Source organism: Nitratireductor sp. GCM10026969 (genome assembly GCF_042660605.1).
Classification (GTDB): domain Bacteria; phylum Pseudomonadota; class Alphaproteobacteria; order Rhizobiales; family Rhizobiaceae; genus Chelativorans.
On sequence record NZ_JBHSUM010000026.1, the window covers coordinates 1 to 41,637 of the forward strand.

Here is a 41,637-nt window from a genome sequence, read left to right on the forward strand (position 1 = left end):
GTGGTCGCGGGGCTGGACGAGAACGGGATCGGATGGGTTCTGCACGACGGAACCATGCGCGCCGCCAGGCCGGAAGCGTGGGCGGCCCGGGCGGTGGCGCTCTTCCACCGCTTTGAGGCCGATGCGCTCATCGCAGAGGTGAACCAGGGTGGCGACATGGTGGGCAGCGTGATCGCGACGGTGAATCCCGGCGTGCCGGTGAAGCCGGTCCGGGCAAGCCGCGGCAAGTGGCTGCGCGCCGAGCCGGTGGCGGCGCTCTACGCACAGGGGCGTGTACGCCACGCGCAACGCTTTCCCGCGCTGGAGGACGAGATGTGCGATTTCGGCACCGACGGGCTGTCCGGCGGGCGCTCACCCGACCGGGTGAACGCGCTGGTCTGGGCAGTGACGGAACTGATGCTTGGACGCGCGGGCGAGCCGCGTGTCCGCGATCTCCTTTAACCGACAGGAACGGCATATGGCTTTGAGATGGCCCTGGGCACAGCGCCCGGGAGGGAGAACCGCGTCCCATGAGAAGCATGAGAAGAAGGAGGCCGGCGGTTACGGCTTCGTGGCAATGCATCTGCAGGGCGAGGCTGCATGGTCGCGGCGCGACTACGGCGCGCTGGCGCGTGAGGGTTTCATTCGCAATCCGGTGGCCCATCGTGCGCTGCGCATGATCGTCGAAGCCGCGGCCGCCGTCCCGTGGCTCGCCTATGAGGGCGAGGCGGAGCTGGACGCGCACCCGCTTCTCGACCTGCTGGCGCGGCCCAACACACGGCAGGCGGGGCCGAGCTTCATGGAGGCGCTTTACGGGCATCTGCTTCTTTCCGGCAACGCCTATGTGGAACTGGTGGAAGCCGGGACGGGCGCGCGCGAGATGCACCTGTTGCGGCCCGACAGGGTGACAGTGATCGCCGACGGTACCGGTTGGCCGGTGGCGCTCGAGCACCGCGCCGGCAGCGCTAAGCGGCGGGTCTCGCTGGAAGAGGACGGGGCGGGGCTGCATCTGACGCTGTTTCACCCGCTCGACGATCATTACGGCTTCGCACCGCTCTCGGCCGCGCTCACGGCGCTCGACGTCCACAACGCTGCGGCGCGCTGGAACAAGGCGCTGCTCGATAATTCCGCCCGACCCTCGGGCGCCCTGGTCTATGCGCCCAAGGAGGGCGGCAACCTGACGGACGAACAGTTCGACCGGCTGAAGGCCGAGCTTGAACAGGGCTATGCCGGTACGGCGCGGGCAGGACGGCCGCTGCTGTTGGAGGGCGGGCTCGACTGGAAGGCGATGAGCCTCTCGCCCCGGGACATGGATTTCATGGAGGCCAGGAACGGCGCGGCGCGCGATATCGCACTGGCGCTCGGCGTGCCGCCCATGCTGCTCGGCATTCCGGGCGACAACACCTATGCGAATTACCAGGAGGCGAACCGCGCCTTCTACCGCCTCACCATCCTGCCGCTGGTCGGGCGGGTCGCCAAAGAGCTGGGCGCCTTTCTCGGCTCGCGTTTCGGCGGCGCGGTGCGGCTGTGGGTCGACCTCGATCAGGTGGAAGGGCTCTCGGTGGAGCGCGAGGCGTTCTGGCGGCGCGTAAACGACGCCACCTTTCTCAGTGATGACGAGAAGCGCGAAGCCGTGGGTTACGGACCTGCGAAGCAAAGGTGAGACTCTCGCGGTCATGAACGCGGGGCGACCACGCCGTGAATTCGGGGCAGCCAGGATGGCGGCTGCAAAGCTCACCGGGACGAGGATCACCCAACATGAACGGATTTTCCGAGGCGGCCGGGCTTTGGGCCGCCAAGACCTTCGGCGCGGTTGCCGGGTCGGCGATTTCGCTCGCCTATCTGCTGCCGTCGGGGCGCAGGGAGGCGGCTTTGCGCTTTGCGGTGGGCGTTGTCTGCGGCGTCGTCTTCGGCAGCGCGGCGGGACTGAAGATCGCCACCGAGCTCGATATCGCCGAGCGTCTGGCACCGGGGGAGCTTGTGCTGATGGGATCGGCAGCGGCGAGCCTGTGCGCCTGGAGCGCGATCGGTTTCGTCATGCGGCTGCTGTCCGGTGCCGGGCGCGCCCACGATGATCAAGCAAGGGAAGACAGCGAATGAGGATGAAGATCGCCGCCGGGCCGACGGAGCGCAAATTTGCCGGGCTCGAGGTGGAGGCCGTGGAAAGCGACGGGACGTTTTCCGGCTATGCGAGCCTGTTCGGCCGGGTGGACCTGGGACGCGACATGGTGGAGCGGGGTGCCTTTGCCGACTCTCTTGCAAAGCGCGGGGCGGGTGGCATCCGCATGCTTTTCCAACATGATCCAAACCAGCCGATCGGCGCCTGGCAAGAGATCCGCGAGGATGCGCGTGGCCTGTTCGTACGGGGCAAGCTGGCGACCGGGGTCGCCAGAGCGCGCGAGGTGCTGGAGCTGATGCGCGACGGAGCGCTGGACGGACTTTCCATCGGCTTTCGGACCGTGCGGGCGGTGAACGAGCCGCGCACGGGTGTGCGCCGCATCAAGGCGGCTGATCTGTGGGAGATATCCGTCGTGACGTTTCCCATGCTGCCGGAGGCGCGGGTGGACAGGGTCAAGGGGCTGCCGAGCCCGCGGGAATTCGAGCGTTGGCTGACGCGGGATGCGGGGCTGACGCGAGGCGAGGCCAAGACGGTGATTGCGCGCGGCTTCGCTCATCTCGTGCGCGAGCGGGACGCCGCGCCGGGAACGCCGGAACGCCTGGCGGCGACCATCCGCCGGGCGGCCAGACTTTTCCAATGAGGATGACACGATGACGAAAACGACAAACAAGAGCGCCCTGGAAGTCAAATCTGCCGGAGGTGCCGATGTGACCGGCGCCTTCGAGGATTTCATGACCTCTTTCGAGGCCTTCAAGCAGGCCAATGACGAGCGGTTGAACGAGGTCGAGCGGCGCTCGGCGAGCGATCCGGTGACGGCGGAGAAGGTCGAGCGCATTTCCGCGGCCATCGACGAGCAAAAGCGCATGCTCGACCGGCTGGTGCTGAAGAAGGCCCGGCCGGCACTCGGCGGGCGCGAGGGCGGTTTAGGCGCCTTGGAGAGCCTCGAGCACAAGGAGGCGTTCGAGAGCTACATCCGTACCGGCGACGAGCGGCATCTTCGCGGGCTCGAGGAGAAGGCCATGTCCTACGGCTCCGGCCAGGACGGCGGCTATCTCGTGCCGGAAGAGACGGAAGCCGCAATCGGCAAACGGCTTGCCGCCCTTTCGCCCATCCGCTCGATCGCCTCGGTGCGCCAGGTTTCCACGGCCGTTCTGAAGAAGCCGTTCGCTATCACCGGGCCGGCGACCGGCTGGGTGGGCGAGACGGCGGCACGGCCGGAAACGGCAAGCAGCACCCTTGACGAGCTTTCCTTTCCGACGGCTGAACTTTACGCGATGCCGGCGGCTACGGCGGCGCTGCTCGAGGACAGCGTGGTCGACCTCGACAGCTGGATCGCCGGAGAGATCGAGACGGCCTTCGCCGAGCAGGAAGGAGCCGCCTTCGTCAATGGCGACGGTGCCAACAAGCCGCGCGGCTTCCTCGATTACCCGCAGGTGGCGGACGGTTCGTGGAACTGGGGCAATGTCGGCTATGTGGCGACGGGCGCTGCCGACGACCTGCCGGCGACGGCGCCGTCGGATCTTCTGATCGATCTGGTCTACGCGCTCAAGGCCGGCTACCGGCAGAACGCAAGCTGGCTGATGAACCGCAAGACCCAGGCCTCCTTGCGCAAGCTGAAGGACGCGGACGGCAACTATCTCTGGCAGCCGCCGGCAACACCCGGCAGCCGCGCCATGCTGGCCGGGTTCCCCGTCGTCGAAGCCGAAGACATGCCGGATATCACAGCCGATGCCACGCCGATCGCCTTCGGCGATTTCGGACGCGGCTATCTGGTGGTCGACCGCACCGGCGTGCGGGTGCTGCGCGATCCCTATTCCGCCAAGCCTTACGTTCTCTTCTACACCACCAAGCGCGTCGGCGGCGGCATCCAGAACTTCGAGGCGATCAAGCTTCTGAAGGTCGCCGCGTAACGCGGCGCTGCCGATCCGACCGCAGATCGGCGACAAGCATACCTCGTCGTCGCTGGCCGGTCGGGCCGCGACGGCCCCGGTTCCTCCCGCCGGGGCCGTCCTTGTCGGATTTTTCCCAAAGAGAGATATTCATGACGCTGTTTCGAACGGTCGAACCCGCCGTCGAGCCAATCTCGCCGGCGGAGGCCAAGGCGCATCTGCGCATTGACCATGACAGCGAGGACACCTTGCTCTCCGGCCTGATACGGGCCGCGCGCGAAGAGGTGGAGCGCTCGATCGGGCTGGCGCTGATCGAACAGTCCTGGCGGCTGGCACTCGACCGCTGGCCCCGGGACGGACGTGTTCTCCTCCGGCGCACCCCGCTGCGCGAGGTTCTGTCCGTCACAATCTTCGATGGTGACGGCGGGGCGTCCGTCCTTTCGCCGGCGCATTACGAATTCGATCCCCTGTCGTCGCCCGCGCGGCTTTTCCTTGCCAATCCTTCCGAGCCGGGCGCGACGCTGAACGGGATCGAGATCGACTTCACGGCCGGTTTCGGAGAATCCGGGACGGATGTGCCGGATCTGCTGAAACGTGCGCTCCTGATCCTGGTCGCGCATTGGTACGAGTTCCGGGGCGCTTTCGGTGCCGACGCGCAGCCCGTTTCCATTCCCGACTCCTATCGGCGGCTGATCGCCGCCTATCGCGCGCCGAGGCTGTGATGCGGAGGCTGTTTATCGATCCGGGGCAACTGCGCAGCGAGCTCGTGCTGCAGGAGGCAGTGACGAACGAGGATGGGGCCGGCGGCCACACCGAGACCTGGGAAGAGGTGGCGACGGTCTTCGCGCAGGTTGAACCCGTCTCGGCACAGAGCGCCTTCGGCGCCGGCCAGGCGCATGAGAGGGTTACCCATCGCGTCATCCTGCGTTTTCGCGGCGACGTCCGAAGTGGCATGCGCTTCCTGAAGAAAGGGCGCGCGCTGCGGATCATCAATGTGCACGACGCGGACGAGACCGGGCGCTACCTGATCTGCCGCGTGCGGGAGGAAGGGCGATGAAAGTCACCATGCGGTTGACGCTCGACGGGCTGGTGCGCGCCATGCGTATGAAGGTGCATCAGGTCGCAGACGCCGTTGAGGGCGGGGCAGCGGATAGGAACGTGAACGCGATGGACCCAAGCCGGGAAGATGCAGCGCGCAAGGGAGGAGGCCGGCATGACAGCCGCCACGCTTGACCTGCAGGAGGCCGTGTTCGCCGCGCTGAAGCAGGAGCCGGCTCTGGTCGCGGCACTCGGCGGCCCCCGGTTCCACGACGTCACGCCGGCCGGGCTCGGCTTTCCGTACGTCACCTTCGGACGCGCCAGCGCCTACGACTGGAGTACCGGGACGGAGAGCGGCAGCGAGCATTTCTTTTCGCTGCACGTCTGGTCGAAACACAAGGGGCGCCGGGAGGCGCTGGAGTTGATGGAACTGGTGCGGACCGTCCTGCATGGCCGTGATCTGGCCCTTTCGGGGCACCATCTCGTCAATCTACGGCTCGATTCCGCACAAGCACGCTATGACGAGGACCTCAGCGCCTATCAGGGGACGCTGCACTTTCGGGCAGTGGTCGAAGCACCTTAGCAGGCTACCTCGGCATCGGACGATTTCATTCTTCAACATGGCATGGAGACCGTGAATGGTCGCGCAGAAGGGTAAGGACCTGCTCCTCAAGCTGGACGCGGGCGGGCAGGGAAGTTTCGTCACCGTGGCCGGGCTGCGGACGAAGCGGCTGGCATTCAACAGCGAGACGGTGGACATCACCGATGCGGAATCGGTGGGACGTTGGCGCGAGCTGCTGGCCGGCAGCGGGGTTCAGCGGGCATCGATCAGCGGATCCGGGATTTTCAAGGATGCGCAGTCGGACGCGGCGATCCGCGCCCGGTTCTTCGCCGGAGAGATCGCCCAGTGGCAACTCGCCATACCAGACTTCGGCAGGGTCTCCGGCAGCTTCCAGATCACGGCACTCGAATATTCTGGCAGCCATGATGGCGAGGTGACCTTCGAGCTTGCCCTGGAATCGGCCGGGCCGATCGGCTTCGAGGAGGTGTGATGGGCGTGAACAGGCGACGCGGCGAGGTCGCGGCACGACTCGACGGGCAGGATTATCGGATGTGCCTGACGTTGGGTGCTCTGGCGGAACTGGAGGCGGCCTTTGCGGCCGAGGATCTCAACAGCCTCGCGCAGCGCTTTTCCAGTGGCCGGCTATCGGCCCGCGACATGACCGCGATCATCGCCGCGGGGTTGCGCGGCGGAGGGCATGAGATCAGCGATGATGCGGTTCGCGCCATGCGGTGCGAGGGCGGCGCGGCCGGTTTTGCCCGGCTGGTGGGTGAACTGCTGTCGGTCACATTCGGGGCGCAGGAAAAAGCAGGGGGAGACGGGCAGGAAAACCCTTGAATGCCGCAGCGGGCGCGCGGGCACCCTTTCCCTGGAACGAGGTGATGGGGGCTGCCTTTGGTCTGCTGCGGCTGAGCCCCGCATCCTTCTGGACAATGACGCCGCTGGAATTTTCGGCGGCACTCAACGCGCTCGGCCTGGCGGGCGGCCATGCGCCGGGACGGAACGAGCTGGCCCGGCTCATGCGGCTGTTCCCCGATTCCAACAATCCGGAGAAATCGAATGACGGATGAAGTGCGCGTGCCGATCGTCGCCGATACGGCACCGTTCGAGACAGCCCTTGAGAACCTGGGGGAACTGTCCTCGAGCTTCGGCACGCAACTGACGGGGGCGCTCAAGAGTGCCGTCGTCAGCGGCAAGTCGCTGGAGGATATCCTGCGCCGGATCGGGCTCAATCTGGCCGGGATGGCCCTGAACCAGGGATTGGCGCCGCTGCAGAGCCTCGGCAACAGCCTCATCAGCGGAATCCTCGGCGGGATGTCCAGCATCGTCCCATTCGCCAAGGGGGGTATCGTTCCCTTCGCGAGCGGCGGTGTGGTCTCCGCGCCGACCTATTTTCCCGCCGGGCGCAATATCGGCTTGATGGGGGAGGCGGGGGCGGAGGCAATCCTGCCCCTGCAGCGCTCGCCCGACGGACGTCTCGGCGTGGCCGCGAGTGGCGGAGGCGGCGGCGGCACGCAGGTCGTTTTCAATGTCACGACGCCCGATGCGGCATCGTTCCGCAAGTCGGAGGCGCAGATCACCGGAATGCTGGCGCGTGCTGTCTCGCGCGGCGCGCGAACGCTTTGACGGCGGGATTGGATCGCAATGGAGAGTTTTCATGACGTTCGCTTTCCGCTGGGGATCTCCTTCGGGGCCACCGGCGGACCGGAGCGGCGCAACGAGATCGTGCAACTGACTTCGGGACAGGAAAAGCGCAACGCCCGCATGCGCCGATCGCGGCGCTACTACGACGCAGGCACGGGCGTGCGCTCCCTCGAAGACCTCTATGCGGTGATGGCCTTCTTCGAGGCGCGCCGCGGGTCGCTGCATGCGTTCCGGTTTCGCGATCCCTTCGACATGAAATCCTGCCCGCCGCATATGGAGCCGACGCCCTTCGATCAGCCGATCGGCACGGGCGACGGGCAGGAGAAGCGTTTCGCGCTGGCGAAGACCTACGGCGAAGGGGCGGATGGTTACCAGCGGCGCATCACGCGGCCGGTTGCCGACAGCATGCTTGTGGCAGTGGCCGGCGTGCCAAGGGTGATTTCGCAGGATTACTGGATCGATGCCGGAACGGGTGAACTGGTGTTCTACGACACCGCGGTCCCGCCGGACGGTGCGGCGGTGACGGCAGGCTTCGTGTTCGATGTGCCGGTGCGCTTCGATGCCGAGCGGATCTCGGCGAGCGTGACGGCTTTCCAGGCGGGGCAGATCCCGTCCATCCCACTGGTGGAGGTCCTGTAATGGTGACGTTGAACGGGCCGTTGGCCACGCACCTCGAGAACGAGGTGACGACCCTTTGCCACTGTTGGCGGCTGAGGCGCTCCGACGGCACGGTGATGGGCTTTACCGATCATGATCGCAAACTCACCTGCGACGGGACCGTCTTCGCGCCTGAGACGGGGCTTTCGACCACCGAGGCGCGGCGCTCGTTGGGCATGGCGGCCGACAGCGTCGATGTCGAAGGGGCGCTGTCGGCGATCGATATCGAAGAAGCCGATATCATGGCGGGTGTCTATGACGGCGCGACGGTGGAGACACTGTTGGTCAACTGGCAGGATCCGCAGCAATTCGCCCGTCTGAGGCGCGCCGTCATCGGACAAATCGCCAGGCGCGACGGCCGCTTTGTCGCCGAACTGGAGAGCCCCGAGCGTGCACTGGATCAGACGAACGGGCGCACCGTCCGGCGGACCTGCGATGCGGAACTGGGCGACGGGCGCTGCCGGGTCGATCTCGAGGCCGGCGGGTTCAAAGGCGAGGGCGTCCTGGAAGCAATTGCCGGCAACAGCATCACGGTCAACGGATTGGCCTCCTTCGAAAACGGGTGGTTCGGCAACGGCATCGTGACCTGGACATCCGGTGCCGGGATCGGCCGGCGGGAGCGGGTCTCGGCGCATCGCAAGGGAGCCGACGGCGTAGTGCTCGACCTATGGCGGGACATCGCGGCTCCCGTTGCACCCGGGGACACGTTCACCGTGGTCGCCGGTTGCGACAAGCGCTTTTCGACCTGTCGTGACAAGTTTGCCAACAGCGCGAACTTTCGCGGTTTCCCGCACCTGCCGGGTGACGACGCGGCCTATGGCTACGTAATGGAGGGGCAGCGTTTCGACGGCGGGCCACTGGTCGAATGACACCGGACGGCGAGGAAACCATGTCCGCAGAGCGTGTTGTCGCCGAGGCGCTGTCGTGGGTGGGGACCCCCTACCGGCACCAGGCGAGCCGCAAGGGCGTAGGGTGCGACTGCCTGGGGCTTGCCCGCGGTGTATGGCGCGCGCTTTACGCCGCCGAGCCGGAAGCACCCGGTCCTTACAGCATGGACTGGGCGGAAACAGGTGGCGGGGATCGGCTTCTTGTGGCCGCGCGCCGGCATTTCGTTGCCTGTCCCGATCGTGTCTTCGCACCGGGACGGCTGATCCTGTTTCGCTGGCGCCCACATCTGCCGGCAAAACACGTCGCCATCCTGGTGAGCCGGGAGGCCTTCGTGCACGCCTATGAAGGGCGGGCGGTGCTCGTCTCGCAACTCGTTCCGCAATGGCGCCGGCGCGTTGCCGGCGTCTTTGCCTTTCCCGCTGCATCGGAAGGATAGACTGAATGGCGACAATCGTTCTGCAGGCGGCCGGCGCCTTTCTGGGCGGCGCGCTGGGAGCGGTCGGCTCGGCGATCGGCTCGGCCGCCGGTGCGGTCGCGGGCTACATGATCGACCGCGCCTTGATCAGCAGCACGCAGAGCTACGAGGGTCCGAGGCTGAGCGCGGCGAGGCCTTTCACCGGCGAGGATGGCGCCCCTTTGCCGCGGGTGTACGGCACCATGCGCGTCGGCGGGATCCTGATCTGGGCCACGCGCTTCGAGGAGCGCAGCACCTCCAGTCGGCAGGGCGGCAAGGGCGGTCCGAAGGTGACAGAGTATTCCTATTACGCCAATGTTGCCTTCGCGCTTTGCAAAGGCGAGATCGCGGGAGTGCGGCGCATCTGGGCCGATGGTGAGGAAGTCGACCGCGACCGGGTGGAGATACGCGTCCATACGGGTTCGGAAAGCCAGCCGGTGGATCCGCTGATCGAGGCCAAGCAGGGCAGTGGCAACGCACCCGCCTATCGCGGCACGGCCTATGTGGTGATCGAGCGCTTGCCGATCGACCAGTATGGTCGGCGCATACCGCAGTTCCAGTTCGAGGTGATGCGTCCCGGCGGGGCACTCAACCACCGGATCCGATCCGTCGCGCTGATACCCGGATCGACCGAGCACGGCCTTTCGTCGACGGTGGTGAAGGAGACGATCACCCCCGGCGAGACCCGGACACTGAACCGGCACACCCGCCTTGCGGCGACGGATCTCGAGGCTTCGCTGGACGAGTTGCAGATGGTGTGCCCGAACCTGCGGACCGTTTCTCTGGTGGTCACCTGGTTCGGCACCGACCTGCGCGCCGGCCATTGCCGTATAAAGCCGACGGTGGCCCGGGAGGCCGCACCGCGCCCCCCGTTCCTGCCGACGTTGCCGTGGGTCGAGTGGGGCACCACGCAGGAGTGGCGCGTTTCCGGCATCGAGAAATCCGAGGCAGATCTCGTGTCGCGGATCGAGGGAGAGGCCGCCTATGGCGGGACGCCGAGCGACCGGTCGGTGACGGAGGCGATCCAGGCGATCCGCCGGCGTGGATGGAAGGTGGCTCTCTACCCATTCATCATGATGGACGTGCCGCCGGAAAGTGGTCTGCCGGACCCCTATGGCGCTTCAGAACAGCCGGCTTATCCCTGGCGGGGGCGTATCACCTGTCATCCGGCGCCCGGCCGGCCGGGCACGCCGGACAAGACGAGCGGCGCGCGCGCGCAGATCGCGGTAGTGGCGGGAACCGCAAGCTCCGCACAATTCGCGCCCGGCGAAGACACGATCGTGTTTCAGGGCGATATGGAGGAGTGGAGCTACCGGCGCTTTCTCTTGCACTACGCGCATCTGGCGGCGGCGGCGGGCGGCGTGGACGCCTTCCTGCTCGGCTCCGAGCTGCGCGGGCTGACGACGGTGCGCGACGAGGAGAACCGTTTCCCCTTCGTCGAACTCCTGGAGGATCTCGCCGGCGAGGTGCGCTCGATCCTCGGAAGCACGGTGACCATCACCTACGGCGCCGACTGGAGCGAGTATTTCGGCCACCAGCCTGCGGACGGCTCGGGCGACATCTTCTTCCATCTCGACAGCCTGTGGTCGCATGCGGCTGTCGATGCGGTCGGCATCGACAATTACATGCCGCTCTCCGACTGGCGCGACCACGATGTGGACGGCGGCAACCCCGACGGTTTCACCTCCGCATACGATCCGGACGGGCTTAAAGGCGCGATTGCATCCGGGGAGGGCTTCGACTGGTACTATGCAAGCGAGGCGGACCGGGCTGCACGTGCACGCTCTCCCATCAGCGACGGTGCCTATGGGAAGCACTGGGTCTTCCGTTACAAGGACCTGGCTGGATGGTGGTCGAACCCGCACTACAACCGGATTGCCGGTGTGGAAGAGGCGACACCAACCGCGTGGATCCCGCAATCGAAGCCCATTCACTTCACCGAACTAGGCTGTGCGGCGGTGGACAAGGGACCGAACCAACCGAACGTTTTTCCCGATCCGAAATCGTCCGAGAACGCCGTTCCTTATTTCTCCAATGGCGGACGGTCTGACCTGGCGCAATACCGGCTGTTGCTTGCGCATTATCGGCATTGGGAAGACGGCGGGCCGGCGGCGAATCCGATTTCGCCGATCTATGACGGCCCGATGGTCGACGTGGCACAGATCAGCATCTGGGCCTGGGACGCGCGGCCGTTTCCCGCCTTTCCCATCGAAGACGAGGTGTGGGCCGACGGTGCGAACTGGGCGCGCGGGCACTGGTTGAACGGCCGCCTGAGCGGCATCACGGTCGGCGCGCTGATCGATACCGTCCTGCAAGATCACGGCCTGGGGTCGGCTGACACGGCGAGAGCGGACGGGACGCTGGCCGGATATGTGGTCAGCACTCCGACGACGGCCCGCGCGGCGCTGGAACCCGTAACGAACCTGTTCAGGATCGGTGTTCGTGACGACGGACAGAGGCTTGTCTTCGCAACCGAGGGCACGGATGCGGGCCAGGCGCTCGAACTCGATGAACTTGTTGTGCCAAGCGACAGTGAGACGGTGGAGCGCACACGCCAACCCGATCACGCGCTGCCCGCCCTCGCGCATCTGGACTTCCGCGACGTGTTGAACGATCACCAGTCGGCGACGGCGGCGGTCGACTATCTGGGTGCGAAGGGAAGTGGCACGCAGTTTCTGAGCTTTCCGGGAGGGCTGCCGGTTTCCGAAGCGGGCGGGTTGGTGCGCGATTATTTGCGCCGGGTCTGGGACGGACGTGAGAGTGCGGTGTTTTCCATCCCGGCGACCGAGCAGAGGCTCCAGCCGGGAAGCATCGTGCGTCTGCCGGGAACCGCTGCGCCCGAATATCTGGTGACCGAGGTCGAGGAGGGGTTGGCAAGGCTGGTGAAGGCCCGCCGATTCGTCCGTACCGCTCCGGCGCCGGCCAGCGGCTCCGATTTGCCCGTGGGCGGCGGCGGGGGTGAGCTGAGTTCGGGCAAGCCCTTCACGCTTCTGCTGGACTTGCCGCTGCGCACGGGGGAGGAACCGGCGCACGAGCAGTTTCGGGTGGCTGCACGATCCCGCCCCTGGCAAAGCCAGGTGGTGCTTGCCTCGCCCGAGGAAACGGGGTTTGCCTTGCGCTCTCGCATCGACCGCAGGGCCGTGATGGGGGCATTGCAGGAGCCCCTTCCCGAAAGCGTCGTCGAAGGCCGTTGGGACCGAGCCGGCACGGCATTGGTGCGCCTCTACGACGGCGAGCTTCAAAGCCGCTCGCGCGTGCAGATCCTGAACGGGGCCAATGCGGCCGCAGTGCTGTCTCAGGCGGGCGTGTGGGAGATCCTCCAGTTCGAGGCGGCCGAGGAGATCGAGCCGTCGGTCTGGAGACTTTCCGGACTGCTGCGTGGCCAGCTTGGCACCAACGATGCCTTGTATGCAGGTGCGCAGGCCGGATCGCCTTTCGTCCTGCTCGATGAAGCGGTGACGCCCGCCGGCCTCAAGCCGGAGGAGGCGGGGCTTGCCCTCAACTGGCGCATCGGCCCTGCCGGCTACGCGTATTCGGACGAGCGGTTCGTCCTGATCGGGGCGGCGGGCGGCCTGCGGGCGCTGCGGCCGTTGTCACCGGTTCATCTGAAGGGGAGCTGGCGTGACGGCGACCTGCACCTTTCCTGGATACGGCGCGGACGCATCGGCGCCGACAACTGGATGGCCGGGGATATACCGATGGGTGAGGCGCACGAGCTCTATCGCGTGGAGGTCGCCCCCCAGGATGGGGCAGCGCTGCGGACGGTCGATTGCACGAACCGGGAATGGACCTACGGAGCGACGACGATGCAAGCCGATTTCGGGGGAGTGCCGCCGGCGATCGACGTCACGATCAGGCAGGTCAGCGCCACAGCCGGCGCGGGTATGGCGCTGCGGCGCACGATCCGCACGGAGATATGAAATAGGCCAAAAAGGAGACTGCGATGAATGCAATGAAACCCTGGTATCTGTCCCGCACCATCTGGGCCTCCCTGGTGACCGTGGCCACGGCGGCGGGAGGCTTGTTGGGTTTTCCCGTGGAGGAACGGGACGGCGAGGCGGTTTCCGAAATGATACTGCAGGCGGTCACAGCGATCTCCGGCCTGATGGCGATTGTCGGTCGCGTCACAGCGGATAGCCGTATCGGCTGACGGAACGGTCCGCATGCGCAAGTCGTGGCGTGTGCGGACCGCACACCGTTCATCCCACATTCAGAAGTCATACGTTAGATCAGCGACATGAAATCGAACCGCCGCACATCCCTTTGGCTTGCCTTGCTCGTATGGGGCTCGGCTGCGTCGGTTTCCACGGCATACGGCCAGAATTGGCCCGAAAAGCCGATTTTGCTCGCCCAGAGCGATGCAGACTGCTATGCCATCGGCCAGCGTATTGCGGCCGAGAACGGTGGGACGCTGGCGAAGGCTTCGGCCGAATCAAGCGGCGGCCAGACCGTCTGCAGGATCGTGGTGTTGGTCCCGGGGCAGGGCGGAGAGCGGCCGCGGCGCCGGGAGTTCACCGTTCCGTTGCAATAGCCGGATTCGCCACACGGTTGTTCATCCAAAGGTGTTCTTAAAAACGTAGCGGTTTCATGCGGATACTCGTTATCGAAGATGATCTCGATCTCAACCGGCAGATCAGCGCCGCTCTGCAGGATGCGGGCTATGTCGTAGACAAGGCGTTCGACGGGGAGGAAGGCCATTTTCTGGGTGATACGGAGCCCTATGATGCCGTGGTGCTCGATGTCGGCCTGCCGCGGATGGACGGAATCAGCATTCTGGAACGCTGGCGTCGGGACGGCCGGACGATGCCGGTTTTGATCCTGACCGCGCGCGATCGCTGGAGCGACAAGGTCTCCGGCATAGATGCCGGCGCCGACGACTATGTGACGAAACCGTTTCACATGGAGGAGGTCCTGGCCCGCTTGCGCGCGCTTATTCGCCGGGCCACCGGTCATGCCTCATCGGAACTTTACTGCGGCCCGTTGAGAGTGGACACCCGCGCTTCCAAGGCCGACATCAACGGCGTCCCCCTGAAGCTGACATCGCACGAATATCGGATGCTGGCCTATCTGATGCACCACAAGGGTTCGGTTATCTCGCGCACCGAACTTGTCGAACATCTCTATGACCAGGATTTTGATCGGGATTCCAACACGATAGAAGTCTTTGTCGGTCGTTTGCGCAAGAAGCTGGGCTCCGACTTGATCGAAACCGTGCGCGGCATGGGCTACCGCATGCGCGAGCCGAATGAATGAGCAGGCCGGGCGGGTGCGCACGCGGCTGAACTCGTCCCTATCGCGCCTCCGGCGCATGCCTCGAATGCTGACGTTCCGTGTCGTTGCGTTCTCCACCATCTGGGCCGTCATTGCACTCGTGGTAATCGCCACGGTCATCTCGACGCTCTTCAGGCAAGTCAGCAACCGCGGCTTCGAAGAGGTTCTGTCGGCACATCTTTTCAACCTGATCGCGTCGGTAAGCGCCTCGGACGCGGGCCGACTCGAGGGAAGTCCCAATCTGGGTGACCTGCGTTTCTCCGAACCGGAGTCCGGCTGGTATTGGGCTGTCGAACCGGCTTCGGATTCCCTGCATGATCCCCTGCATTCGGCCTCTTTGACGCGCACGATCTCTTCTCCCTCCACCGCCGCCGTGCCGTTCAACCGGGAGTATCAGCGCACCTATCTGGCGCGGGGCCCAGGAGGGGAGACGATCCAGGTTCTCGAAGCGGAGATCGTGCTCGGGGAGGACGAGCGCATTGCCCGGTTTCGGGTCATGGGCAACCACAGCGAACTGGAAGATGAGATCGCAAATTTCACGCGGCGGCTCTTTACGTATCTGGCGCTATTCGGACTTGGCACGGTAGCCATCAACGCGTTCGCGATCCTCCTCGCGCTGAGGCCGCTGCGGAGCATACGGCTGGCGCTGGCCGATATCCGCGCCGGCACCGCCGAACGCCTTTCCGGCCCGTTTCCCGGCGAGATCGTGCCGCTGGCGGAAGAGACGAATGCACTGATCGAAAGCAACCGCCGGATCATCGAGCGCTCGCGTAAGCAGGTGGGCAATCTCGCCCACTCGCTGAAAACGCCACTTGCCGTGTTGATGAACGAGGGCCGGGCGATGGAGGGGCAGCGCGGTGCATTGATTTCCGCCCAGGCTTCGGCAATGCGGCAGCAGATCGACTATTATCTTCAACGCGCGCGTGCTGCAGCCCAGCGTAATTCCCTCGCTTTGCGCAGCCCCGTCAACGAGACCCTGGAGCGCATGGCGCGGGTCGCCGGAAAGCTTAATCCCGAAAAGCGGCTGGAGCTTCGCCTGCCACCGGAGGATGTGGTCTTCGCAGGCGAGCGGGAGGATCTCGAGGAGATGACGGGCAATCTCCTGGAGAATGCGATGAAATGGGCCGAAAGCCGAGTCGTGCTGATCCTGGAGGCGCCGGCAGAAGGTACGGTGGAACGCCGCAGCTTTGCTATCCTCATAGAGGACGACGGGCCGGGGATCCCGGAGGACCAGGCCCGGCAGGCCTTGCAACGCGGTCGCAGGTTGGACGAGAGCAAGCCCGGAAGCGGACTGGGGCTGGCCATTGTCGCCGATCTGGTGGAGGAGTATGGGGGGACGCTGAAGCTGGACCGTTCCGCGCTCGGCGGTCTCAAGGTGGAAGTGAAACTCGCGAGCGCGTAGCTTGGCGCATGCACGTGCTTCGGATTTGAACAAAGTTCCGTCAAACATGCTCTATAGGAGGCGGCGCCTTTGCAAACGTACGATTGAGCGGGTGGACAGCAATGAAATCTAGAATGGCTGCCGGTGTTGCGATCCTCGCCCTTTCTGGCTGCGCTGCGGACCTCGGTGAAACCTATCAAGGGGGGCTCACGCAGCCGGTGGAAACGAAGGACGTAGATCCGGTAGGGGGGCTTGTCGGCGGATCCCTGGTGGCGATCAGCGGCGCCGAATTGACGCGCGGCGAGCGTCTGGCGGCCATCAACGCCGAGTATCGTGCGCTTGAATCGACTCCGGCCGGAGAGCCCGTCGCCTGGGGCGACGAAGGGACCGGCCACGGTGGTACGGTGACGGCGGCCCAACCCTATCGGGTGGGGTCGCAGGATTGCCGGCCCTACACCCATGTGGTGCGCGCGGGAGGGGCCGCTCGTTCGGTGCGCGGTACCGCTTGCCGCAACGCAGACGGAAGCTGGACTCTGCTGAACTGATGCGATGCCGGGCGTTATGCCAAAAGGCCGCATACTTCGGGAGTTGGCAGCGTCCGGTATGACGGATAATTGAAGGCATGCTGTTCTGGGTTCTTGCCGCGCTTCTGACGCTCGCCGCCTCGCTGGCGGTGATGTATCCCTTCTTGCGCGGCCGCCTGAAGGTGGCATCGGGCGCGCAGCATGATCTGAGCGTCTATCGCGATCAACTCGCCGAACTCGAGCAGGAGATGCGCCGCGGCCTGATCAGCAAAGAGGACGCGACCGAGGCACGTGCCGAGATCGGCCGCCGGATTCTGCGCCTGGAGCAGGAAGACAGCCCCGGAAGCTGGACCGCTTCCGGCCGCACGGCGCGTGTGGTCGCCACAGCGGCGGTGTTGGTCGTGCCCGTGCTGAGCTGGAGCCTCTATGCTCTGACAGGTTCGCCCGGCATGCCGGCGTCGCCGCTCGAGCAGCGCCTGGCCGGGGACCCTGCGCAGGCCACCGTCGAGGAACTGATCGCGCGCGCCGAAGCCTTTCTGGCCAGTAATCCCGACGATGTTCGCGGCTGGGAAACGCTTGCCCCCATCTATGCGCGCCTCGGCCGTTATTCCGATGCGGTGGATGCGTACCGCAAGACGATCGAACTTAGCGGAGCGAGCGCTGCCCGCGAGGCCGCACTCGGCGAGGCGCTGGTCGGTCAGGCGGGCGGTATCGTTACGGCTGACGCCGAAGCGGCTTTTGCCCGTGCATTGTCGCTGGACGGAGCCAACCCGCGTGCCCGCTTCTTCATGGCGATGGCCCGCGCCCAGGAGGGAAATGCCGCTGATGCGCGCAGCATGTGGAATGCGCTTGCCGCGGATCTGCCGGAGGAATCCCCATGGCGGCAGGCGGCACGCCGCGCCGTTGCCGGTCTTTCGGCAGGCCTGCGGGAGGAAAGTCCGCCAGGAAAAGAAGGCCCCACGCAGGAGGATCTTGCGGCGGCAGATCAGATGTCTCCCCAGGCACGCCAGGAGATGATCGAAGGAATGGTGTCCAGTCTGGACGCGCGGCTGCGGGAGGATCCCTCGGATACCGACGCTTGGCGGCGGCTGTTGCGTTCCTATGTGGTTTTGGGCAGGCAGGAAGAGGCGGCAGATGCCCTGCAGCGGGCCGTAGCCGCCCTCGATGGGCAAAGCGCCGAAGCCACTGCGCTGATAGACTATGCCGAGACACTCGGCATTTCACGAAGCGAGTAGGTGGGATGTGACGCGGAAACAGAAGCGACTATCGGTGATCGGTATGGGAATGGCATTCCTGGCCCTGGCGGCCGGTCTGACATTCTATGCGCTGGGCCAGCAGACTTCCTATTTCTACATGCCGTCGGATCTGCTTTCCCAATCCGCCGCCGCCGGTGAGCGTATCCGCCTCGGCGGATTGGTGGAGGAAGGGTCCATTGTCCGAGGGGAAGGTACGCGCGTGCGCTTTTCCGTCACCGATCACGGAAATTCGGTTCCGGTCGTCTACGATGGCATCCTGCCGGATTTGTTCCGGGAAGAGCAGGGCGTGGTGACGGAAGGTATTATCGGTGCCGATGGGACTTTCCTGGCCGACACCGTTCTCGCCAAGCACGACGAGACCTATATGCCGCGCGAGGTTGCCGACAGCCTGAAGGAACGCGGCGTTTGGCAGGAGGAGTAGGGGTGCAGGATGAGCGTTGAACTTGGCCATTTTGCCCTCGTTTTGGCACTGGCGCTCGCGCTGGTGCAGTTTTGCGTGCCGTTTGTCGGAGCGCGGATCGGTAGTGCGCGGTTGATGCATGTGGGCGGACCGGTCGCGATCACCGGCTTTGCGTTCCTCGCCATTTCCTTCGCCGCGCTCGTTCTCGCCTATGTTCAGTCGGACTTTTCCGTCGCCAACGTCTGGGAGAATTCGCACTCGGCCAAGCCGCTCCTCTTCAAGATCACCGGCACCTGGGGCAACCATGAAGGCTCGATGCTTCTGTGGGTCCTCATTCTGTCGTTGTTCGGTGCACTGGTGGCTGCTTTCGGCCGCAACCTGCCGCCGAGCCTGAAGGCGAATGTTCTGGCGGTGCAGGGGCTCGTGGCCGCCGCCTTCCTGCTGTTCATCCTGTTCACCTCCAATCCATTCGCACGGTTGCAGCCGGCACCGATCGAGGGGCGCGACCTCAATCCCATCCTCCAGGATGTCGGTCTGGCAATCCATCCGCCCTTGCTTTACCTCGGCTATGTCGGCTTCTCCATTTCATTCTCCTTCGCGATTGCCGCCCTGATCGAGGGGCGTATCGACGCCGCCTGGGCGCGCTGGGTGCGGCCGTGGACGCTGGCCGCCTGGGCCTTTCTGACCGGCGGCATCGCAGTCGGCTCCTACTGGGCCTATTACGAACTCGGCTGGGGCGGTTTCTGGTTCTGGGACCCGGTTGAGAACGCGTCTTTCCTGCCGTGGCTTACCGGGACGGCACTGCTCCATTCCGCGCTCGTGATGGAAAAGCGCTCGGCGCTGAAAATCTGGACGGTGCTGCTTTCCATTCTCACCTTTTCGTTGTCGCTGCTGGGAACTTTCCTGGTGCGTTCCGGCGTTCTGACATCGGTCCACACCTTTGCATCCGACCCGACGCGGGGTGTGTTCATTCTGGCTATCCTAATTTTCTTCATCGGTGGGGCGCTGGCACTTTTCGCACTGCGCGCGGCAGCGCTCGCGCCCGGCGGTCTGTTCGCGCCGATCTCTCGGGAGGGGGCGCTGGTCCTCAACAACCTCCTGCTCACCACCGCCGCGGCGACGGTTCTGGTGGGAACGCTCTATCCCCTCGTCGTCGAGGCGATAACGGGGGAGAAGATTTCGGTCGGCGCCCCCTTCTTCAACCTCACCTTCGTGCCGCTCTTCCTGCCGCTGCTCGTCGCCGTCCCCTTCGGGCCGGTCCTGGCGTGGAAGAGGGCCGACCTGCTTGCGGCCGCCCAGCGCCTGCACCTCGCATTTGCCATGGCGGTGCTCGGCGCATTTTTCGCCTATTTCCTCGTCGACCGGGCCACGGCCCTTGCCGCGGCGGGGATCGGCATCGGCCTGTGGCTCGTTTTCGGGGCGCTTATCGACCTGGCGCTCAAGGCGGGGGCGGGCAAGACGCCGATCGCGACGAGCCTGCGGAGGCTCAAGGGGTTGCCGCTATCCGTCTTCGGAACCGCGCTTGCCCATGCCGGGCTGGGCCTTACCACCCTCGGCGTTGTCTGTGTTACGGCGCTGGAGACAGAGCGCATCCTGACCATGCATTCCGGCCAGTCGACCGAGATCAGCGGCTTCACGCTGCAGTTTGAAGGCATGCGGCCCTTCACCGGCCCTAACTATACGGAAGAGCGGGGACGGTTTCTCTTGTCCGGAACGGACGGCCGGCAACTGGGGGAGATCGTTTCCTCCAAACGGGTCTACACCGCGCGCGGCACGCCGACCACGGAAGCCGGGATCCGGACGATGGGTCTGAGCCAGCTTTACGTCTCGCTCGGCGATCCCACCGTCGACGGCGGCCGGGTCGTCCGCATCTGGTGGAAGCCCATGGTGACGCTCATCTGGCTCGGGGCCCTGGTCATGGTCGTCGGAGGAAGCCTGTCGCTGATGGACCGCCGATTGCGCGTAGGCGCGCCGGCCGGCCGCAAGGCTGCGCTGGCAGGTGCTGAAGGACGGCGCGGATGATGCGGGCTGTTCTCCTGTCGCTCCTGTTGGCACTTGCCGTTCCAGCACATGCGGTGCAGCCCGACGAGATGCTGGGCGATCCCGCCCTCGAGCAGCGCGCGCGCGAAATCTCCGCCGAGTTGCGCTGCATGGTCTGCCAGAACCAGTCCATCGACGATTCCGACGCCGAACTGGCCCGTGACCTGCGCGTCCTCGTGCGCGAGCGCATCCGCGCCGGCGACACGGATGCAGAGGTGCTCAATTACGTGGTGTCCCGCTATGGGGAGTTCGTGCTTCTGAAGCCCCGCTTCAGTCTGCGCAACGCGCTGCTTTGGGCAACGCCCGTCCTCGTGCTCCTGGGAGGCGGGATGCTCCTCGTTGTGAGCTTGCGCCGGAGAGGTGGCCGCACCGCCGCCCTGTCGGCGGAAGAGGAAAAGACGCTCGAGAAAATCCTCAATGAGCGCAACTAAGACGCTCCAACGGCTGCGAAGATTACCAAAGTTTCATTCGGAGGAAATGGCATCGTAAGGTGGTAGCGCTTATGTGTCGCCTGGAAGACGCAGAGATGCGCCCACGCAATCTACGATGACTGTGAATGGCAAGAGGAGCAAATTCCGCCATGAACTCTGAAAAAACCACGTCCAAAGTGCGTTCCCGGCTCGTCGCCGCGGTCGCCTCGCTGGCGGTGGCCGGCGCCATCGGCGCCGGTGCGGTCGGTGTCGGGTCGCTGCCCGTCCTGGCTGATCCGGTCGAGCTTCAAAAGCCGGTGCAGGCGCCCAGCTTCGCCGACGTCGTGGAGGCGGTGTCCCCGGCGGTGGTGAGCGTTCGCGTCAGCGGCAAGACGCCCCCGCAAAGCGAAATGGCCGGAAGCCCCTTTTTCGATATGCCGGGCTTTGAGAATCTTCCCGACGATCATCCCCTGAGGCGCTTTTTCGATCAGTTCGGCCATCGCGGGGAAGGGCGCTCCGGACCGCCGCGTCCGCCGCGTGAGCGCCCCATGGCCCAGGGATCGGGCTTCTTCATCTCCGAGGACGGCTATCTGGTGACGAACAATCACGTGATCCAGGGTGGCGACGACTATGTCGTGGTCCTGGACGACAGCACCGAGCTTTCGGCGGATCTGGTCGGAACCGATCCACGGACCGACCTGGCGGTGCTCAAGGTCGATGCCGACCGGGACTTCACCTATGTCGATTTCGCCGATGACGACAATGTTCGGGTCGGTGATTGGGTGGTCGCCGTCGGCAATCCGTTCGGTCTTGGCGGAACGGTCACGGCCGGCATCGTTTCGGCGCGCAGCCGTGTTATCAATGCCGGTCCCTACGACGATTTCCTGCAGATCGACGCGGCGGTGAACCGTGGCAACTCCGGCGGCCCGACCTTCGACCTTTCCGGCAAGGTCGTCGGCGTCAACACCGCGATCTTCTCGCCTTCCGGCGGCAATGTCGGCATCGCCTTTGCGATCCCCGCCAACCTCGCCAAATCCGTCGTGACGGACCTGATCGACGACGGCACGATCGAACGCGGCTGGCTCGGCGTGCAGATCAGGGAACTGACACCGGAGATGGCAGACGCGGTCGGTCTGGAAAAGAGCCAGGGCGTGTTCATCGAGAACGCCAATGAAGGCGAACCGGCTGCCGAATCGGGCATGCGGGCAGGTGACGTGGTCATCGCCATTGACGGCGAGAATGTCGCCTCGCCGCGTGAGCTTGCACGCAACATCGGCAACCGCGACCCGGGCGAGAACGTGCAAGTCACCGTGTGGCGCAACGGCCAACCCGAAGACATCGATGTGAAGCTCGGCGAAATGCCGGACGAGCAACAGACCGCCTTGGCGCCGGGCGCCCCGGCGCCGGCGACGCCCACCGATTTCGGCTTTTCGGTGACACCGGCGGAGGATGGCGGCGGGCTCGTCATCACCGATGTGGATCCGGAGAGCGCAGCGGCGGAGACCGGCCTCATGCCGGGCGACATCATCCGGTCGGTCAATTCGCAGCCGGTGGAGTCGCTGGATGACCTGCGCGCCGCGGTCGACGCGGCGTCGGAGGCCGGCCGTGGCGCGGTTCTGGTGCAGATCGAGCGCGAAGGCGCCAACAGCTTCGCGGCGCTGCCCATCGGCTGACCTGGAAGTGCGGCTCGCCTACGGCGGGGGCGGGCGGGCCGCTTCCCGTGCCGCCGCCAAAGCGCGCTTTTCGCGGCGGCACGGGTTTCTGTCCAGCGCCCCGCGATCCGGGTATATGTACCGACATGAAGATTCTGGTGATCGAAGACGACCACGAGGCCGCGAGCTTTCTGAGAAAGGCGTTTTCGGAAGCTGGCCACGTCGCGGATGTGGCTCCCGACGGTGAAACCGGATTCGCGCTGGCCGACGGCGGCAGCTACGACGTCTTCGTCATCGACCGCATGCTGCCGCGTCGCGACGGACTGTCGATCATCGCCGAACTGCGCTCCAAGGGCAATGCCACGCCGGCGCTCATTCTCTCCGCCCTGGGCGAGGTGGACGACCGGGTGACCGGCCTGCGCGCCGGCGGGGACGACTACCTGACCAAGCCCTATGCCTTCTCCGAACTGCTCGCCCGCGTCGAGGTTCTGAAACGCCGCGGCGGTGCCAAGGACGTGGAAACCGTCTATCGGGTGGGCGATCTGGAGCTCGATCGCCTGTCCCACACCGTGCGGCGCGACGGCCAGGAGATCGCCCTGCAGCCGCGCGAGTTTCGCCTGCTCGAATACCTCATGCGTCATGCCGGCCAGGTGGTGACCCGCACCATGCTCCTGGAGAATGTGTGGGACTACCACTTCGATCCGCAGACCAACGTCATCGACGTGCATATCTCGCGCCTGCGCGGCAAAATCGAGAAGGGCTTCGACAAACCCGTCCTGCATACGGTTCGTGGCGCGGGCTACATGCTCCGGGCCGACTGATGCCTGCCATGCCGGCCATCATGAAGACGACTGCGGCGCGGCTTTCCGCACTCTATCTTCTGCTGTTCACCGTTTGCGCGGTGGTTCTTGTCTTCTACGTGACCTCGCTGTCGGTGCGCATGCTGACCGCACAGACGCGCGAGGCGATCGTCGAAGAGGTGAACGGGCTTTCCCGGGCATACCGGCGCGGCGGGCTGCCGACACTAGTCCGTGTGATGGACCTGCGCTCGCGGCAGCCGAGTGCCAATCTCTATCTGATCACGAACCCCAACGGCCTCATCCTGTCCGGCAATGTCGAGGCGATAGAACCCGGCGTGCTCGATTCGGTAGGCTGGACGAGCCGGCCCTTCGCCTACCGCCGCTACGGCGAAGCCCAGGAGGACGGCGGGAGGTTGCGGCATACTGCCGTGGCCCAGGTGATCCGGCTGCCCAACGACATGATCCTGCTTGTCGGCCGGGATCTGGGCGAGCCGGAGAAATTCCGTCTCGTCGTCCGCCGGGCCCTGATGGCGGCCCTTGGCATGATGGGGCTCGGGGCGATTCTGATCTGGTACTTTATCGGCCGCACCGCCCTCAAGCGCATCGACAGCGTCTCCGAAGCCAGCGCCCAGATCATGGGCGGCGACCTGACCCGGCGGCTGCCCGTTTCCAGCGCTGGGGACGAGTTCGACCGCCTGTCGGAAAATCTCAACGCAATGCTCGACCGTATCGCCGCTCTCAACGAGGGCCTGAAGCAGGTCTCCGACAACATCGCCCACGATCTCAAGACGCCGCTGACGCGCCTGCGCAACCGCGCCGAAGCCGCCCTGAACAGCACCGGCGGTGATGCCCCCTGCCGCGAGGCACTGGAACAGACGATCGCCGAATCGGATCAGCTCATCCGCACCTTCAACGCGATCTTGATGATCTCGCGCCTGGAAGCCGGCTACTCGGCCGAAACGACGGCCAGCGTCGATCTTGCAGCTATCGTTGCCGACGTCGTTGACCTGTACGAGCCGGCGGCGGAGGAAATGGGCGTCACACTCGGCGCCGACGCGCCTCAGCCGGTACATATCGACGGCAATCGCGAGCTGATCGGGCAAGCGCTTTCGAACATCGTCGACAACGCCATCAAATATTCTGCGGATACTGCTAAGGAGCCGGCGGTTTCGGTTTCCCTGGTTCGGGAGGGCAATTTCGCGCGCCTGACGGTCCGTGACAACGGCCCCGGCATTCCCGATGCGGACCGCGAGCGGGTGACCGAGCGGTTCGTCAGGCTCGAGGCAAGCCGTACGCAGCCGGGTTCGGGTCTGGGCCTGAGCCTGGCCAAGGCCGTCATGACGTTCCACGGCGGCCGCCTGGAAATTTTCGGCGGCGGGCAGGGGCTATCGGTTGCGATGGTCTTTCCGACAGGCAAGAATGGGTGAATGTCTGGAGACGTCGCACAGGAAAGCCGAGACGGGTCGGCATGGTTCGGCAAACCGGTGCGCCGGCTCAGCCCGCTCGATGCCGAGCACGCGCGTGGAGAACGCGAATCTCTTGCCGAGACCGCGCACGCGGAAGAGTGTCCACGCCTAGCCGGCCTGTTGACTTCGGACGGCCCGCTGGCGGATTTCCTCGGCGCGGCATTCACGCTGTCGCCTTATCTGCGCGATTGCGCCCGCTGGGCGCCGCAAAGCCTCGAGGCGCTCTTCGATGAACCCGTGGACGTACGGCTTGCGCGGCTGAACGATGCGGTTCGGGCGGCGCCATTCGCCGAGGACGCCACCGAGGCGAGCGTGATGGCGGCACTGCGCCGGCTGAAGCGCGAAGCGCATTTCCTCGTTGGGCTGTGCGATCTCTCCGGTGCCGTAGACGCGGAGACGACCGTCAAACGGCTCAGCGCGCTTGCCGATTCGTGCCTCTGCGCGGCCGTCGATTTTCTCCTGCGCGACGCACACCGTCAGGGCAAGCTGCGCCTGCCGGACCCGGACGATCCCGCCCCCGGGTCGGGATGGATCCTGCTCGCCATGGGCAAGCTGGGCGCGCTCGAGCTCAACTACTCCTCCGACATCGACCTCATCGCCCTCGTCGATCCCGAGGCGCCGGCCATCCCCGACCCGCTCGAGGCGACGGATCTTTTCGTCCGTCTGACGCGCAGGCTGGTGCGTATCCTGCAGGACCGTACCGCCGACGGTTACGTCTTTCGCACCGACTTGCGGCTGCGGCCCGATCCCGGCGCGACCCCGCTGGCGATCCCGGTGGAAGCCGCGCTCAACTACTATGAAAGCCGTGGCCAGAACTGGGAGCGGGCGGCCATGATCAAGGCGCGCCCGGTGGCCGGCGACGTGAAGGCGGGCGAAGCCTTCCTGCGCGAGCTGCAGCCCTATGTCTGGCGAAAATATCTCGACTATGCCGCCATTGCCGACGTCCATTCCATCAAGCGGCAGATCCACGCCCACAAGGGGCACGGCGACGTGGCGGTGCTGGGGCACAACGTCAAGCTCGGGCGCGGCGGGATTCGCGAGATCGAGTTGTTCGTCCAGACCCAGCAGCTGATCGCCGGCGGGCGCTTTCCGGAACTGCGCAGCCGGACGACCGTCGCCACGCTACACAAATTGGCCGAGCGCGGTTGGATTTCCGAGGAGGCGTGCGAGGGGCTGGCGAAACAGTACTGGTTCCTGCGCGACGTCGAGCACGCGTTGCAGATAGTCGCGGACGAGCAGACGCATACGCTCCCCGAGGACCCCGACGGGCTCCGGCGCATCGCTCTGTTGCTCGGCTATGCCGATGGCGAAGCCTTCGCCGAGGCCTTCCGCAAGGCGCTCGTCATGGTGGAGGGGCATTATGCGGCGCTCTTCGAGACCGCCCCGCAGCTTTCGCGCGGTGTCGGGAACCTGGTCTTCACCGGAGATGTCGACGATCCCGGCACGCTGCAAACCCTATCCGAGCTCGGCTTCGCGCGCCCGAGCGACATCTGCAGGGTCATTCGCGGCTGGCATTTCGGCCGCTACCGGGTGACCCAGTCGGCCGAGGCACGCGAGCGGCTGACGGAGCTCACGCCGGCCTTGCTGGAGTCCTTCGGCGGCACGCGCCGCGCAGATGAGGCCTTGCTCCGCTTCGACCAGTTCCTGTCCGGACTGCCGGCGGGAATCCAGCTCTTTTCGCTGCTGCAGTCCAATCCGCGTCTGTTGCAGATGCTGGCCACGATCATGGGCGCTGCGCCGCGCCTGGCCGATATTGTCACACGTCGGCCACACGTCTTCGACGGCCTTCTCGACCCGGCTCTGCTGTCGGAGCTACCCGATCGCGCCTATCTCGCCGAGCGACTCGAGACCTTTCTGAAGGCGGCCCGAATATACGAGGAGGTGCTTGATCGCCTGCGCATCTTCGCGGCGGAGCAGAAATTCCTCATCGGTATCCGCCTTCTGACGGGCAGCATCGACGGCCCGCGCGCCGGCAAGGCGTTTTCCGATCTTGCGGACCTGACCATCGGCGCCGCATTCGACGCCGTTCAGGAGGAGTTTGCCCAGACCCACGGGCGCGTTCGCGGCGGCCGGGCGGTCATCCTCGGCATGGGCAAGCTCGGCAGCCGGGAACTGACGGCCGGCTCCGACGTGGACCTGATCCTGCTCTACGACCATGCCCCGGACGCCGAGGAGTCTGACGGCCCCAGGGCGCTGGCGCCGTCCCACTACTACGCCCGGCTGACCCAGCGCCTCATATCGGCCGTGTCCGCCCCGACCGCCGAGGGGGTGCTCTACGAGCTCGATCTCAGGCTGCGCCCCTCCGGCAACAAGGGGCCGGTGGCGACGAACATCGCCGCCTTCCACAACTATCAGCGCAAGGATGCCTGGACTTGGGAGCACATGGCGTTGACGCGGGCGCGGCCGGTCGCCGGCGATCCCGGACTTTGCGAACAAGTGCGCGCGGAAGTGGAGGAAATCGTGGCGCTGCCGCGCGATCCCGGCAAGATTGCGTGCGACGCCGTGGAGATGCGTGAACTTCTGGAAAAGGAGAAGCCGCCTCGCGATGCCTGGGATCTCAAGCTCGTCCCCGGCGGCGTCATCGATCTGGAGTTCATCGCCCAATTTGCGGTGCTTGCCGGAAAATGCGTGCTGGAACCGCGCCCCACCGGCACCGTCGACGTGCTTTCCAATCTTGCGCCAAGCTTCGCCGACGAGCAGGCAAGCGCCGAGCTTGCCGCAGCGCACCGGCTTTACACGTCACTGACGCAGAACATCCGCCTTTGCCTTACCGGACCGTTCGAGCCCGACAATGTGCCGCCCGGCCTGGCGGACATCCTCCTGCGCAGCGTAGACCTGCCGGACCTGGGAGTTCTGGAAGCGGATCTGAAGGAGACGGCGAAGCGGGTGAGGGGGCATTTCGAGCGGCTTTTGCAAAGGGGCCGTGACTAGCCAAGTCTCCGGTGACGAGGTCACCGTGCCGAACTAGGTTCGAGACGACCTGCTCAAAAGGGGCAGCCGCTTGGCAGCCCCCTTCGCAGAGGTATCCGCTGACCCGCTTACCACTTGATGCGCAGACCCACCGTGCCGCCTAGGCTGTAGCTGTCGCCGAGATCGGCCAGGCTCGTGCGGGCGACGACTTCACCGTGAAGGGAGTACCGATCGTCCGACCAGTTGTAGGAGCCGCCGAGCCCCACACCTGCCCATGTGCGGTCGTCGGCGCTGGCGAAGGGCACCTTCCTGGCGCTGCCGACACTCACTTCCGTGCCATCGAGGAACTCGTAGTAAAGATTGCCGGAACCGTAGAAGCTCAGGCGGCTGGTGGTGCCGTTGGCGGCTTGCCAGCTGTTCTGGTAGTCGACCTGCAGTCCCGCGCGGCCGAGCAGGCTGTCGGCATCGAGCAGCGAGACATCCGCCCGGAAGGGCGCGACATCGACGAAATCATCAAAATCGACGCTGGAGTAGGTGAGTTGCGCCTGCGGCGTCAATGCCCAGTGCGCGTCGAATTCGAAGCGCTGTCCCGCCTCGATACCCAGCGCATAGCCAAAGCCCTCTACGCCGGATGCCATGGTTTGGCCGAGCACCGCGGACTCGAGGTCGGAATCGTACCATGTCACCTGGGCCTGACTGTCCAGATAGAAGCCCTGCTGTCCGTACCAGGTGAGCGCGCCGCCAAAGCCGAATCCGGTTGTGTCGATCTTGCCGTTGCCGGAGGGCGAAGAAACGTCCGCCGTCCCCTTTGCATAGTGTCCCGTAACGGAGCCGATCAGCACACCGCCCATGGTGTCGTAGAGCTGGCCGTCGAGCCCCACCTGCGCCTTCCAAAGCGACTGCTCGTATTCGGCCCGGCTGGTCGACCGGTCGGGCCGGAACGTACCGGTCAGGCCTTCAATTCTCCCCCACACTGCTTGGCCGTCGACGAGCGTCGAGGCGGGGTCGGAAAGGTCGGGGCTGGGCGGCGCCTCGGCGATGCCCGGGCCGTCTCCCTGCGCGATCATGATATTTCCTGCCGCCGACCAGTAGCGGTTGCCGACCCGCTGCCTCAGGCTCGGCAATCCGTTCATGGCCTGCAGGAGGCGCGGAAGGGCCTCATAGAGTCCGGCGCCGGGCTGATACGTGGAGCGCAGATACCAGTCGCCATCTCTCGGGGTGGAGATCCCGTCCTTGTAGAGGCCGTAGCTGAAGGCGCCCATGCCGATCAACGACCGGTCCCCTACGCGGTAGTTGCCGAGAAGCTCAAATTCGCCATCGGACGAACCGTCGACGTCGACGAGCTTGATTCCGTCCTTGGTGAGCGCGCCTTCGCCGCCGGCATTGTCGACGGAAATGTAGGACCTTCCGGACGTGTCGCCGTTTACGCGAAGCCGGTCGGTTCGCGAATCGTCGTCGGAAAGGACGGTGCTCAGCCGCAGCGTTCCTTCTTGGCCGACATAGTCCTCACGCAGATCCAAAGTTGTGCCGGCCGCGTCGCCGAAATCGACCAGCCCGGCATTGGCGAGCGATTTGATTGACTGGTCGTGATCGGCCAGTTCGAGCGCCGCACCTTTCCAGACCTCGTGGTCGGACGCCGCACTCAGCGTATTGGCCGCCCCGGCGGCCAGCGTGCCGTTTTCGACGGAGGTTTGCCCGGAATAGCTGTTGAGGCCGGTCAGCGTGGTCCTGCCGGAGCCGAGATGGCGCAGAGCACCGCTCCCGTGGATCGTTCCTGCAAAGGTCTGGTTATCGGAGCGCTTCAAAGCAAGGACTCCGTCGTTGGCCACATCGCCTTTGATGCTGCCACTGGTACCGCCGTCGCCGATTTGAAGCGTGGCGTTCGAGCCGATTTTCGTCTCGCCCGTGTAGGTGTTGGTGCCGGTCAGCGTCTGTCTGCCGCTCGCGATGGCGAGCCCGCCGCTGCCGCTGATCGTCCCGTGGAACGTATCGTCCTGCGCATCGGAGAAGACCAGCTCGTTGTCCCCAAGTGCCACCCTTCCGGCCTTGCCTCCCGTCAGCCGCTTGACCGTGGAACTGGCGCCGTCGACGGCGGAGATGTCGAACGTTCCGTCGACCTCGACCAGCTCCGAGGCTTCGATACTGCCTGTGCCGGCAAGTGACAGTCGGCCCTCCTTGATGTGCGTCTCGCCGGAGTAGGTGTTGACGTTCGTCAGCGTGGTCGTTCCCGTTCCTTCCTTGACCAGCTTTCCGGCACCCGAGATGACGCCTCCATAGGTTCCGTCGTCCGTCTGGGTGAGGCGCACGGTGCCCTGGTTGTGGATCTGTTGCATGAGGCTTTTCGCCCCGGCCGCCAGGAAAGCGTCCTCATCGACGAAGATTTCACCGTTCGCACCGGAATTGTCGCCGGTGAGCTCGAGCGTCCCGCTTTTGACCATTGTCTTTTCGAGGGAGTTGAGCGTGCCGCCGAGTGTCCAGGTTGCGGTGCCGTTCTTCGTGAGTTCCTCGAAGCCGTTGAAGGCGCTGTCGGAGCTGGCATCCTCGTTCCCTTCGAGGAACAGCTGGTCATGTCCTGCACCTCCATCGACCGCTCCGGTAATTCTGGACGTGGGATGAAGGCGCAGCTTGTCGTCGTTCGGTCCGAAGCTGATGTCGCCGATGACGCGCCCCTTGTTGGTGAAGTCATATGAACCCTGGCCGCCGATGACGGAGCCACCGCTTCCGGAGCTGATGGTACCCGTTTCCTCGTTGATGATTTTGTTTTGAGGGGCGGTGTCGTAATCGCTCCAGATCACCCGTGTTCTTTCCGAGTGAATCAGGCCGCCATTGATGATGGTGTTTCCCGATCCGAAAAAATTCACTGCCTCGTTGATGGAGCCGGCTCCTTCGGCAATCACCGTAGCATTGCGTTCGACCTTGAGTATCGAGTTGTTGCGGAAATCGATCGTGTTTTCGCCTCCGCCGTTGAGGCCCGGGCTGTTAATGTCAGACGTGGTTATGACGGACGAGTTGCTTTTCAGCGTGATGTTCGCGTTGTCTCCCAGCGAGATCGCATTGATTTCGCGCGTGTGTATCGCCGCACCGGAACCGACGACCACCGTCCTGTCGTCGTCTCCGTTGCCCGTTCCGACGGCCTGCGTCCACGGGTTGGGATCGTTGCTGTCGCACGTGGTCGTCCTTCCCGAGGTGCCGCAAGCGGCTTCGGACGGCACTGGCGACAGCAACACTGCGCCGATGGCCGCGACGGAGACCAGCATCAGCGCGGAATGGCGCTGAACGATGCGGTGGGATGTGGAAGCGCTGTGAAGTGGACGACAATGAAAAGAACTGACACGAGGAAAGTACATGATAATCCTATAAATAATGAAACGCGCTACTGAAATTGAGAAAGGAATATATGAGTTTACGGAATAAATATAACGAATGATAACGAAGGATATTGCGATGAAAATATCTCAGTTTGAGATATCTGGCAAGCTTCAGCGACCAGAGGCTGCTAAGAGTGAACGCTGTTCTGGCGAGGAGAGTCGGAAGTTAGGAGAAAGCCGCCGAGATCGGATGCATCGGTAGGCTTTTCGAGGCGGCAGGATCGGTCTTCGATGTCCGCCGTCGTCAGGCCGCCTTCGCTCTCTCTCCCGTCGGGATCCGCACGTACACGATCGTGCCCACGCCTTCCCTCGAACGGATCCGCAGTGCGCCGCCATGCAACTCGGTCAGCGAACGGGAGATAGCCAGCCCCAGCCCTGAGCCGGTATGACTCTTGGAAAACTGGTTCTGCACCTGCTCGAACGGACGGCCGAGCTTTTTCAACGCCGCCCGCGGTATGCCGCAGCCTGAATCTTCGATCGACAGCATCAGCGCATTGGAAATCTTGCGCGACCTGACCGTGACCTTGCCACCCTGGCCGGTGAACTTCACCGCATTGGAAAGCAGATTGATGACGATCTGCTTGATCGCCCGGCGGTCGGCCACCAGCGAGATGGAATCGGGGATTTCGGTGGCCACCTCGATGTCCTTCTTGGCCGCCTGCAGCGAGACCACGCGCACCGTCTCGCGGATGAGCGGTGCCAGATCGATGCTTTCCCGGCTCACCGAGAACTGTCCGGCCTCGATCTTGGACATGTCGAGAATATCGTTGATGACGCCGAGGAGATAGGTGCCGCTGGCGTAGATATCGCCGATATATTCGTCGTAGCGTTCGGAGCCGAGCGGGCCGAACAGCTTCTGCTGCATGAGTTCGGAGAAGCCGATGATGGCGTTGAGCGGCGTTCTGAGTTCATGCGACATGTTCGCCAGGAACTCCGACTTCGCCCGGTTGGCGGCCTCCGCGCGCTCGGTTTCACGCATATATTTGCGGTTGAGCTCGACGAGCTCGCGTGAGCGCTCCTGCTCGGCCCTGCGCGCCACGCTCAGGTCGTGAATGGTCGCCATCAGGCGCCGCTCGCTGTCCACCAGCTTCTCCTGGTGCTGCTTGAGCTGGGTGATGTCCGTGCCCACGGAAACCGTGCCGCCGTCGCGCGTCTTCAGTTCGGTGACCTGCAGCCATCGCCCGTCCGCCAATTGCCGCTCGAAGGTGGCGCCGGCGCCGAGATTGGCGGCTCTCAAGAGGCGGCGTTCCGAGCGGATCGTGTTCATCCGTGCCTCGACGTCGCTGCGGTGCACGCCGAGGACGATGTCACTGGGATCAAGCCCCGTGTCCTGCTGGTATTTCGTGTTGCACATGACCAGGCGTTCCGAGGCGTCCCAGAGCACGAAGGACTCTGTAATGTTCTCGATCGCCGTGCGCAGGCGCTGGTCGGCCGCCTCGGTCTGCTGCGCCAGCGTGCGCTGCTCGGTCACGTCGACGGCGATGCCGATCAGGTGGATCTCCGGCGCGTCCGGGTCGACGACCTGCGCCCGCGCTCGCATCCAGATCCACCGCCCGTCGGCATGGCGCATGCGGAAGACCTGGTCGATCTGATCCGTCTCGTGCGAGACGATGCGGTTGGCGAGCGTGAAGAGATCGGCATCGTCCGGATGGATGATGTTTGCCACCTCGCCGAAGGACAGCATCGCGTCGGCCGCCTCGTAGCCGAGCATTTCATACATGGAGCGGGACCAATACATCTTGCCCCGTGCCATGTCCCAGTCCCACAGCCCGCATTTGCCGCGCACCAGGGCCAGATCGACGCGCTGATGGGCTTCCAGATAGATGCGGTCGGCGGCCTGTGCGCGGGCCGCCTGGCTGAAATAGGCGTAGAGAATCGCCATCAGCACGCACGCCGTCAGCACGAACAGCGTGACGTTGAGCGAGACCGAGCGCCGCCAGCCGGCGAAGATCTCGTCCTTCTGGGCCAGCGCCACGACCGCGCCTTGCCCCGCGGGCAGGATGGAGGCCGCCGCGAGCCAGTCGGCGCCGCCCATGTGCACGTCCTGTACGCCCGCACGCTCTCCGAACATGAAGAGGGGCTGGCCGCCGGTGATGAATGCGTCGAGCGGCTGTCCCGCCATCCTGCGGATTTGCTGGGAAGCCGCGGTGACGACGAAACTTTCGTCCGTCACGATGAGAAGCCACTCGTCGCCGATCCCGAGACCTCGCTCGGCTTTCTCGATCAGCGCGAGGACCCGGCCGCCATCGATCTCGCCGTCCTGGCGCGCGAGCAGGACCGACTGGGCGACATTGTCCGCCGCCGCCGAAAGGAGCCGCTTCGTATCGCGCTCGATATCGTCGCGCCACGCCATCATGGAAAGGAAGCGGGTCGCGGCGATGATCACGAGAAAGATGATGATGAGGACGGGAATGGCGCGGCGCAGATAGGGTTCGAGGGCGACCAGCCGCTCATAGGCCGGTGCGGCGATGATCTTGGCATTGCCGGCCACGCCCATGCTGCGTCTTCTCCGGCTCCAGAATCTGGAGAAAATTTCCCTCGCAGGCAGCGCCCACGCGTCCGCCTTCGCCATGAAGGCTCCCTCGCTTCTCTTTTCCGCTTGACCGATCCGCCTACGCCAACCTTGCGAATCATCCATAAAGAATCAGAGGTGATTCGCCTTGTCCAGAGGCACGGCGAAAATTGACGCGCGCCTTTCCCGTCGCCGGGCCCCCCGGCCTTTCGCCCGGCCAGGAAGATGCCGCCGTCCGGCGCTATGCCAGTGTCCGCTCGACGATGTCACGCAGGTCGCGGGAGAGGCCCTTTTCCTCGGCGATGCGGGCCAGGGTCTTGCGGGCTTCCTCGCGCCGCCCCTGTTCGAGCGAGCGCCAGGAGCGGAAGGCGACCGCCAGGCGTGCGGCCACCTGCGGATTGTGCCCGTCGAGTTGGAGAACCGTGTCGGCAAGGAGCCGGTATCCCGCCCCATCGGCGCGGTGGAACCCGCTCTGGTTGCTGCTTGCGAAGGTGCCGACCAGCGAGCGCACGCGGTTGGGATTGGTCAGCGAAAAGGCTGAATGGCCGGTCAGGCGGCGCACCCGCTCCAACGTGTCGGGACCGGGGATCAGCGCCTGCACTGCGAACCATTTGTCGAGCACCAGCGGTTCGCCGCGATAGGTCTCCTCGAAGGCGGAAAGCGCCTCTTCGGCCGCTTCGGTGCGGGAGAACTGATGGGCGAGCACGGTCAGCGCGGCGGCGCGATCCGTCATGTTGTGCGCGGTCTGGAACTGGCGTGTCGCCAACGCCGGGTCCGCGGCGCCGGCGGCGAGATACTCCAGCAGAACATTGCGCAGCGCTCGCCGGCCGGCACTTTGCGCATCAGGACTGAAAGCGCCGCTATCTGCCAGCTTTTCATAGAGTTCTTCGAAGATTCCGACCGCTGCCTTGGCGATCGCCTCACGCAGCGCATTGCGCGCCGCGGCGATGGCGTCGGGATCGATGTTCCTGCCGATCTCACGAGCGATGTCGGCTTCGGCGGGCAATGTCAGCGCCAGGGCTCGATAGGCCTCCTCCAGGCTTTCATCCGCTGCAATCTCTCCTGGACAGACAAGCAGCGCTGGGTCGAAATCCGGCTTCTTACCGCCACGGATGGAGGCCGTAGCGTCGATCAGCGCCTCGGTGAAGAGCGTGTTGAGCGCTTGCCAGCGCGAGAAGAGGTCACTGTCGTTGCGGGCAAGAAAGAGGCGATCCTGACGGGACATCTCGAAGGAAAGCGTGACGGGAGCGGAAAAGCCGCGGTTCAGCGAGACGGCGGGTCGGGTCTCCACGCCCTTGAACCGGACCACCTGGCGCCGCTTGCGCAGGTGGATGACTCCGTCTCTCACCCGTGCGCCCTCGGCACCTTGGAAGTCCATGTCCTGTCCGTCGGCTCCCACGAGCCCGAAGGCGAGGGGGATGTGCATCAGCCGCTTGCGCGTTTCCGACGGCGTGGCCGGCACGGATTGCTCGAGCTCGAGCGTCAGTTCCTTCGCCTTCGCGTCATAGTGGCTGCTGGCGGCGACGTTCGGTGTCCCCGCCTGATGATACCACAGCGCGAATTGCGACAGATCCAGGTCCGATGCGTCCTCGAAACAGCGCAGGAAGTCCTCGATCGTGACCGCCTGGCCGTCATGGCGCGCGAAATAAAGATCCATGGCGGCCCGGAACGTCTCGTCGCCGAGAACGGTGTGCAGCATGCGAACCACCTCGGAGCCCTTCTCGTAGACGGTTGCCGTGTAGAAATTGTTGATCTCCCGGTAGCGCCGCGGCCGCACCGGGTGGGCTAGCGGACCCTGGTCCTCGGGAAACTGGTGCGCGCGCAGGGTGCGCACCTCGGCAATGCGCTTGACGGCGCGCGAGCGCTGGTCGGCGGAGAATTCGTGATCGCGGAAGACCGTCAGCCCCTCCTTCAGGCAGAGCTGGAACCAGTCCCGGCAAGTGATTCTGTTTCCGGTCCAATTGTGGAAATACTCGTGCGCGATGATCGCCTCGATATTGGCGTAGTCCGCGTCGGTTGCCGTCTCCGGGTCCGCCAGCACATATTTGTCGTTGAAGATGTTGAGGCCCTTGTTCTCCATCGCCCCCATGTTGAAGTCCGAGACGGCGACGATGTTGAACACGTCGAGGTCGTATTCGCGCCCGAACCGCTCCTCGTCCCAGCGCATGGACCGCTTTAGCGCGTCCATCGCATAGGTCGGACGCGCTTCCTTTCCGTGCTCCACATAGATGCCGAGCGCGACGGGGCGGCCGGAGGCGGTCAGGAAGCGTTCGCGCACGCCGCTCAAGTTGCCTGCCACCAGCGCAAAAAGATAGGACGGTTTCGGGAACGGGTCGTACCAGACGGCGTAGTGCCAGCCATCTTCCAATTCCCCCTTGTCGACAGGGTTTCCGTTGGACAGCAAAAGCGGCGCTTCCGTCTGCCGGGCCTCGATGCGCACGTGGTATGTGCTGAGGATATCGGGGCGGTCGTGAAAATAGGTGATGCGGCGGAAGCCTTCCGCCTCGCACTGGGTGCAGTAGATCCCGTTCGAAAGGTAAAGGCCCATCAGCGCCTGGTTCTTGGCCGGCGCGATCCGTGTCACGATGGTGAGTTCGAACCGTGCCTGGCGCGGCAGCCGGCGTAGCGTCAGGCGGTCCTCCGTCGCCTCGTAGCAGGAGGGATCGACCGCCTCGCCGTCGATCAGGAGCCGCTCCAGCGTCAGCCCGTCCCCGTCGAGCACCAGCGGGGTGTCCGCCGCGACATTTTCCCTGCGTGCGACGGTCAGTTTCGCCGCAACGCGCGTATCGTCCGGGTCGAGCCGGAACACGAGCGCGACTTCAGGAATGTCGTAATCGGTGGGACGGTAGTCCTCGAGCAGGAACACCTGGCCGGTATCGGTACGCATACTCACTCTCCTGCCGGCCACCGCGTTTCCCGCCTCTGGCCCAACAATTTCACCTGTGGCTCTTTACACGATGCGGCCCGTCGACAAAACTGACTGCTCGATATGTTTCCCATCCTCCCGCATAACATCGCAAGGGGCTCGGTATGACGGCTTTCACACCGAAATTCGGCATGGGCGCATCCGTGCTGCGAAAGGAAGACGAGGCCTTTATCACCGGCAGGGGTCGGTACACGGACGACATCACGCCGGCGGGAACGCTGCACGCCTATGTTCTGCGCGCGCCCGTGGCGAAGGCGAAGTTCACGATGTCGTCAATCGAGGAGGCCCGCGCGGCGCCGGGTGTCCATCTTGTCCTGACCGCCGCCGAGACCGCGCATCTCGGCGACATCAGGTCCGGCGCCATGCAGGTACAGCCCGATGGCACCAAGGCGCCGACGCGCGACATTCCCGTTCTGTGCCGCGACCGTGTCCATTACGTCGGCGACGCCGTCGCCTTCATCGTCGCCGACACCCGCGCCCAGGCGCAGGATGCGGCGGAACTGATCGAGATCGATTACGAAGACGAGGAACCGGTTGCCGACACGGCGGCTGCGCTGGCCGAGGATGCACCGCTCGTCTGGCCGGAGCTCGGCTCGAACCAGGCTTTCGCTTACCGCATCGGCGACGAGGACAAAGCGAAGGATGCCTTCCAGAAGGCCGACCGGGTGGTGAAGATCTCCTTCGTCAACAACCGACTCGTCGCCAACTACATGGAGCCGCGCGTCGCCATCGGCGAATGGCGGGCGGAGGAGGACCGTCTCGTGCTGACCACCGGCTCCCAGGGCGTGCATCACATGCAGTCGACCCTGGCGGACCAGGTCTTCAACATCCCGCGCGAGAAGCTGCGCGTGCTCACGCCCGATGTCGGCGGTGGGTTCGGCACGAAGAACTTCGTCTATCGCGAGCACGCGCTGGTTCTGGAAGCCGCAAAGCGCCTGGGCCGCCCGGTCAAATGGGCGGGCGACCGCAACGAGCATTTCCTCACCGACAGCCAGGGCCGGGACAATGTCACGACGGCGGAAATGGCCCTCGACGCCGATGGGCGCTTCCTCGGCCTGCGCATCGAGATGTTGGCCAATATGGGCGCCTATATCCACCAGTTCGGCCCCTATATCCCGACCGGCGGTGTATCGATGTCGACCGGCGTCTACGACATTCAGGCGCTCGACGTTACCGTGAAGGGTGTCTACACCAACACCTGCCCGGTCGACGCCTATCGCGGCGCTGGGCGGCCGGAAGCCGCTTTTCTGATCGAGAAGCTGGTGGACGAATGCGCCCGGCAGCTCGGCCTTCCGCGCGAGGAAATCCGCCGGCGCAACTTCATCAGGCCCGAGCAGTTCCCTTACCGCACGCAGGCGGGGCGCCTCTACGACCGCTGCGAGCTGGACGCCCACATGACGCTGGCCATGGAGCGCGCCGGCTGGACCGAATTCGAGGAGCGGTTCGAAGAGGCAGAGAAGCGCGGCCGCATCCGCGGCATCGGCATGGCAACCTACATCGAGGCCTGCGCCTTTCCCGGGTCCGAGCCGGCCTATCTTACGCTCAACGGCGACGGTTCGGTGACGCTCGCCATCGGCACGCAGTCGAACGGTCAGGGCCACGCGACCGCCTATGCCCAATTCGTCGCCGAGAAGCTGAACATCGACATAGACAGGATCGAGCTTCACCAGGGCGATACGGACGAACTGGCCTCCGGCGGCGGCACCGGCGGTTCCCGGTCCATCCCCATCGGCGGGGTCTCGGCTGCGCGCGCCGGCGAGAACCTCGCCGAGAAAATCAAGAAGATCGCTGCCGAGGAGCTGGAAGCCGCCGCCGCCGATATCGAGCTGGTCGAGGGCACGGCCCGCATCGTCGGCACGGATCGCGCGATGGATTTCGCGTCCATCGCCAAGGCGGCGAAGAACCCGGACGATCTGAAGGGCGAGGGCGACTTCCACCAGGAGGAGGCGACCTATCCCAACGGCACCCACATCTGCGAGGTGGAAATCGATCCGGGCACCGGCAAGACGCAGATTGTCGCCTACACGGTGGTAGACGATTTCGGCGCCACGGCGAACCCGATCCTTCTCGCCGGCCAGATCCACGGCGGCATCGCGCAGGGGGCTGGCCAGGCCCTCACGGAGGAGACCGTCTACTCGGAGGACGGCCAACTCGTCACGGCGAGTTTCATGGACTATTCCATGCCGCGCGCCGACCTGCTTCCGCCGATCCATTTCGAGACCCGCAACGTGCCTTCGAGCACCAATGGTCTCGGCATGAAGGGGGCAGGGGAGGCCGGCACGGTCGGCTCCACGCCGGCAGTCCTCAACGCGGTGGTCGACGCGCTTTATCGCGCCTACGGCATCTCGCACATCGAAATGCCCGCCACGCCTTCGCGCGTGTGGCAGACTATCGCGAAGGCGCAAGGGGCAAGGTGAGTCGACAATCGGAAGGCTCCGGCGAAGAATGCCGGGCGGCGTGCGCCGTCCGGCCGGAGCGGTAGGACAATGGCAGTCGCGGCAACCGACATCGGCGGCGATCAAAGGCCCCTTGTCGGCATCACCCTGAAGATCATGTCCGTGACCGTCTTCGTGGTCATGTCCTCGCTGATCAAGTCCGCCGGCACGGTGCCCGCGGGGCAGATCGTCTTCTTCCGCTCCCTTTTCGCCATCTTCCCCATTCTGGTGATGCTGGCCTGGCAGCATCAGCTCGCCACCGCAATGCGCACCGAGCGCCCGGTCAGCCACGTTCTGCGCGGCCTGGTCGGCGTGACCGCGATGGCGCTCAGCTTCTTCGGGCTGACGCGCCTGCCGCTTCCCGACGCCATCACGCTCAATTACGCCCAGCCTCTGCTCGTCGTCGTCTTCAGCGCGCTCTTCATCGGCGAGGCGGTGCGCATCTATCGTTGGAGCGCGGTGCTTGTCGGCTTCGTCGGCGTTGTCGTCATCGCCTGGCCCAAGCTCACCCTGCTGACCGGTTCCACCGGTCTGGAGGCAGGCCAGGCCGTCGGCGTGATCGCGATCCTGGGCGGCGCGGCCGCGTCCGCCGTCGCCATGCTCCTGGTGCGCCGGCTGGTCACGACCGAAAAGACGGCGACCATTGTCATGTGGTTCTCGGTCACGGCCACCGTGGTGTCGCTGTTCACCATTCCCTTCGGCTGGGCGCCGCTGACGTATTGGCAGTTTCTCGCCCTCACAGGTGCCGGGCTTTGCGGCGGCGTGGCGCAGATCCTGATGACCCAGTGCTACCGCTACGCCGAACTGTCGACCATTGCGCCCTTCGAATACACCTCCATGCTCCTCGCCATCGTGGTCGGCTATTTCGCCTTCGGCGATATCCCGACGCTCTACACGCTGGTTGGCGGGCTGATCGTCGTTGGCGCCGGCCTCTTCATCATCTGGCGCGAGCGCCAGCTCGGCCTCAAGCGCGGTGCCGCCAGGCGTTTCGTGCACCCGGGCGGGTAGCAGGGGCAAGGCCAGCAAGTGTCCTGCCATATGCTGTCCTACTCTGCCCTACTCGGCTCTCAAGAACCGCGCCGTCGCCTCGTCGGCCGGGAAGAAGCTTTCGATGGCGAGCTCCGAAAGCGTGACGTCCAGCGGTGCGCCGAAGACGGTCGTCGTGGTGATGAAGGAAAGCGTGGCAGATCCCAGCCGGAACCGGAAGGGTACCGCGATGCCGCTCGCCTTGTCGGTTTTCCGCCGGTGGCCGCCTCCGCCGGGATAAGCGGATAGCTCCTTTTCAAGTTCGGCGATGACGGGATCGGCCGCGAATTCGTTGAGACCGCGCAGGCGCCCCAGAACATGGGCATGCCATTCCGCAAGGTTGAGGATGTTGGGTGCCAGCCCCTTCGGATGGAGGCTCAGCCGCAGCACGTTGACAGGCGCTTCGAGCAGCGACTTGTCCTCGACTTCCGCCAGCAAGGGGGCGACCGCGCCGTTGGCAAGCAGCATCGTCCAGTGCCGGTCGATCGCCAGCGCCGGATTGGGCGCATGGCCGTCGAGGATCCGTTGCACAACGTCCAATGCGGGCTTGAGCGAGGGATCGCCGAGAGAGCGTTCACCGAAGGAGGGAGCATAGCCCGCCGCCAGCAGCAGTCGATTGCGCTCCCTGAGCGGAACTGAAAGCGTTTCGGCGAGCGTGAGCACCATGCCGCGTGAAGGCGCGGCGCGGCCGCTCTCGATGAAACTCAAATGGCGCTGGGAGATGCCGGCGTCCAGGGCGAGGTGAAGCTGGCTCAAACGGCGGCGCTGCCGCCATTCGCGCAGGAGCGCGCCCACGCTGTCCCCGGTTCTGTTCATTGCGGTCGTGTCTTGCATAAGCGGAGTGATAGTCCGGCACGCTGAAACGAACGATTACCTTCGAGGTAATCGCCACGCCGAACGGAGCGCGTCATGTTCCTCCTATTCGGCGGCGATTGAGCCGGCCGTGGCAAACCAAGGAGATCGAAAATGACGCTCACCATCTCTCCCTTTCTGCGCAAGGCACTTCTGACTGACGCGGTTGTCAGTGGCGCGGCCTCGATCCTGATGGTCGCCGGGGCAAGTTTTCTGGGTCCGTTATTGGACCTGCCGGCCGCGCTTCTGTTCTGGTGCGGCCTCGTACTTGTTCCCTTTGTCGCATTGCTTTTCGTGCTGGCGCGCCGGGAAACGACACAACGCCTTCTGGTGGTCGACGTCGTTCTCGTCAATGCGCTGTGGGTCGCCGCAAGCTTCGCGCTCCTGGCAATGAACTTTGTTGCGCCGAACACGCTCGGTGTGCTGTTCATCACGGGGCAGGCACTCGCGGTGGCGCTATTTGCACTCCTGCAAATCGCCGGCCTGCGCGCGGCCACGGCCATCGCTTGAACCACGGGCCCCGGTCAGTTCTCCGGCCGGGGCGATCCGCTTAGTTCCCTGAGCTTTGCCTTGATGGCCAGGAAGTCGCGCCAGGCGAGCCGCTTGTGTGCCGGATTGCGCAACAGATAGGCCGGGTGCAATGTCGGCAGGGTCGGGATCTCGAGTCCCCCGGGGGTGGTATGGACGGCCCAGTTGCCGCGCATCCGCATGATGCCGGTCTGTGTCCGCAGCAACAGCTTGGTCGACGGGTTGCCCAGCGTTACGAGCACCTTCGGGTGGGCCAGTTCGATGTGCCGCTCGATGAAGGGGCGGCAGATCTCCGTCTCGAGAGGCGAAGGGTCGCGGTTGCCGGGCGGTCGCCAGGGAATGACGTTCGAGATATAGGCGCTTGTCCGGTCGCGCCCGATCGCCGCCAGCATGCGGTCGAGCAGCTTGCCCGAGCGGCCGACGAAAGGCAGGCCCTGCAGGTCTTCATCGCGCCCCGGTGCCTCGCCCACCAGCATGAGATCGGCCTCCGGGCTGCCGTCGGCGAAAACGAGGTTCTTGGCCGTATATTTGAGATTGCAGCCGTCGAATTCGGCGAGAATCGCCTTCAGTTCCTCGAGCGAGCCGGCCTGGCGGGCAAGCTCGCGCGCCCGTGCCGCCTGCGCTTCGTCGGGGACGGCGGCGGGCGTGGC

Annotated in this window: 36 protein-coding genes and 1 pseudogene; 32 read left to right on the forward strand and 5 right to left on the reverse strand. The window is 65.1% G+C overall.

From position 1 onward, the window contains the following. The 29 genes and pseudogenes from ACFP9U_RS08370 to ACFP9U_RS08510 form a co-directional block, all read left to right on the forward strand. Positions 1-441: pseudogene (locus ACFP9U_RS08370) on the forward strand (ATP-binding protein); the annotation flags it as partial. A gap of 16 nt (positions 442-457) precedes the next feature. Next, positions 458-1,642 carry a phage portal protein gene (locus ACFP9U_RS08375; protein WP_378620535.1) on the forward strand — a complete coding sequence of 395 codons (1,185 nt, stop codon included), beginning with the start codon at positions 458-460 and terminating at the stop codon, positions 1,640-1,642. Between the two features lie 95 nt (positions 1,643-1,737). After that, entirely contained in the window at positions 1,738-2,079 is a 342-nt protein-coding gene (locus tag ACFP9U_RS08380) for a DUF6107 family protein (protein WP_378620537.1), read from the forward strand. A gap of 2 nt (positions 2,080-2,081) precedes the next feature. After that, positions 2,082-2,738 (forward strand): HK97 family phage prohead protease, encoded by a 657-nt coding sequence (locus ACFP9U_RS08385; RefSeq protein ID WP_378620589.1) that lies wholly within the window; start codon positions 2,082-2,084, stop codon positions 2,736-2,738. A gap of 10 nt (positions 2,739-2,748) precedes the next feature. Further along, a complete protein-coding gene (locus ACFP9U_RS08390) occupies positions 2,749-4,008 on the forward strand; it encodes a phage major capsid protein (RefSeq protein ID WP_378620538.1) in 1,260 nt (419 codons plus the stop codon). Between the two features lie 131 nt (positions 4,009-4,139). Then, on the forward strand, positions 4,140-4,709 hold the full coding sequence (locus ACFP9U_RS08395; RefSeq protein ID WP_378620540.1) for a head-tail connector protein: 570 nt from the start codon (positions 4,140-4,142) through the stop codon (positions 4,707-4,709). Next, the gene (locus ACFP9U_RS08400; RefSeq protein WP_378620542.1) at positions 4,709-5,044 is read left to right on the forward strand and encodes a phage head closure protein; all 336 of its coding nucleotides are present in this window, start codon (positions 4,709-4,711) and stop codon (positions 5,042-5,044) included. Before ACFP9U_RS08395 ends, ACFP9U_RS08400 begins: the two co-directional genes overlap by 1 nt. Next, a complete protein-coding gene (locus ACFP9U_RS08405; RefSeq protein ID WP_378620544.1) occupies positions 5,041-5,220 on the forward strand; it encodes a hypothetical protein in 180 nt (59 codons plus the stop codon). The genes ACFP9U_RS08400 and ACFP9U_RS08405 overlap by 4 nt, the downstream gene beginning before the upstream one ends. Next, the gene (locus tag ACFP9U_RS08410) at positions 5,201-5,608 is read left to right on the forward strand and encodes a DUF3168 domain-containing protein (RefSeq protein ID WP_378620546.1); all 408 of its coding nucleotides are present in this window, start codon (positions 5,201-5,203) and stop codon (positions 5,606-5,608) included. Before ACFP9U_RS08405 ends, ACFP9U_RS08410 begins: the two co-directional genes overlap by 20 nt. Positions 5,609-5,663: 55 nt before the next feature. After that, positions 5,664-6,077, forward strand: coding sequence for a phage major tail protein, TP901-1 family (locus ACFP9U_RS08415; protein ID WP_378620547.1), 414 nt, complete (start codon positions 5,664-5,666; stop codon positions 6,075-6,077). Further along, positions 6,074-6,424, forward strand: coding sequence for a gene transfer agent family protein (locus ACFP9U_RS08420; RefSeq protein WP_378620549.1), 351 nt, complete (start codon positions 6,074-6,076; stop codon positions 6,422-6,424). The genes ACFP9U_RS08415 and ACFP9U_RS08420 overlap by 4 nt, the downstream gene beginning before the upstream one ends. After that, the gene (locus ACFP9U_RS08425) at positions 6,421-6,657 is read left to right on the forward strand and encodes a rcc01693 family protein (RefSeq protein ID WP_378620550.1); all 237 of its coding nucleotides are present in this window, start codon (positions 6,421-6,423) and stop codon (positions 6,655-6,657) included. The genes ACFP9U_RS08420 and ACFP9U_RS08425 overlap by 4 nt, the downstream gene beginning before the upstream one ends. Continuing rightward, entirely contained in the window at positions 6,647-7,213 is a 567-nt protein-coding gene (locus ACFP9U_RS08430) for a phage tail tape measure protein (protein ID WP_378620552.1), read from the forward strand. Before ACFP9U_RS08425 ends, ACFP9U_RS08430 begins: the two co-directional genes overlap by 11 nt. Before the next feature lie 18 nt (positions 7,214-7,231). Beyond that, on the forward strand, positions 7,232-7,870 hold the full coding sequence (locus tag ACFP9U_RS08435) for a TIGR02217 family protein (protein WP_378620553.1): 639 nt from the start codon (positions 7,232-7,234) through the stop codon (positions 7,868-7,870). Continuing rightward, the gene (locus ACFP9U_RS08440; RefSeq protein WP_378620555.1) at positions 7,870-8,757 is read left to right on the forward strand and encodes a DUF2163 domain-containing protein; all 888 of its coding nucleotides are present in this window, start codon (positions 7,870-7,872) and stop codon (positions 8,755-8,757) included. Before ACFP9U_RS08435 ends, ACFP9U_RS08440 begins: the two co-directional genes overlap by 1 nt. Before the next feature lie 20 nt (positions 8,758-8,777). After that, on the forward strand, positions 8,778-9,212 hold the full coding sequence (locus ACFP9U_RS08445; protein WP_378620556.1) for a peptidase P60: 435 nt from the start codon (positions 8,778-8,780) through the stop codon (positions 9,210-9,212). 5 nt (positions 9,213-9,217) lie between these two features. Next, positions 9,218-13,150 carry a baseplate multidomain protein megatron gene (locus ACFP9U_RS08450; protein WP_378620558.1) on the forward strand — a complete coding sequence of 1,311 codons (3,933 nt, stop codon included), beginning with the start codon at positions 9,218-9,220 and terminating at the stop codon, positions 13,148-13,150. Positions 13,151-13,173: 23 nt separating this feature from the next. Continuing rightward, positions 13,174-13,380 (forward strand): hypothetical protein, encoded by a 207-nt coding sequence (locus ACFP9U_RS08455; protein WP_378620560.1) that lies wholly within the window; start codon positions 13,174-13,176, stop codon positions 13,378-13,380. Between the two features lie 437 nt (positions 13,381-13,817). Continuing rightward, on the forward strand, positions 13,818-14,483 hold the full coding sequence (locus ACFP9U_RS08460) for a response regulator transcription factor (RefSeq protein WP_378620561.1): 666 nt from the start codon (positions 13,818-13,820) through the stop codon (positions 14,481-14,483). A gap of 64 nt (positions 14,484-14,547) precedes the next feature. Continuing rightward, positions 14,548-15,903 carry an ATP-binding protein gene (locus tag ACFP9U_RS08465; protein ID WP_378620563.1) on the forward strand — a complete coding sequence of 452 codons (1,356 nt, stop codon included), beginning with the start codon at positions 14,548-14,550 and terminating at the stop codon, positions 15,901-15,903. A 113-nt stretch (positions 15,904-16,016) separates the two neighbouring features. Continuing rightward, complete coding sequence (locus ACFP9U_RS08470; protein WP_378620564.1) at positions 16,017-16,427, forward strand: RT0821/Lpp0805 family surface protein; 411 nt, start codon at positions 16,017-16,019, stop codon at positions 16,425-16,427. 77 nt (positions 16,428-16,504) lie between these two features. Continuing rightward, positions 16,505-17,641: a c-type cytochrome biogenesis protein CcmI gene (ccmI, locus tag ACFP9U_RS08475; protein ID WP_378620566.1), complete on the forward strand. Its 1,137-nt coding sequence runs from the start codon at positions 16,505-16,507 to the stop codon at positions 17,639-17,641. A gap of 7 nt (positions 17,642-17,648) precedes the next feature. Next, positions 17,649-18,083 carry a cytochrome c maturation protein CcmE gene (gene ccmE, locus ACFP9U_RS08480; RefSeq protein WP_378620567.1) on the forward strand — a complete coding sequence of 145 codons (435 nt, stop codon included), beginning with the start codon at positions 17,649-17,651 and terminating at the stop codon, positions 18,081-18,083. Positions 18,084-18,092: 9 nt separating this feature from the next. Continuing rightward, positions 18,093-20,084, forward strand: coding sequence for a heme lyase CcmF/NrfE family subunit (locus ACFP9U_RS08485; protein WP_378620569.1), 1,992 nt, complete (start codon positions 18,093-18,095; stop codon positions 20,082-20,084). After that, entirely contained in the window at positions 20,081-20,533 is a 453-nt protein-coding gene (locus ACFP9U_RS08490) for a cytochrome c-type biogenesis protein (RefSeq protein WP_378620571.1), read from the forward strand. Before ACFP9U_RS08485 ends, ACFP9U_RS08490 begins: the two co-directional genes overlap by 4 nt. A 149-nt stretch (positions 20,534-20,682) precedes the next feature. Continuing rightward, positions 20,683-22,185: a Do family serine endopeptidase gene (locus ACFP9U_RS08495; RefSeq protein WP_378620572.1), complete on the forward strand. Its 1,503-nt coding sequence runs from the start codon at positions 20,683-20,685 to the stop codon at positions 22,183-22,185. 125 nt (positions 22,186-22,310) lie between these two features. Then, on the forward strand, positions 22,311-22,985 hold the full coding sequence (locus ACFP9U_RS08500; protein ID WP_378620574.1) for a response regulator transcription factor: 675 nt from the start codon (positions 22,311-22,313) through the stop codon (positions 22,983-22,985). Continuing rightward, positions 22,982-24,391 (forward strand): sensor histidine kinase, encoded by a 1,410-nt coding sequence (locus ACFP9U_RS08505; protein ID WP_378620590.1) that lies wholly within the window; start codon positions 22,982-22,984, stop codon positions 24,389-24,391. The genes ACFP9U_RS08500 and ACFP9U_RS08505 overlap by 4 nt, the downstream gene beginning before the upstream one ends. Further along, entirely contained in the window at positions 24,392-27,361 is a 2,970-nt protein-coding gene (locus tag ACFP9U_RS08510) for a bifunctional [glutamine synthetase] adenylyltransferase/[glutamine synthetase]-adenylyl-L-tyrosine phosphorylase (RefSeq protein WP_378620575.1), read from the forward strand. Positions 27,362-27,468: 107 nt separating this feature from the next. Here the strand turns inward: ACFP9U_RS08510 and ACFP9U_RS08515 are convergent, their stop codons facing one another. The 3 genes from ACFP9U_RS08515 to pepN form a co-directional block, all read right to left on the reverse strand. Next, complete coding sequence (locus tag ACFP9U_RS08515; protein ID WP_378620577.1) at positions 27,469-30,597, reverse strand: autotransporter outer membrane beta-barrel domain-containing protein; 3,129 nt, start codon at positions 30,595-30,597, stop codon at positions 27,469-27,471. 355 nt (positions 30,598-30,952) lie between these two features. Further along, entirely contained in the window at positions 30,953-33,280 is a 2,328-nt protein-coding gene (locus ACFP9U_RS08520) for a PAS domain-containing sensor histidine kinase (protein WP_378620578.1), read from the reverse strand. 181 nt (positions 33,281-33,461) lie between these two features. After that, entirely contained in the window at positions 33,462-36,107 is a 2,646-nt protein-coding gene (gene pepN / locus ACFP9U_RS08525; RefSeq protein ID WP_378620580.1) for an aminopeptidase N, read from the reverse strand. A gap of 143 nt (positions 36,108-36,250) precedes the next feature. Here pepN and ACFP9U_RS08530 point away from each other — a divergent pair, with 143 nt between their 5' ends. Together ACFP9U_RS08530 and ACFP9U_RS08535 are read left to right on the forward strand one after the other, a co-directional pair. Continuing rightward, a complete protein-coding gene (locus tag ACFP9U_RS08530; RefSeq protein ID WP_378620581.1) occupies positions 36,251-38,563 on the forward strand; it encodes a xanthine dehydrogenase family protein molybdopterin-binding subunit in 2,313 nt (770 codons plus the stop codon). 69 nt (positions 38,564-38,632) lie between these two features. Continuing rightward, positions 38,633-39,589 (forward strand): DMT family transporter, encoded by a 957-nt coding sequence (locus ACFP9U_RS08535; RefSeq protein WP_378620583.1) that lies wholly within the window; start codon positions 38,633-38,635, stop codon positions 39,587-39,589. A gap of 48 nt (positions 39,590-39,637) precedes the next feature. Here the strand turns inward: ACFP9U_RS08535 and ACFP9U_RS08540 are convergent, their stop codons facing one another. Beyond that, entirely contained in the window at positions 39,638-40,423 is a 786-nt protein-coding gene (locus ACFP9U_RS08540; RefSeq protein ID WP_378620584.1) for a helix-turn-helix domain-containing protein, read from the reverse strand. A 150-nt stretch (positions 40,424-40,573) separates the two neighbouring features. Here ACFP9U_RS08540 and ACFP9U_RS08545 point away from each other — a divergent pair, with 150 nt between their 5' ends. Next, complete coding sequence (locus ACFP9U_RS08545) at positions 40,574-40,969, forward strand: hypothetical protein (RefSeq protein WP_378620586.1); 396 nt, start codon at positions 40,574-40,576, stop codon at positions 40,967-40,969. Between the two features lie 14 nt (positions 40,970-40,983). Here ACFP9U_RS08545 and ACFP9U_RS08550 read toward each other — a convergent pair. Continuing rightward, positions 40,984-41,637, reverse strand: a 654-nt coding sequence (locus tag ACFP9U_RS08550) for a uracil-DNA glycosylase (protein WP_378620587.1), incomplete at its 5' end; no start/stop codon positions are given.

Coding starts and splice junctions, on each gene's coding strand:
- ACFP9U_RS08465 (WP_378620563.1), top strand. CDS start 14,548: ATGCTGACGTTCCGTGTCGTTGCGTTCTCCACCATCTGGGCCGTCATT.
- ACFP9U_RS08400 (WP_378620542.1), top strand. CDS start 4,709: ATGCGGAGGCTGTTTATCGATCCGGGGCAACTGCGCAGCGAGCTCGTG.
- ACFP9U_RS08485 (WP_378620569.1), top strand. CDS start 18,093: ATGAGCGTTGAACTTGGCCATTTTGCCCTCGTTTTGGCACTGGCGCTC.
- ACFP9U_RS08395 (WP_378620540.1), top strand. CDS start 4,140: ATGACGCTGTTTCGAACGGTCGAACCCGCCGTCGAGCCAATCTCGCCG.
- ACFP9U_RS08460 (WP_378620561.1), top strand. CDS start 13,818: ATGCGGATACTCGTTATCGAAGATGATCTCGATCTCAACCGGCAGATC.
- ACFP9U_RS08495 (WP_378620572.1), top strand. CDS start 20,683: ATGAACTCTGAAAAAACCACGTCCAAAGTGCGTTCCCGGCTCGTCGCC.
- ACFP9U_RS08515 (WP_378620577.1), bottom strand. CDS start 30,597: ATGCTGGTCTCCGTCGCGGCCATCGGCGCAGTGTTGCTGTCGCCAGTG.
- ACFP9U_RS08535 (WP_378620583.1), top strand. CDS start 38,633: ATGGCAGTCGCGGCAACCGACATCGGCGGCGATCAAAGGCCCCTTGTC.
- ACFP9U_RS08530 (WP_378620581.1), top strand. CDS start 36,251: ATGACGGCTTTCACACCGAAATTCGGCATGGGCGCATCCGTGCTGCGA.
- ACFP9U_RS08545 (WP_378620586.1), top strand. CDS start 40,574: ATGACGCTCACCATCTCTCCCTTTCTGCGCAAGGCACTTCTGACTGAC.
- ACFP9U_RS08500 (WP_378620574.1), top strand. CDS start 22,311: ATGAAGATTCTGGTGATCGAAGACGACCACGAGGCCGCGAGCTTTCTG.
- ACFP9U_RS08440 (WP_378620555.1), top strand. CDS start 7,870: ATGGTGACGTTGAACGGGCCGTTGGCCACGCACCTCGAGAACGAGGTG.
- ACFP9U_RS08415 (WP_378620547.1), top strand. CDS start 5,664: ATGGTCGCGCAGAAGGGTAAGGACCTGCTCCTCAAGCTGGACGCGGGC.
- ACFP9U_RS08490 (WP_378620571.1), top strand. CDS start 20,081: ATGATGCGGGCTGTTCTCCTGTCGCTCCTGTTGGCACTTGCCGTTCCA.
- ACFP9U_RS08450 (WP_378620558.1), top strand. CDS start 9,218: ATGGCGACAATCGTTCTGCAGGCGGCCGGCGCCTTTCTGGGCGGCGCG.
- pepN (WP_378620580.1), bottom strand. CDS start 36,107: ATGCGTACCGATACCGGCCAGGTGTTCCTGCTCGAGGACTACCGTCCC.
- ACFP9U_RS08410 (WP_378620546.1), top strand. CDS start 5,201: ATGACAGCCGCCACGCTTGACCTGCAGGAGGCCGTGTTCGCCGCGCTG.
- ACFP9U_RS08375 (WP_378620535.1), top strand. CDS start 458: ATGGCTTTGAGATGGCCCTGGGCACAGCGCCCGGGAGGGAGAACCGCG.
- ACFP9U_RS08435 (WP_378620553.1), top strand. CDS start 7,232: ATGGAGAGTTTTCATGACGTTCGCTTTCCGCTGGGGATCTCCTTCGGG.
- ACFP9U_RS08510 (WP_378620575.1), top strand. CDS start 24,392: ATGTCTGGAGACGTCGCACAGGAAAGCCGAGACGGGTCGGCATGGTTC.
- ACFP9U_RS08385 (WP_378620589.1), top strand. CDS start 2,082: ATGAAGATCGCCGCCGGGCCGACGGAGCGCAAATTTGCCGGGCTCGAG.
- ACFP9U_RS08455 (WP_378620560.1), top strand. CDS start 13,174: ATGAATGCAATGAAACCCTGGTATCTGTCCCGCACCATCTGGGCCTCC.
- ACFP9U_RS08445 (WP_378620556.1), top strand. CDS start 8,778: ATGTCCGCAGAGCGTGTTGTCGCCGAGGCGCTGTCGTGGGTGGGGACC.
- ACFP9U_RS08540 (WP_378620584.1), bottom strand. CDS start 40,423: ATGAACAGAACCGGGGACAGCGTGGGCGCGCTCCTGCGCGAATGGCGG.
- ACFP9U_RS08430 (WP_378620552.1), top strand. CDS start 6,647: ATGACGGATGAAGTGCGCGTGCCGATCGTCGCCGATACGGCACCGTTC.
- ACFP9U_RS08390 (WP_378620538.1), top strand. CDS start 2,749: ATGACGAAAACGACAAACAAGAGCGCCCTGGAAGTCAAATCTGCCGGA.
- ACFP9U_RS08470 (WP_378620564.1), top strand. CDS start 16,017: ATGGCTGCCGGTGTTGCGATCCTCGCCCTTTCTGGCTGCGCTGCGGAC.
- ACFP9U_RS08380 (WP_378620537.1), top strand. CDS start 1,738: ATGAACGGATTTTCCGAGGCGGCCGGGCTTTGGGCCGCCAAGACCTTC.
- ccmI (WP_378620566.1), top strand. CDS start 16,505: ATGCTGTTCTGGGTTCTTGCCGCGCTTCTGACGCTCGCCGCCTCGCTG.
- ACFP9U_RS08520 (WP_378620578.1), bottom strand. CDS start 33,280: ATGGCGAAGGCGGACGCGTGGGCGCTGCCTGCGAGGGAAATTTTCTCC.
- ACFP9U_RS08405 (WP_378620544.1), top strand. CDS start 5,041: ATGAAAGTCACCATGCGGTTGACGCTCGACGGGCTGGTGCGCGCCATG.